47 protein-coding genes, 1 tRNA gene and 1 pseudogene (1 of these 49 running past the window's edge) are annotated in these 57,671 nt (G+C 71.9%); 21 read left to right on the forward strand and 28 right to left on the reverse strand.

Annotated features, from left to right (window positions below):
- Window positions 1–909 (forward strand): annotated as a pseudogene (locus K7G60_RS14930) (hypothetical protein); the annotation flags it as partial.
- A gap of 42 nt (window positions 910–951) precedes the next feature.
- On the opposite strand, the gene K7G60_RS14935 reads toward K7G60_RS14930, so the two are convergent.
- Window positions 952–1,497 carry a GNAT family N-acetyltransferase gene (locus tag K7G60_RS14935; protein WP_225801385.1) on the reverse strand — a complete coding sequence of 182 codons (546 nt, stop codon included), beginning with the start codon at window positions 1,495–1,497 and terminating at the stop codon, window positions 952–954.
- Entirely contained in the window at window positions 1,494–2,237 is a 744-nt protein-coding gene (locus K7G60_RS14940; protein ID WP_308081129.1) for a DUF2625 domain-containing protein, read from the reverse strand. Before K7G60_RS14940 ends, K7G60_RS14935 begins: the two co-directional genes overlap by 4 nt.
- Before the next feature lie 81 nt (window positions 2,238–2,318).
- Here K7G60_RS14940 and K7G60_RS14945 point away from each other — a divergent pair, with 81 nt between their 5' ends.
- The 3 genes from K7G60_RS14945 to K7G60_RS14955 are packed head-to-tail and all read left to right on the forward strand — an operon-like array spanning window position 2,319 to window position 3,933.
- Window positions 2,319–2,690 carry a PadR family transcriptional regulator gene (locus K7G60_RS14945; protein WP_225801386.1) on the forward strand — a complete coding sequence of 124 codons (372 nt, stop codon included), beginning with the start codon at window positions 2,319–2,321 and terminating at the stop codon, window positions 2,688–2,690.
- Entirely contained in the window at window positions 2,687–3,265 is a 579-nt protein-coding gene (locus K7G60_RS14950; RefSeq protein ID WP_225801387.1) for a hypothetical protein, read from the forward strand. The genes K7G60_RS14945 and K7G60_RS14950 overlap by 4 nt, the downstream gene beginning before the upstream one ends.
- A gap of 59 nt (window positions 3,266–3,324) precedes the next feature.
- Window positions 3,325–3,933, forward strand: a complete 609-nt coding sequence (locus tag K7G60_RS14955) for an N-acetyltransferase (RefSeq protein ID WP_225801388.1) — start codon at window positions 3,325–3,327, stop codon at window positions 3,931–3,933.
- A gap of 63 nt (window positions 3,934–3,996) precedes the next feature.
- Here the strand turns inward: K7G60_RS14955 and K7G60_RS14960 are convergent, their stop codons facing one another.
- The 6 genes from K7G60_RS14960 to K7G60_RS14985 all read right to left on the reverse strand — a co-directional run bounded on the left by K7G60_RS14960 (window position 3,997) and on the right by K7G60_RS14985 (window position 11,630).
- Window positions 3,997–4,431, reverse strand: a complete 435-nt coding sequence (locus K7G60_RS14960) for a VOC family protein (protein WP_225801389.1) — start codon at window positions 4,429–4,431, stop codon at window positions 3,997–3,999.
- A gap of 57 nt (window positions 4,432–4,488) precedes the next feature.
- The gene (gene helR, locus K7G60_RS14965) at window positions 4,489–6,639 is read right to left on the reverse strand and encodes an RNA polymerase recycling motor ATPase HelR (protein ID WP_225801390.1); all 2,151 of its coding nucleotides are present in this window, start codon (window positions 6,637–6,639) and stop codon (window positions 4,489–4,491) included.
- 163 nt (window positions 6,640–6,802) lie between these two features.
- Window positions 6,803–7,186, reverse strand: coding sequence for a hypothetical protein (locus K7G60_RS14970; RefSeq protein ID WP_225801391.1), 384 nt, complete (start codon window positions 7,184–7,186; stop codon window positions 6,803–6,805).
- A 154-nt stretch (window positions 7,187–7,340) separates the two neighbouring features.
- Complete coding sequence (locus K7G60_RS14975) at window positions 7,341–8,912, reverse strand: serine/threonine-protein kinase (protein ID WP_225801392.1); 1,572 nt, start codon at window positions 8,910–8,912, stop codon at window positions 7,341–7,343.
- Complete coding sequence (locus tag K7G60_RS14980; RefSeq protein WP_225801393.1) at window positions 8,909–9,508, reverse strand: hypothetical protein; 600 nt, start codon at window positions 9,506–9,508, stop codon at window positions 8,909–8,911. Before K7G60_RS14980 ends, K7G60_RS14975 begins: the two co-directional genes overlap by 4 nt.
- Before the next feature lie 73 nt (window positions 9,509–9,581).
- Window positions 9,582–11,630, reverse strand: a complete 2,049-nt coding sequence (locus tag K7G60_RS14985) for an N-6 DNA methylase (RefSeq protein WP_225801394.1) — start codon at window positions 11,628–11,630, stop codon at window positions 9,582–9,584.
- A gap of 172 nt (window positions 11,631–11,802) precedes the next feature.
- Between K7G60_RS14985 and K7G60_RS14990 the strand changes: the two genes are divergently transcribed.
- Window positions 11,803–12,504: a hypothetical protein gene (locus K7G60_RS14990; protein WP_225801395.1), complete on the forward strand. Its 702-nt coding sequence runs from the start codon at window positions 11,803–11,805 to the stop codon at window positions 12,502–12,504.
- Window positions 12,505–12,685: 181 nt separating this feature from the next.
- Here the strand turns inward: K7G60_RS14990 and K7G60_RS14995 are convergent, their stop codons facing one another.
- The 7 genes from K7G60_RS14995 to K7G60_RS15030 form a co-directional block, all read right to left on the reverse strand.
- Window positions 12,686–12,955, reverse strand: coding sequence for a hypothetical protein (locus K7G60_RS14995; protein WP_225801396.1), 270 nt, complete (start codon window positions 12,953–12,955; stop codon window positions 12,686–12,688).
- A gap of 5 nt (window positions 12,956–12,960) precedes the next feature.
- Window positions 12,961–23,538: a LamG-like jellyroll fold domain-containing protein gene (locus K7G60_RS38850; protein ID WP_263985919.1), complete on the reverse strand. Its 10,578-nt coding sequence runs from the start codon at window positions 23,536–23,538 to the stop codon at window positions 12,961–12,963.
- A gap of 280 nt (window positions 23,539–23,818) precedes the next feature.
- Window positions 23,819–24,439: a BMP family ABC transporter substrate-binding protein gene (locus K7G60_RS15010; protein ID WP_225801397.1), complete on the reverse strand. Its 621-nt coding sequence runs from the start codon at window positions 24,437–24,439 to the stop codon at window positions 23,819–23,821.
- Entirely contained in the window at window positions 24,436–24,810 is a 375-nt protein-coding gene (locus K7G60_RS15015; protein ID WP_225801398.1) for a hypothetical protein, read from the reverse strand. Before K7G60_RS15015 ends, K7G60_RS15010 begins: the two co-directional genes overlap by 4 nt.
- 117 nt (window positions 24,811–24,927) lie before the next feature.
- Window positions 24,928–25,677, reverse strand: a complete 750-nt coding sequence (locus K7G60_RS15020) for an N-acetyltransferase (protein WP_225801399.1) — start codon at window positions 25,675–25,677, stop codon at window positions 24,928–24,930.
- A gap of 60 nt (window positions 25,678–25,737) precedes the next feature.
- A complete protein-coding gene (locus K7G60_RS15025) occupies window positions 25,738–26,421 on the reverse strand; it encodes an HNH endonuclease family protein (protein ID WP_225801400.1) in 684 nt (227 codons plus the stop codon).
- 279 nt (window positions 26,422–26,700) lie between these two features.
- The gene (locus tag K7G60_RS15030; protein WP_225801454.1) at window positions 26,701–27,540 is read right to left on the reverse strand and encodes a hypothetical protein; all 840 of its coding nucleotides are present in this window, start codon (window positions 27,538–27,540) and stop codon (window positions 26,701–26,703) included.
- Between the two features lie 120 nt (window positions 27,541–27,660).
- Between K7G60_RS15030 and K7G60_RS15035 the strand changes: the two genes are divergently transcribed.
- The gene (locus tag K7G60_RS15035) at window positions 27,661–28,263 is read left to right on the forward strand and encodes a TetR/AcrR family transcriptional regulator (RefSeq protein ID WP_225801401.1); all 603 of its coding nucleotides are present in this window, start codon (window positions 27,661–27,663) and stop codon (window positions 28,261–28,263) included.
- A gap of 28 nt (window positions 28,264–28,291) precedes the next feature.
- Window positions 28,292–29,551 (forward strand): SGNH/GDSL hydrolase family protein, encoded by a 1,260-nt coding sequence (locus tag K7G60_RS15040; protein WP_225801402.1) that lies wholly within the window; start codon window positions 28,292–28,294, stop codon window positions 29,549–29,551.
- 46 nt (window positions 29,552–29,597) lie between these two features.
- Here K7G60_RS15040 and mfd read toward each other — a convergent pair whose 3' ends face one another.
- The 3 genes from mfd to K7G60_RS15055 all read right to left on the reverse strand — a co-directional run bounded on the left by mfd (window position 29,598) and on the right by K7G60_RS15055 (window position 36,950).
- Window positions 29,598–33,128, reverse strand: coding sequence for a transcription-repair coupling factor (gene mfd / locus K7G60_RS15045; RefSeq protein ID WP_225801403.1), 3,531 nt, complete (start codon window positions 33,126–33,128; stop codon window positions 29,598–29,600).
- A gap of 454 nt (window positions 33,129–33,582) precedes the next feature.
- Window positions 33,583–36,165, reverse strand: coding sequence for an ABC transporter permease (locus K7G60_RS15050; protein WP_225801404.1), 2,583 nt, complete (start codon window positions 36,163–36,165; stop codon window positions 33,583–33,585).
- The gene (locus K7G60_RS15055) at window positions 36,162–36,950 is read right to left on the reverse strand and encodes an ABC transporter ATP-binding protein (protein WP_225801405.1); all 789 of its coding nucleotides are present in this window, start codon (window positions 36,948–36,950) and stop codon (window positions 36,162–36,164) included. The genes K7G60_RS15050 and K7G60_RS15055 overlap by 4 nt, the downstream gene beginning before the upstream one ends.
- A gap of 193 nt (window positions 36,951–37,143) precedes the next feature.
- Between K7G60_RS15055 and K7G60_RS15060 the strand changes: the two genes are divergently transcribed.
- The 5 genes from K7G60_RS15060 (at window position 37,144) to K7G60_RS15080 (ending at window position 41,227) form a co-directional block, all read left to right on the forward strand.
- Entirely contained in the window at window positions 37,144–38,703 is a 1,560-nt protein-coding gene (locus K7G60_RS15060; RefSeq protein WP_225801406.1) for an MFS transporter, read from the forward strand.
- Window positions 38,704–38,815: 112 nt separating this feature from the next.
- A complete protein-coding gene (locus tag K7G60_RS15065; protein WP_225801407.1) occupies window positions 38,816–39,244 on the forward strand; it encodes a protein-tyrosine phosphatase family protein in 429 nt (142 codons plus the stop codon).
- Window positions 39,245–39,431: 187 nt separating this feature from the next.
- A complete protein-coding gene (locus tag K7G60_RS15070; RefSeq protein WP_225801408.1) occupies window positions 39,432–39,767 on the forward strand; it encodes a hypothetical protein in 336 nt (111 codons plus the stop codon).
- Window positions 39,768–39,860: 93 nt separating this feature from the next.
- Window positions 39,861–40,712 carry a DUF4253 domain-containing protein gene (locus K7G60_RS15075; protein ID WP_225801409.1) on the forward strand — a complete coding sequence of 284 codons (852 nt, stop codon included), beginning with the start codon at window positions 39,861–39,863 and terminating at the stop codon, window positions 40,710–40,712.
- 83 nt (window positions 40,713–40,795) lie between these two features.
- On the forward strand, window positions 40,796–41,227 hold the full coding sequence (locus K7G60_RS15080; RefSeq protein ID WP_225801410.1) for a hypothetical protein: 432 nt from the start codon (window positions 40,796–40,798) through the stop codon (window positions 41,225–41,227).
- A gap of 95 nt (window positions 41,228–41,322) precedes the next feature.
- Here the strand turns inward: K7G60_RS15080 and K7G60_RS15085 are convergent, their stop codons facing one another.
- Both K7G60_RS15085 and K7G60_RS15090 read right to left on the reverse strand, forming a co-directional pair.
- Entirely contained in the window at window positions 41,323–41,511 is a 189-nt protein-coding gene (locus K7G60_RS15085) for a DUF397 domain-containing protein (protein ID WP_225801411.1), read from the reverse strand.
- Window positions 41,508–42,353, reverse strand: coding sequence for a helix-turn-helix transcriptional regulator (locus K7G60_RS15090; RefSeq protein ID WP_225801412.1), 846 nt, complete (start codon window positions 42,351–42,353; stop codon window positions 41,508–41,510). Before K7G60_RS15090 ends, K7G60_RS15085 begins: the two co-directional genes overlap by 4 nt.
- 103 nt (window positions 42,354–42,456) lie before the next feature.
- Between K7G60_RS15090 and K7G60_RS15095 the strand changes: the two genes are divergently transcribed.
- A complete protein-coding gene (locus tag K7G60_RS15095) occupies window positions 42,457–42,939 on the forward strand; it encodes an ATP-binding protein (RefSeq protein ID WP_225801413.1) in 483 nt (160 codons plus the stop codon).
- 9 nt (window positions 42,940–42,948) lie between these two features.
- On the opposite strand, the gene K7G60_RS15100 is transcribed toward K7G60_RS15095, so the two are convergent.
- From K7G60_RS15100 to K7G60_RS15130, 7 genes are all read right to left on the reverse strand, one after another.
- Window positions 42,949–43,386 carry a hypothetical protein gene (locus K7G60_RS15100; RefSeq protein ID WP_225801414.1) on the reverse strand — a complete coding sequence of 146 codons (438 nt, stop codon included), beginning with the start codon at window positions 43,384–43,386 and terminating at the stop codon, window positions 42,949–42,951.
- 11 nt (window positions 43,387–43,397) lie between these two features.
- Window positions 43,398–44,285 carry a hypothetical protein gene (locus tag K7G60_RS15105; RefSeq protein ID WP_225801415.1) on the reverse strand — a complete coding sequence of 296 codons (888 nt, stop codon included), beginning with the start codon at window positions 44,283–44,285 and terminating at the stop codon, window positions 43,398–43,400.
- Between the two features lie 10 nt (window positions 44,286–44,295).
- A complete protein-coding gene (locus K7G60_RS15110) occupies window positions 44,296–44,643 on the reverse strand; it encodes a hypothetical protein (RefSeq protein ID WP_225801416.1) in 348 nt (115 codons plus the stop codon).
- 65 nt (window positions 44,644–44,708) lie between these two features.
- The gene (locus tag K7G60_RS15115; protein ID WP_225801417.1) at window positions 44,709–45,110 is read right to left on the reverse strand and encodes a VOC family protein; all 402 of its coding nucleotides are present in this window, start codon (window positions 45,108–45,110) and stop codon (window positions 44,709–44,711) included.
- An 11-nt stretch (window positions 45,111–45,121) separates the two neighbouring features.
- Window positions 45,122–46,078, reverse strand: coding sequence for a cellulose-binding protein (locus K7G60_RS15120; RefSeq protein ID WP_225801418.1), 957 nt, complete (start codon window positions 46,076–46,078; stop codon window positions 45,122–45,124).
- Window positions 46,079–46,208: 130 nt separating this feature from the next.
- The gene (locus K7G60_RS15125; protein ID WP_225801419.1) at window positions 46,209–48,899 is read right to left on the reverse strand and encodes an SUKH-4 family immunity protein; all 2,691 of its coding nucleotides are present in this window, start codon (window positions 48,897–48,899) and stop codon (window positions 46,209–46,211) included.
- 7 nt (window positions 48,900–48,906) lie between these two features.
- Window positions 48,907–49,905, reverse strand: coding sequence for an SMI1/KNR4 family protein (locus tag K7G60_RS15130; RefSeq protein WP_225801420.1), 999 nt, complete (start codon window positions 49,903–49,905; stop codon window positions 48,907–48,909).
- Between the two features lie 278 nt (window positions 49,906–50,183).
- Here K7G60_RS15130 and K7G60_RS15135 point away from each other — a divergent pair, with 278 nt between their 5' ends.
- Both K7G60_RS15135 and K7G60_RS15140 read left to right on the forward strand, forming a co-directional pair.
- Window positions 50,184–50,696: a YwqJ-related putative deaminase gene (locus K7G60_RS15135; protein WP_225801421.1), complete on the forward strand. Its 513-nt coding sequence runs from the start codon at window positions 50,184–50,186 to the stop codon at window positions 50,694–50,696.
- Window positions 50,697–50,705: 9 nt separating this feature from the next.
- Entirely contained in the window at window positions 50,706–51,197 is a 492-nt protein-coding gene (locus K7G60_RS15140) for an SUKH-3 domain-containing protein (protein WP_225801422.1), read from the forward strand.
- On the opposite strand, the gene K7G60_RS15145 is transcribed toward K7G60_RS15140, so the two are convergent.
- Window positions 51,194–52,495 carry a sensor histidine kinase gene (locus tag K7G60_RS15145; protein WP_225801423.1) on the reverse strand — a complete coding sequence of 434 codons (1,302 nt, stop codon included), beginning with the start codon at window positions 52,493–52,495 and terminating at the stop codon, window positions 51,194–51,196. The two genes, K7G60_RS15140 and K7G60_RS15145, sit on opposite strands and share 4 nt — an antisense overlap.
- Before the next feature lie 115 nt (window positions 52,496–52,610).
- On the opposite strand from K7G60_RS15145, the gene K7G60_RS15150 reads away from it, so the two are divergent.
- The 6 genes from K7G60_RS15150 to pth all read left to right on the forward strand — a co-directional run.
- Entirely contained in the window at window positions 52,611–53,483 is an 873-nt protein-coding gene (locus K7G60_RS15150) for a hypothetical protein (RefSeq protein ID WP_225801424.1), read from the forward strand.
- An 11-nt stretch (window positions 53,484–53,494) separates the two neighbouring features.
- Window positions 53,495–53,565: transfer RNA gene (locus K7G60_RS15155), tRNA-Gln, on the forward strand.
- A 109-nt stretch (window positions 53,566–53,674) separates the two neighbouring features.
- Window positions 53,675–55,120 carry a bifunctional UDP-N-acetylglucosamine diphosphorylase/glucosamine-1-phosphate N-acetyltransferase GlmU gene (gene glmU, locus K7G60_RS15160; protein ID WP_225801425.1) on the forward strand — a complete coding sequence of 482 codons (1,446 nt, stop codon included), beginning with the start codon at window positions 53,675–53,677 and terminating at the stop codon, window positions 55,118–55,120.
- Between the two features lie 121 nt (window positions 55,121–55,241).
- Window positions 55,242–56,216 (forward strand): ribose-phosphate diphosphokinase, encoded by a 975-nt coding sequence (locus K7G60_RS15165; RefSeq protein WP_030690291.1) that lies wholly within the window; start codon window positions 55,242–55,244, stop codon window positions 56,214–56,216.
- A gap of 243 nt (window positions 56,217–56,459) precedes the next feature.
- Window positions 56,460–57,044, forward strand: coding sequence for a 50S ribosomal protein L25/general stress protein Ctc (locus K7G60_RS15170; RefSeq protein WP_225801426.1), 585 nt, complete (start codon window positions 56,460–56,462; stop codon window positions 57,042–57,044).
- A 91-nt stretch (window positions 57,045–57,135) separates the two neighbouring features.
- On the forward strand, window positions 57,136–57,671 hold the 5' portion of the coding sequence (gene pth, locus K7G60_RS15175; protein ID WP_225801427.1) for an aminoacyl-tRNA hydrolase. 61 nt of this gene lie beyond the right edge of the window; only the first 536 of its 597 coding nucleotides appear in the window; the start codon lies at window positions 57,136–57,138; the stop codon falls past the right edge of the window.

Raw genomic sequence — 57,671 nt, forward strand, 5'->3', positions numbered from 1 at the left:
GCGGCCCTCGCCGCGGCCGACGGCTGGCCCGCGTACCGCACGGACCCGGGGCTGCCCCGGGTCGCGGGCAACGATCCGCTGCTCCTGGGCGGGCAGGGCGCCGCGTACTACAGCAGCCACACCCCGGCGGTCCTGACGGGGACGCTGACCGCGCTCGGCGGCGGCTGGACCTCGCGCGGCCGGAACCTGCTGAGCCTGGACAACCCGGTGACGGACGCGCTGTTCGGCGTGGGCGCGCGGTGGCGGGACGGCGAGGTGGTCCGCACGGACACGTATCTGCCGCTCGTGACGGTGCGGCCCGCGGGCCCGCCCCCGGTCTACGGCCCGTCGCCCTTCCGCAACCAGGAACTCCTGCTCGGTGCCCGGGTGTACGGGGCTCCGCGCGCGGGCGCCTGCCCAGCCGGCACGGAGGTCTTCCTCTGGGCCCCCGACACCACGGGCACGGCCCGCCTCGGCGAGAACGCCCCGGTGCGCCTCCTCGGCGGCGGCCCGAAGCGCCGCGCGGCCCTGACCTCGCTGGGCGTCCAGCGGGTGCCCGGCCTGAAGCCGGTCCTGCCGGGGCCGGGCGAGCTGGGCTGTCTGGACCACGGCCGCCTCCGCTCGGCGGTGAAGGCCCTGCGCGCCCGCGCGGCGACCTCGGTCCGCGTCACCCCGGACGGCATACGGGCCGCCCTCCCGCCGGGCGGGGGCACGGCGGTCGTCGCGGCGCCCCGCATCGCGGGCTGGCACTGCGACGGAGCCGAACCCGTCCCGTACGGCGGTCTCCTCGCCGTCCCGGCCCGGGACGGGAAGCTCTCCTGCGCGTTCCGCCCGCCGGGCCTGCGGGCGGGCCTGGCGACGGGGGCGGCGGCGCTGGGGCTCCTGGGGGTGGTCCTGGTGCGCGTCAGGAGGAGGCGATCGCCGCGGTGACGGCCCCGCCGTCCGCGCGGCGAAGGACGCGGACGGCGTGAATCACCCGCCCGCCCCGCCGAACACGGCCTCCCAGCGGACCTCGCCGTCCTGTTCCTCGCCGGTCGGCGCCAGGCCGGCGGCGCGGGCGACGGCGGCGGAGGCCGCGTGGTCGGGGTGGACGTGGGCGACGACGGTGCGGACGCCCCGCTCCACGAGCAGCCCGACGAGCCCCTCGGCGGCCTCGCGGGCGATCCCCCGTCCCTGCCAGTCCGTCCCGGTCACCCAGGCGACCTCGGCGGTCCGCCCGCCGTCGGTGACCGTCGCCTGCACGGTCCCGGCGAGCCGGTCCTCGGCGCGGAGCCGCACCACCCAGTTGCACCAGACGACCGCCGGGTCGGGCGACCCGGCGACCAGCCGCTCGTACCGGGCGCGCAGCTCGGGCGCGGTGAGCGGGGCGCCGCCGATGAAGGCGTGGAGGGCGGGGTCGGCGAGGACCCCGGCCATCTCGCCGGCGTGCGCGACGGCGAGCGGCACGAGGTCGAGCCGCCGTGTCCGTACGGTCGCGGACGTGAAGTCCCCGGCGCCTCCCGTCCGTTCGTTCCTCATGCGCCGGGTTCCCCCAGGAAGCCCGGATCCGTCCCGTCGAACTGCCGGGCCGTCTCGCGTCCGAGCCCGAGCAGCTGCCCCAGGGGGACGACCGCGCGGCTGGTCGCGCCCAGGTCCTGGTGCGCCTCGGCGGACCACAGGGGCGGGTAGAGGCTGAGCCCCTCCCCGCCGGTGAGGCCGGGCACCTCCTCCCGCCAGCCGGGCCAGCGCAGCCCTTCGTAGAACTCCTCGGTGCCCCCGGCGAGCACCCAGGACAGCCAGGCCCCGTACCCGGCGCCGATCGCGTCCCAGCGCAGCGAGTCGGGCGCGAAGTAGACCATCTCGCCGGGCCTGCCCGGCAGTCCGGTCTCCTCCTCCGTGCCGCCCTGGATCGCGAAGGCCCCGCCGAGCACGTCGTGCGCGACGACGAGTCCGGCGGCGGGCCGCCAGGCGGGGTCGGGCTCGGCGGGGTAGCCGTTGACCCGGGCGAGGCCGGGCAGGCGCCGGTCGTTGTGGGCGGCCGGGCTGCCGTACACGCGCAGCCAGCCGTCGTCGACGAGGGCCCCGCCGGTGCGGAAGAGGAACGCGCCCAGGTACGAACGGACGGTGACCTGCGTCTGGAGGAGCGTGGCCGCCCCCTGCTCCGGGTCGGCGTCCAGCACCTCGACGGGCACCTTCGCCGTTCGCAGCTCCTCTTCGAGCAGCGGCCACGCCGGGTCCTCGACCTCGGTCAGTTCGCTCAGTCCACGCAGTTCTCGCACCTTCGCATCGTCGCACGCGCCGCTCCGTCGCCCGACGGCGCTCCGTTGCCCGACGGCGCTTCCGGAGGTATCTTGCATTGCATGGTTCCTGGCGAAGCAAGATCAGAGGCGTCCGGAAAGGTCGCCAGTCAGCTGCGCAAGGGCGTACTGGAGTACTGCGTCCTCGCCCTGCTGCGCGACGGTCCGCGCTACGGCGTCGAGCTCCTCGACGAGCTGGCCGCCGTCAGCGTCATGACCACCAGCCAGGGAACGATCTATCCCCTGCTGTCCCGGCTTCGCCGCGACGGGCTCGTCGACACCGAACTGCGCGAGTCGGCCACCGGCCCCGCCCGCCGCTACTACACGCTCACCGCGCCCGGCAGGACCGCGCTCGCCGAGTTCGCCGAGAGCTGGCCGCGCTTCCGCGACGGCGTCGACCACTTCCTGACCGCACCCCACGGAGGCTCCGCATGACCGGCACCGAACACCCCCTCGTGACCGACTACCTGGCCACGATCGAGCGGGAGGCCTCCTTCCTGCCCGCGGGGCGCCGTGAAGAACTCCTCGCCGACCTGCGCGAACACCTCGCGGTCGCCGTCGGGGAGGAGCAGGACCCGGAGGCCGTCCGCACGGCGCTCGAACGGCTCGGCAGCCCCTCGGCCATCGTGGCCGCCGCCCGCGCGGAGGAGCCCGAGACCCCGGCCGCGACCGCCGCCGCCTCCCCGAAGGCCCAGTCCCGGACGCGGAACACCGTCACCGCCGTCCTGCTCGGCACCACGGGACTCGCCGGCCTCGCCGGCTCCCTCCCCGTCGTGGCCGCCCTGATCGTGGGCCTCGTCCTGCTGTGGACGTCCGACGCGTGGGACCGGGGCACCAAGGTCCTGGCGACCGCCCTCACCCTCGCGACACCGGTCGTGGTCGCCCTCGGCGCCTTCCTCCTGGCCGCCCGCTTCGGCCCGACGGAGCTGCTCGCCGTCCTCGCCGTGGGCATCGCCCTGCCGGCCACGGCGGCGGTGCGCCTGCTCCGCACCCGGCCCGGGGCGGTCTGACCAGGGGCGGGGCCCGGAAGGGCCACCCGTCCCCCGAGCAAGATCATCACGGGTGCAGAATGACCCGTATGACCCTGTCGAACACACCGAAGACGGCCACGATCGACGACGCTCGCATGGTCGGCCGCACCCTGGCCTCCGCCTTCGGCGACGACCCGATGATGCGCTGGTTCTTCCCCGACGACGCCTCTCGCGAGGCGGGCCTCGACCGCTACTTCACGACCCTCTTCACCCGGCAGTACGGCCTCCACGGCGTCTGCGAGCGGACCGGCTCGGCCGCCGCCTTCTGGGTCTCGCCCGAGGGCGCGGACAAGGCCGTCCCCGACGCGGAGACCGTTCAGCAGCTCGTGGAGATCCTCGGCGACCGCGCCCCGGTCTTCCGGGAGGCCGTCATGGCGGCCGCCGAGCACGGGCCGACCGAACCCCACTGGTACCTCGCCGTCATCGGCGCCGATCCCGCCGCCCGGGGCCTGGGCCACGGCTCCGCCCTGCTCCGCTCGGGCCTCGCCAAGGCCGACGCGGCGGGCCTGCCGGTCTACCTGGAGTCCTCCAAGCCGGACAACCTGCCGGTCTACGAGCACTTCGGCTTCAGGGTCCGCGACGAGTTCTCCCTGCCGGGCGGCGGCCCCGTCCTGTGGTCCATGAAGCGCGACCCGCGGGGCGCCTGACGCCCGGGGCGCCCGACGCCGTTCACCGGAAGGCCCCGCCCGCGCGGGGCCTCCGGCACGTGCTCAGTCGAGGCAGAACTCGTTGCCCTCGATGTCCTGCATGTTGATGCAGGACTCGTTCTCCCCGTCGGCGTACAGCGTCTTCAGGTGCGTCGCGCCGAGCGCGACCAGGCGCTCGCACTCGGCCTCCAGGACGGCGAGGCGCTCGTCGCCCACGAGGCCCTTTCCGGCGCGCACGTCGAGGTGGACCCGGTTCTTGACGGCCTTGCCCTCGGGGACGCGCTGGAAGAGCACGCGCGGACCCGCGCCCGTGGGGTCGGAACACGCGAAGTAGACGGGCTGCTCCTCGCGCGGCAGCGACCGGTGGTACTCCGACCAGGTGGTGAACCCCTCGGGAACCGGCGGGACGACGTACCCCAGCACCTCGCACCAGAACTCGGCGAGGCGGGCGGGCTCCGCGCAGTCGATGGTGACCTGGATTTCCTTGATCGATGCCATCGGGCCACCGTAGCAAGGCGGCCCGACGGCACTCATTCCCTTTTCGGGACGACGGGTTCAGGCGCTCGTCAGGATCACCAGCCGCTGCGTCGCCCGCGTCATCGCCACGTAGCGGTCGACCGCGCCCTCGACGCCCTCGCCGAAGGACCGCGGGTCGACGAGGACGACCAGGTCGAACTCCAGTCCCTTCGAGAGCGACGAGGTGAGCGAGCGGACGCGGGGGCGCTCGCGGAAGGCGGGGGCGCCGATGACGCAGGCGACGCCTTCGGCGTTCTCGGCGAGCCAGGTGTCGAGGATCTCCTCCAGGTCGGCGACCGGGGCGTGGGTGACCGGGACGCCGTTGCCGCGGACGGACGTCGGCACGTTGGCGTCCGGGAGCGCGGCGCGGATGACCGGCTCGGCCTCCGCCATGACCTCTTCCGGCGTGCGGTAGTTGATGCTCAGGGACGTCATCTCGATGCGGTCGAAGCCGGCCCGCTCCAGGCGATCCCGCCACGACTCGGTGAAGCCGTGCCGGGCCTGGGCGCGGTCGCCGACGATCGTGAAGCTCTTCGACGGGCAGCGGAGCAGCAGCATCTGCCATTCCGCGTCGGTCAGTTCCTGCGCCTCGTCCACCACGATGTGCGCGAACGGGCCGTCGAGCGGCTCCTGTTCGGCGGCCGGCAGGGCGTCCTCGTCGATCAGGCTGTCCTGGAGGTCCTTGCCCCGCAGCATCGTGACCGCGCCCTCTCCGTCGGCGTCGGCCGCGACGATGCTGTCGATGACGCCGGCCATGCGCTCGCGTTCGGCGGCGACGGTGGCCTTGCGCCGCAGCTTGAGCCGGGCCGTCCGCGGGTCGCCGAGCCGCTGCCGGGCCGCGTCCAGGAGCGGCAGGTCCGAGACCGTCCAGGCCTGGGCGTCCGCGCGCCGCAGCCGCCTCACCTCGTCGGGGGTCAGCCAGGGCGCGCACATCCGCAGGTACGCGGGGACCGTCCACAGGTCGCCGACGAGGTCGGCCGCCTCCAGCATCGGCCAGGCGCCGTTGAGGGCGCCGGTCAGCTCCCGGTCCTGGCGCAGCGACCTGCGGAACTGCTCCTCCGGGATCTCCTCGCCGTCGTACTTGTCGAGGAGGAGCGAGACCAGGTGCTCCCAGATCTGCTCGCGGGCCTCGTTGTGCGGGGTCCCCGGCTCCACCGCGTCGAAGGCCTCCGCCCAGTCGGCGGCGGTCAGCGGGATGTCCGACCAGTGGGTGGAGACGGTCATGCCCTCGGTGGGCGGCTCCTCGTAGAACGCGACGGCCTTCTCGATGGCCATGACCATGTCCCGCGAGGACTTCAGGCGGGCGACCTCCGGGTCGGTCTCGGCCGTCGCCTTCGCGCCCTCGGCGACCAGGTCGCGCACGGTGCAGGTCCGCACGCCCTCCTCGCCGAGGCTCGGCAGGACGTCGGCGACGTAGTTCAGGTAGGGCTGGTGCGGGCCGACGAAGAGCACGCCGCCCCGGCGGTGCCCGAGGCGCGGGTCGGAGTAGAGGAGGTGCGCGGTGCGGTGCAGGGCGACGACCGTCTTTCCGGTGCCGGGGCCGCCGTCGACGACGAGGGCGCCGCGCGAGCCGGCGCGGATGATGGCGTCCTGGTCGGACTGGATGGTCGCGAGCACGTCCCTCATGCGGGACGAGCGGTTGCCGCCCAGGCTGGCGATGAAGGCGGACTGGTCGTCGAGCGCGGCGTGCCCTTCGAGGCCCTCGGCGGTGAAGACCTCGTCCCAGTAGTCCGTGATCCGGCCGCCGGACCAGCGGTAGCGGCGGCGGCTCGCCAGGCCCATGGGGGTGGCGTGCGTGGCCGCGAAGAACGGTTCGGCCGCGGGGGAGCGCCAGTCGACGAGCAGCCGGCGGCCGGTGCCGTCGGTGAGGCCGAGGCGCCCGATGTAGAGGGGTTCGGGGTCGTCCGTGCCGACCACGCGGCCCAGGCACAGGTCCAGGCCGAAGCGGCGCAGGGTCCGCAGGCGGCCGGAGAGCCGGTGGATCTCCGCGTCCCGGTCCATCGCCTCCCGGCCGATCCCGCCGGGCGCCTTCCGCTCGGCGTCGAGGCGTGCCGACAGTTCGGCGATCGTCTCGTCGAGGCACCGCGCGACGGCCGCGAAGTGCTGCTCGTCCGCGGCGACGAGCGCCGGGGCGGCCTTGGGAGAGAGGTTGCCGGAGAGGTCGAACACACCGGCAGCAAGGGACGTCATGTCGTGAATACCCCGTTTTCATACATCTTCTGGCTTCGAGCAGCGATTGTGCGCCACGGAGGGGGCCTTGCCGCAAGGCCCCCTCTGCGCTATACGTTGAAACAGCGGAAAGGGCCGGAACCCATCGGGTTCCGGCCCTTCGCCGTTCCTGCGGGGCGCGCGACTACTTCGCGGCGACCTCTTCCAGGCAGAGGACGAACTTGTCCGAGCCCAGCTGCTGCGCGAGGGCGGAGAGCTCCTCACCGCACTTGTTCACGTCGAAGGTGTCGTCGACGACCTTGACCACCTTGAACAGGTCGGGCTTGCCGGAGGAGCAGTCGACGGTGTCGACCTTGGGGTCGTTGTCGGGGCCGCTGACCGTGACGCACTCGCCGGCCTCGGCGTGCACCGGGGCCTCGCCCGTGAGGTGCGGGAGGCCGACCTTCACGGCGACGGCGATGACGATCGCGATGAGGATGCCGCCGACCTTCTTCAGGAGGGCACCGCCCTTCTTCGCGGGGGCGGCAGGCTGCTGCTCGGGAGTGAAGGGCGCGGACGGCGTCGTCATGTGGAATTCCTTGGGGGACGCGGACATGATCAGACGCGAACATTACATGCGCCAAAACCGGCAAAAAGGATCATGAAGATCCACTGCGCGATCAGTTGTCGAGTCGTGACCCTGCCGTCCCGTCAGGTTCACCACCGGCGCGCCTCCTGGCCCCTCAGGGCCGCGGCCCCAGCTGCCGCTGGTGGTCGAGCGCCCGCCGCAGATCCACCGGAAGCGGGTGATACGGACCGTAGGCGCGCTCCGCGTCGAACAGCAGCCGCTGGAGCTCCTCCTGGCCGGCCGCGTGCTCGCCCGCCGCCAGGAGCAGCAGCCCGATCCGCTGCCGGATGTCGAAGGACCGCTCCGGGTCCCGCTCGTAGTACGGCAGGACCGCCCGGAACTCCCCGAGCGCGGCGGCCGTCTCCCCCAACTGCTCCAGGCACAGGGCCGCGTCGTAGCGGAACTGCAGGAACTGCGGGTCCGCCGGGCCCGCCTCCGCGCCGCGGTCCTCCGCGAGCCGGCGCAGCTCCGGCAGCGCGCTCCGGTACTGGCCGTCGTCCATGAGCGTCGACGCGTACTGCTTGCGCAGGATCCGGACGACCGGCGACCGCTCGCCGTGCTCGGCCGCCGCGGCGGGCAGGATGGCGCCGAGCATGTCCACGGCCTGGGTGAGCGAGCCCTCCGCGAGCAGCCGCTTCACCTCGTCCACGGCCGCGGCCACGTCGGGACGCGCGGGCTGCGGCCCGCTCCCGTACACCCGGGGGTCGGTACGGGGATCGGCCCGCGGGCGCGGGGGCGCCGCCGGGACCGGCGGGACCGTCACGGCCCTCGCCGTCGCGCGGTCCGGCCAGGGCGCGTGCGGGCGCAGGAACGGCCGGGTCGGGTCCATCGGCCCCGTCGGGGCCCCGCGCGCCGGGAGCAGCGGCAGCAGGTGCTCGTACGCCTCGTGCGCGCCGGACGGCCGGGCCTGCGGGTCCTTGGCGAGCAGCCGCAGGACCAGCGCTTCGAGCGCCTCGGGGATCTCGGGCCGCAGCTGCCGGAGCGGCGCGGGCGGCTCGTACAGGTGACGGTGCAGCACGCCGAGGGCGGTGGAGCCCGCGAACGGCACGTTCCCGCTGAGGAGTTCGTGGAGCAGCACGCCCAGCGCGTACAGGTCGGTGGACGGGCCGACGGCGCCGCCCATGGCCTGCTCCGGCGCCATGTACGCCGGGCTGCCGATGGGCGAGCCGGTGTGCGTGAGCCGGGTGGTGTCCGTGTCCAGGACGGAGGCGACGCCGAGGTCGAGGACGGTCACGGTGCCGTCCGGGCGGATCATCACGTTCCGCGGCTTGAGGTCGCGGTGCACGATCGGCACCGCGTGCACGGCGGCGAGCACCGCGCAGAGCTGGGCGGCGACGCTGACCGCCCACTCCCAGGGGTACGGGTCGTGCTCGGCGAGGTGGTCGGCGAGGTCCGCGCCCTCCACGTACTGCATGACGAGGTACAGGTCGTCGCCGTCGCTGCCCGCGTCGTGCACGGTCACCAGGCCGGGGTGGTCGACCTGCGCGGTCACCCGGCACTCGCGCACGAAGCGGCGCCGCAGCTCCTCCGCCGCGGTGGCGGGGCCCGTCATGGTGGCCGGCCTGAGCAGCTTCACCGCGACCCGGCGGTCGAGGCGTCCGTCGTACGCCGTCCAGACCTGACCCATCCCGCCCTGGCCGATGACGGTGGCGAGCTCGTAACGCCCGCCGACGACCCGCCCGTTCACCTGCCGCCTTCGCCTTCCCCGGCGTGCCCGGGGTCCTTCCGGAGCAGGTCGCTCAGCTCGTCGAGCTCGGCGCGGACCTGGTCGATCCGGGGCCCCTGCCCGGCGGCCGGCCGGGGCGGCGGGGGCGCCTGGACGGGCGGGCGCGGAATCGAGCCCTGGACCGGGTGCGGCACCGTGACCTCGCCCGGCGGAGGGCCGTAGCCGGGAGCGGCGTACGGATACGGCGGCGCCCCCGCGGACGGAACCATGATCACGACCGGGGCGGGCTGGTGGTGACGGATGTCGACCACCAGGAAGTAGCAGGCCACGAGCGCCATCTGCACGAGGAGGACCACCATGCCGGCGGTGTTCATCCACGTGCCGGCGAACCGCTGCTCCAGCGGCACCACACAGGCGATGTTGAGGACCAGCTGCCCCCAGAAGAGCGCCCAGTCCCGACCGGCACGCCGCATGATCGCGATCCGCAGCATGGCGACCCAGGCGAGGAACCCCAGGGACAGGATCACCAGGACCGTGATGAGCACACGGACGGTGATCGTGGCCGCCGACGGGCCGGCGGGCCGCGGCGGTACGGGTGTGGGCACCTGGCCGTACATACGACGCTCCCCCAGACGGATGATCAGGCTAAGAGGATAGGACGGTCTTCACCGCGTCTCCACGCCCCTGTCGTCACCCGGGCTCCACGCTCCCGTCGGCGAGACCGTCGTACAGGCCCTGGACGAGCTGCTCGCCGAGGCGGACGGCGAGACGCAGGGCCTCCTCGAACTCCGCGAGGGACTTGAAGTGGGCGCCGTGGCGGCGCTGGTCGGCGAGGGGCAGCCGGGGCAACTGGAGGCGGCGCACGTCGAGCCGGGTCGCGGTCGAGGCGAAGCTGCTCGCCTGCCGGTTGTTGGCGGTGCCGCGCAGGAAACCGGCGAGGAACCAGGGGTCGAGGGCGGCCGGATCGGGCCGCAGCAGCTGGAGGTTGCGGCCGAGCGCGGCACCGGCCGTGGCCGCGTCCACGACGCGGGCCACGGAGCCTCCGCCGAGTACGGGGACGACGACATCGCCCTCGGCGACGAGAACGGGCTCCTCGGCCGGGCCGCCGCCGGGGAGGGTTCCGGAGGGGGCGCCGCCGGACAGGACGTCGTACTCGGTGAGGACGGTGACGACGTCGCCGCCCTCGGGGGCCGTGCCCGCGCCGCCGCCGCGGAGCTGGAGGGCGCCGGTACGGGCCAGTTCGCCGACGGTCGTGAGCGGGCGGGGCCCGGAGCGCGCGGGGACGGGATTCGGGGCGAGCCCCTGCGTGCGGCGCAGCGTCTCGTCCAGGCGGTCGCGGACGAGGGCGAGCTCGGGGGCGGTGCCGCCGGCGGCGGGGGCCGTCAGATAGCGGGCGGGGGCGAGGTCGACCTCGTCGTCGAGGAGTTCGATGACGGGGACGGCGCGGGCCACGGACTCCTCGCCGCCCCGGGCCGCCCAGGCGTCGAGGACCGTGTTCCGCAGGGTGGTCCAGGGAAGCTTGTCGCGGCCGGCGTCGGGGACGAGCCCGGCGGTGTCCACGAACAGGGTCTCCGCCGGGGGCCGCTGTCCGGCGCCGGGCCGGACGAGGACCCAGAGGTGGAGCGGGATGCCGTACGGGGGCGCGGCGCCGGCCGGGAGGGCGACCACGGCGCGGAGCGCGCCGCGGCGCAGGAGGTCGGCGCGGATGCGGCGGCCGGAGCGGCGGGAGGCGACGGCGGGCGGCATGAGGAGGACCGCGGTCCCGCCGTCACGGAGTCGGGCGAGGGCGTGCTGCACCCAGGCCAGCTCGGATTCCGTGCGGGCCGGGAAGCCGTACTCCCAGCGCGGGTCGTAGGCGAGCTCGTCGTGGCCCCAGGCCCGTTCGTTGAACGGGGGGTGGCACAGGACGGCGTCGGCCGCCAGGTCCGGGAAGGCGTCGGCGCGGAGGGTGTCGGCGGTGGCGCAGCGGATGTCGGCGTCGCCGTGGAGGGCCAGCCGCAGGGCGGTGAGGGCGGCCAGGTCGGGGTCGGTGTCCTGGGCGTACAGCGCGGCGGGGTGCGGGACGGCACGCAGCAGGCCGCCGGTGCCGGAGGCCGGATCGACGACGGTGGCGAGGGGGCGGCCGTCGGGGGCCGCGGCGGCGGCGAGCTCCGCCATGAGCTCGGCGAGCGGGGGCGGGGTGAGCGTGTACTGACGCGGGTTGGCGTCCAGGTGGCGGCCGAGCAGGAACTCGAAGGCCTGCCGCGCGCCGCCCAGCTCGACCGCCAGCTCGACGGCGGCGCGGAGCAGGGGGACGGCGGGGGCCGTCTCGGCCGGGGCGGGGGTGCGGACGGCCCTCGGCGCGCCGAAGCGGGCGGTGAGGACGTCTTCGAGGGCGTCGGGCAGGGCCTCGGCGAGCCGGGCGTCGGGGAGCCCGGCGAGTCCGGTCCAGGCACCCGGCCGCTCGCGGAGCAGGAGCAGGACGCAGCCGGTGTGCACGAGACCGGCGACGGTCCCGGCGGGGTGGCCGGAAAGCTGCTGCCAGACCCGCTCGCGGAGCGGCACTTCGGCGAGTTTCCCCTGGTCGCGAAGCCACTGCTCGACCTCGACGAGGGCGAAGGAAGGGCTGGTCTCCGTCCCCCCGACGGGTCGGGGGAAGTCCGCGTGACGTCGGCGCCAGTTGCTGACGGCGGCCCTGCCGACGCCCGCCAGCCGGGCGATACCGGCGGCGGTGACCTCTGTCGCGCTCTCTTCGGGCACCTGTCCGACTCCCCTCGTACGTGTGTGAACACACCGAGCTTACCGCTCACACCCATTCACGGCGTGAGCGAACTCAAATCTTGTGAACGTGGTTGACTCGGTTCACAGTCTCTGCTGTGATTGCGTCATCGAAACACGGAGTCCTCACAGCGCCCCGGAAGGTGCCACAGCCATGTCTCAGCAGCAGCAGCGCAACTGGTTCGCCCGCCACAAGGTCCTCACCGCCGCCGGCGCGGTCGTCGCGGTCGTCGTGATCGGCGCGGCGATGGGCGGGGGCGGCGACACCGACTCCCCCAAGGCCGGCGCGAAGCAGGAGCAGTCCGCGAAGCCGGGCGGCGACAAGGCCCCCGGGTCCGAGGCCCCCGAGAAGAAGGTCGTCACGATCGACGGCGACGGCGACTTCGAGGTGGGCGCGGACGTGAAGCCCGGCCTCTACCGCTCCACCGGCAACAAGGACGCCGAGTGCTACTGGGAGCGCGCCAAGAACGCCTCCGGGGACGTGGACTCGATCCTCGCCAACGACAACGTGACGGGCACCAGCTACGTCGAGATCAAGGCCTCGGACAAGCTCTTCAAGTCCACGGACTGCGGAACGTGGGAGGCCGTCGACCCGAAGGCGACCGGCACCCCCGAGACCACGCTCAAGGGCGACGGGGGCATGTTCAAGGTGGGCGTCGACATCGCCCCCGGCACGTACAAGTCCACGGGCAACAAGGACGACGAGTGCTACTGGGAGCGGTCGAAGGACGCCTCCCACAGCACGGACACGATCCTCGCCAACGACAACGTGACGGGCACGGCCATCGTCAAGGTCACCGCCTCCGACGCCTACTTCAAGTCCGCGGGCTGCGGCGACTGGGTCAAGACGGGCTGACGCCGGGCCGACGGAGCCCCGACGCCCCCGGGGAACGGAAAAGCCCCGCCGAGGTTCTCGGCGGGGCTCCCTTCTGTCACTCACACCACCCGCTCGGGCGTGCCCCGCGAGCCGCTCATGACGGAGCCCCCCGGAGTACGACTCCGGGGGGCTCCCCCTTGCTCAGGCGTTCAGGCCGACATCACTTGTCGCGATAGCCCTCCACCTGGTCGGCGATGTCCTCCAACGCCTCTGCACCGATGACCTCTTCGAGGGAATCCCCCACGAACCCACGGGCTCGGGCGAGACGGGCACGGAGGCCGTTCTCCACCACGTACTCGAGGAGAATACGGGGGTCCTGCCCGGCCCCGATGCGCGACAGGATCCTGTCGAAGGAGATCACGTACTCCTCCAGGTCGCGGAAGAGTTCGACGAACCCCTCCATCTCCACCGGAACGGTACGTGGAGCCATGCCTGTCACCTCTTCACTCGGATGTTCGTGACCGCGAGGTCACCGTCGGCGACCCACTCGGTGATTCCCATCGTCGGATTATGCCGGGACTTGACCCGCGAGGCCGGAACGTCGAACTCGAGGACGTGGTTTCCGCGACCGCGACCGATGCCCAGCTTCGACTCCGCGTCACGGGCGCTCATCGGCTTGCCCTTGGCGGGAACGAGGAACACCTTGTTCTGGTCACTCGCCCGGATGACTCCGCTTTCCACGATTCCCTTCTTTCCACGGGAATTCGTGTAGTGCCGCATCCGGACGGTCTCTTCGGGAGCGTCGTCGTCCGGCCCACACTGGTTCTTGTTGTGGACGAGGACCGACGTGTCGCCCGCGAACACGAAGTACGTGTGCAGGCCCTCGACGCTCAGGTCGTACGTGACGCGCTGCGCCGTGTACGACTTCACCTCGACGATCGCCGTCAGGGTGCCCGCACCGTTCTGGAGCTTCTGGCCGACCTTCAGGTCGCCCGCCTGCGTCCAGGAGTTGCGGGTGGACTCGTAGAACTGGTGGTGCTCGGTCGTCTGGATCGTCTTCGGACCGGCCTTCGTCGCGACGGTGACGTCGACGTAGTCACGGTCGGTCTTCGTGACGATGACCCGCTTGACCTCGTGGATCTCCTTGGTCTTCTTGCCGGGCTCGGCCGTCATGACCTTGTCCCCGACCTTGACCTTGGCGATCTCCTTGGTCGAGCCGTCCGCCAGCAGCACGCGCGTCTTGGCCGTGAAGCTGTGCGGGGTGCTGCCGCGCCGGATCGGGCAGCCCGGACCCGCCGAGGAGCCGCCGTCCGGCTCCGAGGACGACTTGGACTTCGGGCTGTTGCCCTTGGACTTCGCGCCGAACGCGCCGCCCATGACCGCGCCGATCGTGGCCGCCTTCGCGGCGCCCGCGACCGAGCAGCCCTCCTCGCTGTTCACACAGGAGGTGCCGTACTCGACGGCGCCCGCGAGGGCTTCCTCACCGGCGTTCTCGGCGATGTTCGTGCCGACCCGACCGGCCGCGCCGGAGAGCAGCTTGCCCGCGGCGCTCGCCGCGAGCCGGCCGCCCACGCCACCGGCCGCGCCGGTCACGGCGCCGATGCCGACGGCCATGGCGAAGCCGCCCAGCGTCTTCGGACCGTCGCTCATGGCGTAGCCGACCGCGTTGCCCGCCGCACCCGCGAGTGCGGCACAGCCGATCGCGCCCACGCCGGCCGTGATCGCGGTACAGCCCGCGAAGACGGCGATGCCGACGGCGACCGAGGCGATGGTCGAGGCGTGCTGCTTGACGAAGTTGGCTGTCGCCTTCGCCGCCTTCTTGACGGCCCGGCCCACCTTCTTGGCTGCCTTGACCACCTTGTGGGCGACGTTCTTGACCGCCTTGGCGACCTTCCGTACGGCCTTCTTGACGTGCTTGACGACCTTGTGGACGACACGTTTCACGCGCTTGTAGACGCGCTTGACGTATCTCTTGACCTTTCTGACGCTGTCGGCGACGTAGTGCACGGCCTTCCGGACCGCCCGCTTGGCGCGCTTCACCGCCTTCTTCACGGCCTTCTTGACGACCTTGGCGGCCTTCTTGACGACCTTGGCGACCTTCTTGACGGCCTTCTTGACGTGCTTGTAAGCCGTCTTGACGACCTTCTTGACCTTCTTCTTGACCTTCTTGACGATCTTGTCGGCCCAGCCGGGCCAGTGGCCCGTCGGGTCCACGCCCGTCATCGGGTTGTCGTTCGCGTAGGCGTAGCGGTTGGCGCCGACGGAGTCGGGCAGACCGCTGGTCGCGACCGTGTCACGGCTGTTGAACTGGCCCGTCTCCGGGGAGTACCAGCGTGCGGCCATGTTGACCTTGGCCGTGGTCGGATCCGTCCAGCCCGACTGGTAGCCCAGCGCGCCGAGCATCGTCGAGCTCTGGAGCACCTTGCCGAACGGCGAGTAGCTCGTCGAGCCGGTCAGCGCCTCGCCCGTGTCGGTGAACTGCGCCACCACGTCGGTGTGCAGGTCCGTCACGGCCAGGGCCGCGAGGGTCCCGGTCTTCACGCCGAAGAGCGAGCCGTCCGCGTCGCGGCTGTACTTCGTCACGCCGTCCGAGGCCACGTCGTTGCCGACGCCGCTGTACTGGAAGGAGTGGACCGCGGTGCCCGTCTCGTCCTTCGCGTTCAGCACCCGGTCGAAACCGTCGTACGCGTACGTCCGGTCGGCCTCCTGGATCACCCGGTTGAAGGCGTCGACCTTCATCGTCGTGACCCGGCTGGCCTCGTCCGTCACCGAGCTCAGCGTGCCGCGCGCGGTGTACGTGTAGACGCTGTGCCCGTCCGACGTGAGCCGGTTGCGGGCGTCGTACGTGTACGTGTCGCCGCCCACGCGGGTCCGGTTGCCGGACGCGTCGTAGCCGTAGGCCTCCGTCGTCGTCCCGTTGTTCCAGGAGGTCAGACGGTCGGCCCAGTCGTACGTGTAGGTGTTCGTCGACGCGCCCGCGACACCCGTCGTCGTCTTCGACGTCAGGTTGTCGTTCTCGTCCCACCCGTAGGTGAAGGACGCGAGCGTCTTGCCGGTCGGCGAGGTCACCTTGTCGCTGGTCAGGCGTTCGAGCTTGTCGTAGCCGAAGCTGCGCTTCGCCTTGCCCGTTCCGTAGTCGATCGTCGTGACGTTGTTGTTGACGTCGTAGGCGTACGTCGCCGTCGAGCCCGTGGCACCGTCGTTGACCGTCTTCAGACGGCCGGCGGTGTCGTAGCCGAAGGTCGACGTGCCCGAGGCGTCGGTCCGCGAGGTGACCGCCCCGTCGCCGTTGTAGGCGAAGGAGGAGGAGCCCGACGGGCCGTTCGCCGTCAGCAGCTGACCGCGGTCGTCGTACGTGAAGGTGTTGTCCGTCGTTCCGTCACCGGCGACGGCCGTGATCTGGTCGTCCGCGTCGTACGTGTACGTGTGGTCGACCGTGGCGGCCTCCGCACCCGTACCCGTCTGCCGCACCAGACGGCTCTTCACGTCGTACTCGAAGGAGATCGTGACCCCACCGGGGGAACGGGACTCCTTCATCCGGCCGGCCTGGTCGTAGACGGCCGTGAACGTCCGGTCCGCCAGGTTCGGGTGCGTCGGCGTCGACGGTTCGATCGTCGACTCCGGCAGGCCCCACGTGTTGTACGTGGTGAGGAACGGGTTGCCCCGTCCGTCGGTGAACCGGGTCCGGTTGCCCGCCGCGTCGTAACCGTAGGTCGTGGTGATCGACTCGGTCGCGGAGACCGGCTCGACGACCTTGGTGATCAGACCCGTCGGGTCGTACGTGAAGGTCTTCGTGTGACCGCGCTGGTCGGTCGCCGAGACCATGTTGCCGTTGCGGTCGTACACGGTCCGTCCGGTGCGCAGGACCGCGCCCGTCTCGTCCAGGTCCTCGGTCTTGATCAGCTGACCGAAGCCGTCGTACGTGTTGCGGGTGCCGGTGCCGTCGGCCTCGGTGACCGTCAGCGGCCGGCTGTCCATGTCGTACGTGAACTTCGAGACGTTGCCCGCGCTGTCCGTGGACTCGATGACGTCGCCCACGGCGTTGTACTTGTACGACTCGCTCACGCCGGTCGGCGAGACCATGCGGGACAGCTCGCCGCCCGGAGCGTTGTACTCGTTGATCGCGGTGTACGCCCGCTGGGTGGGCTGACGCACGATGTCCGTGCTGGTCAGTTCCCGTCCCAGGTAGTCGTAGGTGGTCTCCTGCCTGGCCCCGTTCGGCCGGGTGGCCGAGAGCTGGTCGCCGTTCTCGTCGTAGGTGTACCTGGTGGTGCCGCCGCCGGGCTCCGTGACCGAGGCCAGGTCGCCGAGCTGCGTGTAGCTGTAGGTGGTGCGGTTGCCGAGCGGGTCGACCTCCGCGGTCACCTGGCCGAGCTTGTTGTACTCGTTGTACGAGGTCGCCCTGATCGGGGTGGTGGCCCCGGGCGCCAGGTAGTCGGGCGAGGTCGTCGAGGACTCCTGGCCCTCGGCGTCGTACGCCGTGGTGTCGACGTTTCCGAGCGGGTCGGAGATCTCGGTCGGCTCGCCGAAGGTGTTGTAACCGGTCATCGTCACGGGACGGACGGAGACCGGGGTCCCGCCGTTCTGCTCCGCGTTGACGGCCGGCTCGGTGACCGAGGTCTGCTGGCCGACCTCGTCGTAGCCGTAGTCGGTGACGTTGCCGCCCGTGTCCGTCATGGACACCGGCAGACCGCGCTGGTCCAGCTTCCAGGTGGTGGTGCGCACCGTGCTGGTCGCGGCCGGCAGGGTGCCGCCCTTGACGGCCGTGACCTGCGCCGCGGTGAGGGCCTCCTGGTAGACCTGGACGTCGTCCAGGCCACCGAGGTGGTTCTCCGCGTACGTGCCCTTGTACCAGCGGCGGCCGAGCTGCAGCGGACCGGTGGACTCCCACGGCGTGGTGAACGCCGTCTCCTGGGCCAGGGTGCCGTTCACGTACAGCCGGATCTGCGAGGTCGCCTGGTCGTAGACACCCACCAGGTGGGTCCAGGTGTTGACCGTGACCGCGGCGGTGCCGGACGACGCCCGGACGATCACCGGGTCATAGGTGTCGGTGGCGTGCCGGTTGAACGTCCAGCCGGCGCTCGTCGAGTAGTACAGCTGGAAGCCGCTGGCCTCCTTGCCGTCCTGCGCGACGAACGTGCGGTTGGCCGCCGTCGACGTCAGCTTGACCCAGGCCGAGACCGTGAAGCTGCCGGCCGTGTTCACGACCGGGCCCGTGCTCTGGGCGTACGAGTTGGCGTCACCGTCGAAGACGGCGCTGCCGCCCCGGTCGGTGTTCCAGTGCATGCCCGTGCCGTGGCTGCCGGTGCTGTTGCCGCCGGAGGAGTCGGCGAGGCCGTAGCCCGTCGTCTCGTCCAGCTTGTAGCGCGCGACCGGGGCCGTGGTGCCGTCGTGCTCCACGGTGCCCGTGATGTTGCCCAGGGCGTCGTAGCGGGTGTCGGTCGTGGAGACGTCGCCCGTCGCCGGGTCCCGCTCCGTCTCCGTCACCACGTTGTCGTCCGGGTCGTAGCTGGTCTGCGTCGTCCGCGCGAGCCCGTTGGGGTCGAGGATCTCGGAGACCGTGCGGTCGGCGGCGTCCACCGTGAAGGTGGAGCGGGTCTGACCGTCGTTGGTGATCTGCTCGATGAGGTTGCCGGCGGCGTCGTAGGTGTTGGCCTGCTCCGTGAACTGCTTGCCGGTCTGGGGGTCCTTGCGGACCACCGTCGCCGACAGGCCGTCGTCGGTGTAGGTGTAGGCCGTGACCCAGCCCATCGCGTCGGTGATCGACGCGAGGCGTCCGGCGGGGTCGTACGCCCGGGACTCCTGGACCAGGGTGGTCGCGGGAGACGGGTTGAACGGGTCGCCGGTGTAGTTGAGCAGGTTCGTCGTCAGCGGACGCTGCTCGCCGTCGAAGGTGTAGGTGTTGACGTTCCCTTCGGGGTCGGTCTCCTTCACCTTGTTGCCGTAGGCGTCGTACTCGAACGACGTGGTGTCGCCGCCCGGGTCCGTCCTGGTCGCCATCTGGTTGTGCGCGTCGTACGTCATGGACGTCACGCGCGCCGTGTCGCCGCCGGTGAGGTCGGTGACCGTCTGGGACAGGATGTTGCCGTCCGGGTCGAAGGCCGTGGTGGTCTTCGCCTGGTGCTTGGCACCCGTGACCCGGTTGGTGACGACCGGGGTGGTCTCGGTGGTGACCTGGTCGTTCTTGTCGTAGGTCTGGCTGGTGACCAGACCGGCCGGGTTGGCGTCGGAGATCTCCGTCTTGGTGACCTGCCGGCCGAGGTTGTCGTACGTGTACTTCACCGAGGCGCCGTTGGCGTCCGTGACCTGCGCGAGGTCACCGTTGGCGAAGTAGGTGTACGTCGTCTTCCGGCCGCCGGGCGTCGTCACCGAGGCGACGAGTCCCGCCGGGGCCACGGCCGTGCCGCCCTCCGCCGCCGGGGTGGTGGCGGTGGTGTACGTCGTGGTCGCGGTCCGGCCGTTCGGGAACCCGGCGACGGGCGGCGTCGTCACGGACAGCAGGTTGCCGGCCGTGTCGTACGAGTAGCTCGTCAGGTAGGCGTTGTCCGTGGGGCCCGAGGAACGGCCGTCCCGCTCGGTGAGCATGAGGTCGTTGCGCAGGTCCATCGCCGGGAACGCGGTGGTGGAGTCCGGGTAGAACGTGAAGTACTCGGTGGAGCACTTGTTGGCCGCGGTGTTCTGGCAGGTGGTCTGGGAGACCGCGTTGCCCCGGATGTCGTGGCCGGTGATCGAGCGGTTGCCGTTGGCGTCCGTGATCGTGTGCAGGAAGCCGCCGGTGTCGTACCCGTACGTCGTCCGGTTGCCGTTCGTGTCGATCGCGGCGAGCAGGCGGTTGCCCATCTCGGCGTCGTACACGTACGTCAGCGTCTTGTCGGTCGGGTCGGTCAGCTTGACCGTCTTGACCGGGGCGATGCCGGAGGACGACTTGTAGGCGGACCAGTGGGCGGCGACGTCCGACTCGGTCAGGCCCTTGGCGTGGACCGCGACCTCGGCGATCGAACCGGTGAAGAACGAGACGTCACCGGGCGAGCTGTACCACTTGCTGAAGCCGGCGCCGAGGAACGTCCGCGACGTCGTCTGGTCGTTCGGGGCGCCGGTGCAGGACTGCTGCTTGGCGCCGTCGAGGTACAGGGTCTGCGTCGTGCCGGTGGCCGACAGGACGGCGTGGTGCCACTTGTCGTCGGTCACGGTGCCCGTGGAGCCCATCGTGGCGGCGCCGTTGCAGCTGCTGCTCCACCAGTGGCCGTGCAGCTTGTTGTCGGCTCCGACGTAGAGCAGGTCGCTCCAGCTGCCGGTGACGCCACCCGGGTTGTTCGGGGCGACGCTCTGGTCGCTCATGATGACGCCCGGCTCGGCCGTCTTGAACCACAGCTCGACCGAGCGGTCGGGCTTGGCGTGCAGCGGCCCGTACGGGATCTCCAGGAAGGAGCTGGTGCCGTCGAAGGTCGCCGCGGTGACGTCGTCCGCGCCGAAGGGGCCTTCGACGCCCTGGATGACGCTGTTGTAGGTGCCGAATCCGGTGTTGACCTGGTTCGCGGCCTGGGCCGCTCCCTGGGTGTCGTCCAGGCGCCAGTAGCCGGCCGGGGCGGAGCCCATGACGGCGGAGCGGTAGACCTGGGACGAGCCCGTGATGGTCGGCGGGTTCAGCTTCCACGTTCCGCCGTTGCCGTCGGTGGCCTGGAGGACGCGGTCGTCGGTGGTGTCGTAGAGGACCGACGCCTGGGTCTTCAGGCCCGGCGTGGTGATCTTCTGCAGCAGTCCGGCGGCCTGCGTGGCGGCCTTGTACTGCGTCGCGATCACGTCGGCCGCGAGCGGCTCGGAGTAGATGGCGACCTCGGCCATCTGGCCGTTGAAGTGCCCGAGCGTGTCGTTCGGGTTCATGGCCGGCCAGCCGTGGGTGTTCACACCCGCGCCGAGCGAGATGTACGGCTGGACCCAGTCGTTGACGGTGCCGCTGAGGGAACCGACCGCGGCGCCGTCGAGGTACAGGGTCTGTCCGTTGGCGACACCGGTCAGGACGGCCTGGTGCCACTTGCCGTCGGTGACGGTCGGGGTCGACGTGATCGTCGTCCCGCAGCCGGGCGACATCGCCAGGCAGCCGCGCAGCTTGCCGTCCGTGCCCACGTACACCGCGGGGGTGTTGTAGCGGGTGTTGGCGACCGGGTTGGGATCGCTGAGCGGCTTGTCACCGTAGTAGAAGAGGACGCCGCCCGCGGTGGACGTCTTGAACCACAGCGACACCGTCGTGTACGAGGGCGTCGCGCCGGGGGCGCTCGGCATCTCGACGTACGAGGTGGTGCCGTTGAAGGCGGCGGCCTTCTGGGTGGAGCCGGCCAGCGGGCCGGTGCCGCCCAGGGTCACGTTCTTGTACGTGCCGTTGTACTGGCCCTGGTTGGACTCGATCGCGTCGCGCGCGAGCGTGCCGGACGTCTCGCCGAGCCGCCAGTAGGCGAACGGGTCGGCGTCCAGGACCGTGGTGCGGTAGTGGTTGCCGGTCGCGTACGTGTACGTGGTGCACTTCGACCAGTCGGCCGGCGGGCAGACGCTGGCGAGCTGGTCGCCGGTGTAGCCGTACTTCCACGTCTGCGCGGTGCTCGCGTCGAGCGGGTTGGACGGGTCGGTGGCGACGGTGTCCACGTGCGGGACGGTCGCGCCGGCCGGGGTCGCCCAGGTCAGCGTCAGGTTCCGCTTGGACGTGGTGTTGCTGATCTTCGTGAGCTGCTTCGAGGTGTTGTACGTGAACGTCTCGGCGCGGCCCGCGTAGTCCTTGATGGAGGACAGCGCGTAGACACCGGTCTTCGCGGTCGGCTGCTGGAAGGCGTACGCCGTGAAGTCCTTGTCGGTCAGCTTGTAGCCGATCGGGGCGGTGGTGATCGCCTCCAGGCGGGCGTACCGGCCCAGCGGCGGCTGGAACGTGCCGTCGCTGTTGCGGCCGAAGGCGACCTGCTCGCCACCCGGGTAGGTGATGATCACGCTGGTGACCGCGCCGGTGCCGTCCTTGACCTCGGCGGCCTTCATGTCGACGATCGTCGACCAGCCGGCGCCGAAGGCGGCGTCCACGCGCGGGTCCAGGCTGTTGTACGCGCGCTCGATCTCCAGCGACGGACCGATCACCGGCACGTCGGCGTCGGTGTCGTCGGTCGTGTAGTTGCCGTCGGACGGGTCGAAGTCGTGGCCGTCGTTGTTCATCGACAGGCCCGAGGTGACCGGCGGCTGCGGCACGGCCGTGGTGAAGCGGCTGCCTTCCACGACCTCGGAGGTGCCGTCGTCGGCGGCCACGTACCAGTCGTAGTTCTTGGACCACTTCAGTTTGCCGGCGGGCACCTTCCAGCTGCTCTTGGTGATCGGGCCGGAGGTGGCCACGAGGACCGGGGTGCCGGTGGCGTCGCCGTCGTAGACCTCGAAGGTGTACGAGAGCGGGTTCGGACCGTTGTCGGCGTCGGTCGCGTAGGCGAGCAGCTCCGGCTGGAGGGTGTTGGCCTGGAAGTTCTGCGGCGGGTACTGGGCGTTGATCTGCGGCGCCGTGTTCGGCGTGTACGTCAGGTCGAGGGCCGGGCGGAAGCCGGCGGTCGCCGAGTTGTCCGAGTGGAACTTCTTCCAGTGGAGCATGTCGTTGGTCGGCGCGGTGAGCGCGAGACCGTAGTTGGCCGCGCCTCCGGCGACGTTGTTGAACCACGTCGTCGAGAGCGTGACCGGCATCCGGACGCCCACGCTCGTCGAGCCGGAGCTGTTGGAGCAGGAGGCTCCGGGCGCCGGGGTGGCGGTGCCGATGGCGGTGCCGTACGTCGGGCCCGGGTAGGACGTGACGCCGGACGGGGTCCAGGACTGGGTGACCGGGTGGACCGAGAAGGACTCGGCTGCACAGGTCGAGGACCACAGGGCGTACACGTTCAGGGTGGCGGCGGTGACCCGCTGCCCCGCGAGCGTGGTGCCCAGCGAGGAGAACTGCAGGAACGAGTTCGCCTTGTTGGTGCCCGAGTCGTACGAACCGACCTTGATCATCGTCTCGGTGGAGTGGTCCCCGCCGATCGTGTTCTGGGTGTAGGTCGAGTTCGACGCGGTCACCGTCGGGTCGACGGTGACCGGGTAGACGCGCTCGGGGGCGTCCAGCCAGGCGCGGTCCGCGGTCATCCGCAGGGCCGGCTTGCCGTCGACCTCCGTCAGCTCGTAGGTGACGGCCCGGGACCGGGCGGCGTCGCCGGAGCGCGGGTCGACCTTGGAGTCCTCCATGTACGCGTGCGGGACGGTCGCGGTGACCTTTCCGTTCGCGTCGGTGAACTCGACGTCGCCGTCGGCCGCGACCCGGGGGGTCAGGCCCTTGACGTCGAGGGGGAAGACCCAGGAGTGGGCGGCCTGCGGGGAACGCAGGACGATGTTCTCCTTGAAGCCCTCGGCCAGCGGCACGAGCTGCACGTCGGTGTCGGCCGTGACGTCCGCGTAGGTCACGGTGCCGTTCTCGTCGACGGTGGGCTCGGACGTCGCGGCGCCGCGCAGCGCGTACGCCAGGGACCGGCCGGAGCCGAAGTCCACGGACGCCAGCTGCTGGTCGGCGGCGGTCGGCGCGAACTCGACGTCGAGGGAGTTGGCCGTCTGCTGGAGCCGGCCGTCCTTGTCCTCGGTCAGGCTCGTGTCGATCCGCTTCCAGGTGCCGTCCGACGCCTTGAAGTTCGTCCGGCCGGTGTAGTGCCGGACGGTCGTCGAGCCGTCCGCGTTGCGGAAGAAGTCCGACGTGGCGGTGGACTTCTTCGCGTCACGCTTGCTGGTGCGCGCGTCGAAGCTGTTCCTGCCGCCCGGCGCCTTGCCGGTCCGGACGTCGGCCGGATCGTCGGTCTCCCGTGCGAAGGGAGGCAGTTCGCCCTTGCCCTTGCCCGGCTTGCGACCCGCCTCGCCCTCGTTGCTGGTGGACTCCGCGGAAGCCTTGTGGCTCTTGCCGCGGGCGGTGCCGCCCTGCTGGTCGGGCGTGTCCAGCGGGTTCTGGTGGAGCCAGGTCCACAGGCCCGAGAGGGACAGCTGGGGCATCTTCACCGGTTCGAGCGTGACGCCCGCGGCGACCGCCGATTCGGTGGAAACCATGAGGAACATGGATATAAGTACGGAAAGAGCCGTAGCCCTCAACCCGCGCCTGCCGGTGCGTCCCGGTGGCTGTGGTCGAGGGCTACGGACCCGGCGTATGCGCATGGGTCAGCCTTTACTCACAAGATGCTTACAAAGCCTCGCGAGACTGCCCCATGGCCGGACGTCGGCTTCATGCAGGGTGCTTGTTTTTACCTTTGCTTTACCGGACGGAAGGAACCCTTCCGGATTTTTGCGACCCTGCCCGGCACTTTTGCGGGCCCGTCCGGCCCGGCATCGGTCAGCTGTCGGCCGCCAGCCGCTTCACCGTCTCCGCGATGTCGTCCTTGAGGGACGCCCCGGGAGCCACCCGGGCCAGATTGTCGTGCGCGGCGCCGCCGTCCTCGCCGACCGTCACGAACCGGACTTCCGGGTTCTTCTTCGCCGCCGCCTCGGCGGCCTCCACCTGCGGCGCGCCCGAGGCGACGACGATCTCGCAGTCCCGCTGCACCAGACCGTTGAGGAACGGCCGGGCGTTCGTCACCGACTGCTCTCCCATCACCGGCACGAACGTCACCCGGATCCGCTTGTCCAGGGACGCGGCCTGCATCCCCTCCCAGACCGGGGCCGCCGGCGCGCCCGTGACGATGCCCTTGTCGTCGGTGAGCAGACAGGCGTCGTAGTCCTTGTAGGCGCGGGCCCGCGTGTCGGGCGGGGTGCCCTTGTCGTCCGTGTTCGCGAACCACCGGGCACCGAGGAGGCCGAGGACGATGACCAGGACGGACCCCAGGGCCCAGCCCGTCCGGCCGCGCAGCGCCCCCGCCATCGCGGCGAGCACACCGCGGACGTCGGTGCCGGCCTCCGCCGCCTCCCTCTTGGCCGCTTCGCGCTCCACGACGCGCCAGGTACGACGGGTCTTCACCGACGGACCTCCGTCGCGTCCGTCATGGCCTTCGGGTCCTTCGCGTCCCTCACGGCGAGGCAGTGCACCGCCGCGCCCACGGTGGAGGTCGCGAGGAGCAGGACGTCCAGGAGGTACGGGACACCGCTGGTCTCCACCGGGGTCAGGGCGATCTGGAAGCACCACCCGACCGAGACCGCCGTGAACAGCAGCGCGGCCAGCCAGTCGCCGCGCGTCCCCCGGCGCAGGGCGAGGACCAGCGAGGGCACGAGACCGAGGACCCCGAGACTCAGCAGCGGCACGGCGGCGAGCGCCGCCCGGACCCGCAGGCCGGGCAGTCCGGTTCGGCGCGGGGGTTCCGCGCCCTTCTCCAAGAGGACGGCCTGGTTCACGCTGGGGAACCTCTCACGGGTATGCGCGCACGGACCATGCACGCGTGTACGGCAGGGGACGCCGTACGGTACATCCCCCGCCGTGAAGATCGCCCCCGGGGTCCCCCGACGGCACCGTCAGGCGATGCGGTGCCGGACCCACACGTTGGGCTCGACGTAGACCGCGTAGCCGCGCGTGGCCTCGCAGTGGACCGGGACCAGCGCGCCCCGCACCTCGACCGGGCCGTCCGTGTCGAAGGGGAGGCCGGTCCACTTCCGCCACTGCTCGACGGAGCCGGAGACCGTCATCGAGGCCGGGGCCACGGACTCGATCACACCGCCCGCGCGCACGTGGACGCGGAGCCACGGGTCGTGCGGCAGGCCGTCGGCCTCACGGGTGCGGAAGGCGTACTCGTGGATGGAGGCCTCGGCCTCCAGGTGCTTGCCGTTGGGGCGGACCGGGGCGACCAGCTCGGCGAAGCCGCGCTCGCCGGTGTTCTCCCGCATCGCGGCGAGCATCCGGTGCGAGAGGCCCTTGCCGAGATGGGCGACGTCGACGGTGATCTCTATCGCGCTCACCGTGTCGGCCTCCCGGCCGTGCCGCAGGTCGGAGAAGGCCCAGTTGAGGACCTCGTCCCAGCCCCGGGCGGGCAGCTCGCGGCGGCCCTCCGCGTCGAGCCGGAAGGGCACGCTGAAGCCCCGGGCGACGACCGCGCCCCCGGCGTCGGTGGCGACGAGCACGTACTCCGGGAACTCCCGGACGATGCGGCCCATGTTCGCCCAGCCGACCGGGTCGTACATCATGAACTCGGGCCACAGGTCCTTCATGGACCACATCGCCCCTTCGAGCTCGGGACGTTCGGCGAGGGTGGTGACGTTCAGGTCCATGCGACCAGGCTAAAGATCGCCCGCTCGGTCGCCCAAACGTTTTTCCGTGGTGGGCCGGCGCTACGGGAGCCTCTGCTGCGGGCAGGTGGCGAGGACCCGCTTCATCGCGTCCCGCTCTCCCGCCGTCACCCACACCCCGTACTTCTTCTTCACCGCGATCTGCCGGGCCACGTACGTGCAGCGGAACGCCCGGTTCGGCGGCAGCCAGGTCGCGGCGTCGCCGTCGGACTTGCGGCGGTTGGTCGCGGAGTCGACGGCGAGGAGGTTGAGCGGGTCGTTGGCGAAGCGGCGCCGGGTCTCGCCGTCCCAGTTCTGCGCCCCCTTCTGCCAGGCGTCGGAGAGCGCGACGACGTGGTCGACGTCGACCTTGGAACGGCCCCGGACGTAGCGGACGGTGGTGCCGGTGTACGGGTCGTCGGTGAGGGTGCCGGAGGCGACCTTGCAGTGGCCGTCCGTGAAGCGGACGCCGGTCAGGTCCCGTTTGAGCACGTCGTCCCGGGTGCCGCAGCCGTTGCCGTCGACGTCCGCCCAGGCGCGGCCGAACTTCTCCCGCTCGTAACCGGTCTTCGGGGCACGGCCCTTGACGGTGAGGGTGTCCACGGCGGCGAGTGCGGTGCCGGGCGCGGGGGACTCGCCGTCGGTCCCCGGGGCGTCGGCCCCGGGCGAGCAGGCGGCGACGAGGAGCGCGGCGACCGCGAGTGCCGAGGCGGCGCCGGCCTTTCGATACGTCCGTTGCGTGAACACCCTTCGATCCTAGATCGCGGGCGGGAAGGGCCCCGGGCGGCCACCCCCCGCCCTCCGGGTGAACGTGTGCGCGAGTACCGCTCGGATCTTCCATGACGCTCCACCAGGGTGGATCCCATGCGGAGGTTCAGGCCGCTCGGAGCCCTGCAGGCCGCCTTGGCCCTCATATGCGCGGCAGCGGCACGTATCGGACAGGTGGCAGGTCGAAGGGCCCGGGCGTCGCGCGTGCGTCCCGGGCCCTCCCGCGTCCCCCGGAGAGGCCTCGCCGCCCGGGGGACCTCACACCTTCCCGATGCCCAGCGTGTTCTCGGCGGGCAGCAGGCCGGAGCCGATGACCGTGAGCCACGGGCCGCCCAGGAGGTCGGCGAGCCGGGTGGTGTCCTCGGGGCCGAGGGCGTCCCACGGCCCCGCGGCCAGTTCGTCCGTGCGCCGTTCCACCTCCGCGCGCAGGGCGCGGCCCTCCTCCGTGGCGGTCCCGTCCGCGTCCAGGAATCCCCGGGCCGTCAGGCGCTCGCGCGCGGCGCTCCACTCGGCCGCGCTCCAGCCCCGGCTCTCGAAGACCGGTTCCGGCGCGGCCCCGACGGCCGCGAAGGAGACGAGCGACTCGGCCGGGTCGAGGCCGGCGGCGACCAGGGCGGCGATGTGGCCGTCGCCCCGGTGCTCGCGCAGGATCGTCGCCGCCTGCCACAGGACGAGGTGCGGGGCGTCGGGCCAGGGCAGTTCGGCGTGGGCGGCGGCGAGCGGGCGGCCTTCGAGGCCGGCCGCCCCGGCGGCGCGGCGGGCGAGTGCGGCCGCCTCGGCCACCGCGGGGCCGTTGAGCGCCTCCTCGCCGAAGAGGGTCCGGTAGATCCGGTCGACGGCGCGGAGCCGGGCGGCGAGCACGTCGGCGGGGGCGGCGACCTCCCAGGCGGCGGGGACGTGCCGGGCGACCTTCTCGGGGCTGAAGCCGTAGAAGGCGGAGGCGACGCGGACCGGGCCGACGGGGCCGAGGGCGGCGGCGCGCCAGGCGAAGTAGGAGGGCCAGCGGTCGGCCGTTCCGTAGCCGAGGGCGGCGGCCTCGTCGAAGGCCTCGGGGGCGTAGTAGAGCACGGAGTGCAGGGGTTCGAGCAGGTGCCACATCTGACGTACGCGAGCGGTCTCCACGGGGGTGCTCCTTCACATCGCCATCGACTTGACACTGACAAGATTGCGCCCGCCCGTCGAACTTGTCAATGCCTAGATTGCGGCTAGGCTGCTGCCATGACGAGCGACCACGGCACGAAGAGCGCGAGCAGGAACACCTACCACCACGGCGACCTGCGGCAGGCCGTCCTCGCCGCCGCACTCGACACGATCGCCGCCGAGGGGCCCGGCGCGCTGAGCCTGCGCGACCTCGCCCGCCGCGCGGGCGTCTCGCACGCCGCCCCCGCCCACCACTTCAAGGACCGCACCGGACTGCTCACGGCCATCGCCGTCCAGGGGTACGGCCTCCTCGCCGAGGCCCTGGCCGGCGCCCCCGGACTGCGCGAACGCGGCGTGCGCTACGTCCGGTTCGCCGCCGCCCACCCCGCGCACTTCCAGGTCATGTTCCGGCCCGAACTGCTGCGCGCCGACGACCCCGACCTCCTCGCCGCCAAGGAGCGCGCCTCCGCCGAACTCCGGGCGGGCGTCGCGGACCTGCCGGACGTCCCCGACGCCCGCACGGCCGGCATCGCCGCCTGGTCGCTCGCCCACGGCTTCGCCACGCTGCTCCTCACCCACAACGTGGCGGAGGCGATCGGCGACCGGGACCCCGAGGAGTACTTCCGCTCCCTGGCCGGCCTGCTCTTCACGGCACAACTCCCGCCCCGGGACGGGGAATAGCCCGCGTCAGCCCGTAATTGACGAAAGCATGCGAACTTCGAAGACCCTCCGCCGCGCCGCCCTCGCCCTGCTCACCACCGGCACCCTCGCCTTAGCGCCCACCGCCCTCGCCGACACCGGCGCCCACGGCCCCGCCTGGCGCGGCGCCTGGGCCGCCTCCCCGCAGTCGGCGACCGCGCCGTTCGGCCCCAACTGGTCGCAGCAGGGCTTCGACGACCAGACGGTCCGCCAGGTCGTCCGCGTCACCGCCGCGGGCACCCGGACCCGCATCGAGCTGACGAACCGCTACGGCACGGGCCCGCTGCGGATCACCGGCGCGACCGTCGCCCGTACGGCCACCGGAAGCGCGGTCGAGCCCGGCTCCGTGCGCACCCTCCGCTTCGGCCACCGGCCGGCCGTGACGATCCCCGCCGGCGAGACCCTCCTCAGCGACGCCGTGAACCTCCCCGTCGAGGCCTTCGAGCAGCTGACCGTCACCCTCTACCTCGCGGACGCGACCGGACCGGCGACCTTCCACTCCTTCTCCTCCGCCACCAGCTACCGCGCCGAGGGCGACCACCGCGCCGACCTCTCCGGCGCCGCCTTCCAGGAGACCAGCGCCTCCTGGTACTTCCTCTCCGGCGTCGAGGTCACCGGCGGCCGCGACACCGCCCGCCGCGACGGCGTCGTCACCTTCGGCGACTCCATCACCGACGGCGTCGGCTCGACGACGGACGCCGACAACCGCTACCCGGACGAGCTCGCCGAGCGCCTCGCCGCCACCGGCCGGTCCCGCGCCGTCCTCAACCACGGCATCGGCGGCAACGAGGTCGTCAACGACACCACCTGGGCGGGCGAGAAGGCCGTCGCCCGGTTCCGGAAGGACGTGCTCACCGAGAAGGGCGTGGGCACGGTGATCCTCCTGGAGGGCATCAACGACATCGGCGGCAACGGCCCGGCCTTCCCGGGCGGCCCGACCCCCGAGGTGTCGGTGAACCAGCTGATCGAGGGCCACCGCACCCTCGTCCGACAGGCCCACGCCCACGGCCTGAAGGTCGTCGGCGCCACCCTCACCCCGATCAAGGGCTCCTTCTACGACACCCCGGTCAACGAGGCCAAGCGGGAGGCCTTCAACACCTGGGTCCGCACCTCGGGCGCGTACGACGCCGTCGTCGACTTCGACCGCGCCGTCGCCGACCCGGCCGACCCGGACCGCATCCTCCCCGCGTACGACTCCGGCGACCACCTCCACCCGAGCGACAAGGGCTACACGGCGATGGCCGGGGCCCTGGACCTCGACGAGCTGTAGGAGCGGCGCGGCGGCGCCCCCGCGGGGGGGGCGCCGCCGCACGACGTCACCCGCCGAGGATCGTCGTCAGGAACTCGCCCGTCCACGCGAGGAGTTCACGGCCCACCACCGGCTTCCCGCCGATCTTGCCGCTCGTCGGGCGCGGCACCAGGATCTGGTGGACGGCCGGCTTGATGACCGTGCGCGGGTGGAGCCGCTTCAGCCGCAGCTCCTGCGACTCGCGCAACTCCACCGGCGCGAAGCGGATGTTGGAGCCCTGCAGGACGATCTCGCCGACCCCGCACGCGCGCGCCAGCATCCGCAGGCCCGCGACCAGGAGCAGGTTCTCCACCGGCTCGGGCAGCTTGCCGTACCGGTCGGTGAGCTCCTCGCGCACGGCCCTGATGTCCTCCTCCGAGTTCGCCGAGGCGATCGAGCGGTACGCCTGGAGCCGCAGCCGCTCCCCCGGCGCGTAGTCGTGCGGCACGTGGGCGTCGACCGGGAGCTCGATCTTCACCTCCAGCGGGGCCTCCTCCTCCGCACCGCCCTCCATCTGCGCCCGGTAGTCGGCGACCGCCTCGCCGACCATCCGCACGTACAGGTCGAAGCCGACGCCCGCGATGTGACCGGACTGCTCGCCGCCCAGCAGGTTGCCCGCGCCGCGGATCTCCAGGTCCTTCATGGCGACGTACATGCCCGCGCCCATCTCGGTGTGCTGGGCGATCGTCGCGAGCCGCTCGTGCGCGGTCTCCGTGAGCGGCTTCTCCGGCGGGTAGAGGAAGTACGCGTAACCCCGCTCGCGGCCACGGCCGACACGCCCGCGCAGCTGGTGGAGCTGCGACAACCCGAAGTTGTCGCCACGCTCGACGATCAGGGTGTTGGCGTTGGAGATGTCGATGCCGGACTCGACGATCGTCGTCGAGACGAGCACGTCGAACTTCTTCTCCCAGAAGTCGACCACGACCTGCTCCAGGGCCTGCTCCGACATCTGGCCGTGCGCCGTCGCGATCCGCGCCTCCGGGACGATCTCGCGCAGCCGCGCCGCCGCCCGGTCGATCGAGTCCACCCGGTTGTGGATGTAGAAGACCTGGCCCTCGCGCAGGAGTTCACGCCGGATCGCGGCGCCGATCTGCTTCTCCTCGTACGGCCCGACGAAGGTGAGGACCGGGTGCCGCTCCTCGGGGGGCGTCGTGATCGTCGACATCTCCCTGATGCCCGTCACCGCCATCTCCAGGGTGCGCGGGATCGGGGTGGCCGACATCGTCAGGACGTCGACGTTCGCCCGCAGCTTCTTCAGCTGCTCCTTGTGCTCGACGCCGAAGCGCTGCTCCTCGTCGACGATGACCAGACCCAGGTCCTTGAACTTCGTCTCGGACGAGAAGAGGCGGTGGGTGCCGATGACGACGTCGACCGAACCCTCCCGCAGCCCCTCCATCGTCGCCTTCGACTCGCTCTCCGACTGGAACCGGGACAGCGCCCGCACCTTCACCGGGAACTGCGAGTACCGCTCGCTGAACGTGCCGAAGTGCTGCTGCACGAGCAGCGTCGTCGGCACGAGGACCGCCACCTGCTTGCCGTCCTGGACCGCCTTGAAGGCCGCCCGCACCGCGATCTCCGTCTTGCCGTAACCGACGTCGCCGCAGATCAGGCGGTCCATGGGGACGGTCTTCTCCATGTCCTCCTTCACCTCGGCGATCGTCGACAGCTGGTCGGGCGTCTCCGCGTACGGGAAGGCGTCCTCCAGCTCCCGCTGCCACGGGGTGTCCGGGCCGAAGGCGTGGCCGGGCGCCGCCATGCGGGCGCTGTACAGCTTGATCAGATCGGCCGCGATCTCCTTGACGGCCTTCTTCGCGCGCTGCTTCGTCTTCGTCCAGTCCGCGCCGCCCAGCCGGTGCAGGGTCGGGGCCTCGCCGCCCACGTACTTGGTGACCTGCTCCAGCTGGTCGGTCGGGATGTACAGCCGGTCGCCGGGCTGGCCGCGCTTCGCCGGCGCGTACTCGACGAGGAGGTACTCCCGGGTCGCGCCCTGCACGGTCCGCTGCACCATCTCGATGTAGCGGCCGACGCCGTGCTGCTCGTGCACGATGTAGTCGCCGACCTCCAGGGTCAGCGGATCGATCGTCTTGCGGCGCTTGGCGGGCATCCGCTGCCCGTCCTTGCCGGCCGCCTTCTGCCCCGACAGGTCCGTCTCGGTCAGCACCGCCAGCTTGAGCGCCGGGTCGACGAAGCCGTAGTCGATGGAGCCGCACGCCACGTGCACCACGGACGGCGAGATCTCCGCGAGGTCCGCGTCGAGCCGGGCGGCGATGCCCTCGCCGCCGAGGACCTCGACCGTACGGGACGCCGGTCCGTGCGCCTCCGTCACGTACACCGTCCGCCAGCCGTCGGCCAGCCAGCCCTTGGTGTCGGCGAGCGCGCGGGCGGTGTCGCCGCGGTACGACTCGGGGGCGTGCATGCCGAGGGTGAGCGTGTCGGCGCCCTCGTCTACGTCCGCCGCGAACGGCGACACCGACCACCAGGCCATGCCCAGCTCGGCCGCCCGGTCCCGGACGTCCGCGATCCCCCACAGCGAGGCCGCGCCGACGTCGATCGGGGCCTCTCCGCCGCCGGCGGTCGCGGCCCAGGACGCCTGGAGGAACTCCTGGCTGGTGGCGACGAGGTCGGCGGCCCGGGTCCGCACCCGCTCGGGGTCGCAGACCACGGCCATCGCGCCCTTCGGGAGCACGTCGAGCAGCAGCTCCATGTCGTCGACGAGGACCGGCGCGAGGGACTCCATGCCCTCCACCGCGATCCCCTCGGCGATCCTGCCCAGCAGCTCGCCCAGCTCGGGATGCTCCTCGGCGAGGGCGGCGGCCCGCTCGCGGACCTCGTCGGTCAGGAGCAGCTCACGGCAGGGCGGCGCCCACAGACCGTGCTCGGCCACCTCGAGGGACCGCTGGTCGGCGACCTTGAAGTACCGGATCTCCTCGACGTCGTCGCCCCAGAACTCGATCCGGAGCGGATGCTCCTCGGTCGGCGGGAAGACGTCCAGGATGCCGCCGCGCACGGCGAACTCGCCGCGCTTCTCGACCAGCTCCACCCGGGAGTACGCGGCGGCGGCGAGCCCCTCGACGACCTCGTTCAGATCGGCGTTCTGACCGCTGCGGAGCGCCACCGGCTCCAGGTCCCCCAGGCCCTTGACCTGCGGCTGGAGCACGGACCGGACGGGCGCGACGACGACGGAGACGGGGCCGGCGGCGGGGTCGTCGTCCCGGGGGTGCGCGAGGCGGCGCAGCACGGCGAGCCGGCGCCCGACGGTGTCCGAACGGGGCGAGAGCCGCTCGTGCGGCAGGGTCTCCCAAGAGGGGTACTCGACGACCGTGTCCGGGTCGAGCAGGGACCGCAGCGCGGCGGCGAGGTCCTCGGCCTCCCGGCCGGTCGCGGTCACCGCGAGCACCGGCCGCCCCGAGTCCCGGGCGAGCGCCGCCACGGCGAACGGCCGCGCGGCCGCGGGACCGACCAGGTCCACGTGCGGGCGGTTCCCGTCGGCGGCGGCCTTCACCGCCTCGGCGAGGGCGGCGTCCTTGACGACGACATCGAGCAGACCGTGCAGACTCATGGAGCTTCCATCCCGGGTTCGGACGACGGGTCGGGCAACGCGAACAGCCCGACACGTCGAACGGGCCGGGTGGTCCCGGGCGCGTACGGCCCGGTCGCCCCCAGCCTACGACGCACCCCGTCCCCCCGCGCCCGCACGGCCCGCGCTTCCGCGCGCGCCGCACCTGGCGGGGCGGCGCCCCCGCCAGCCGCCGTGTGGGCAATCGTCCCGCAGGGCGGGACGGGTGGGCACACGGGACGGCGCCCTCCAGCGGCGCCTCCGCGTTCCGCGCCTGGACCCGCACCACCAGTGCGCTGTGCACGGGGTGCGGGTCCAGGCGCGGGAGCCTCTGGCGCCGGCAAGGGCGCCGTCCGTTGTGCCCACCCGTTCCGCCCCTTGCGGAACGACTGCCCACAACGGGGTGGGCGCCGCCCCGGCGGAACGGGCGCCCACAACGGGGGCGCGGCGTCAGCCGCTACTCGCTCGCGATCGCCCCCAGGACGTTCATCCGCCCCGCCCGGAACGCCGGGACCAACGCCGCGAAGAGCCCCACGAAGGCCGAGCCGATGAAGACCGTGACGATCGTCGACCAGGGGATCTCCAGGACCCCTAGCCCCTCCAGCGCGAGGAGCTTCTGGGCCGCCGTGCCCCAGCCCATGCCGAGGCCCAGGCCGAGGAGCGCGCCGAAGAGGGCGATGACCACCGACTCCAGGCGGATCATGCGGCGCAGCTGCCGGCGCGAGAGGCCGATGGCCCGCATGAGGCCGATCTCGCGGGTCCGCTCGACCACCGACAGCGCCAGGGTGTTCACGACGCCGAGCACGGCGACGACGATCGCCAGGGCGAGGAGCCCGTACACGATGTTGAGCAGCTGCCCGACCTGCTTCTGCAGCTCTTCCTTGTAGTCGGCCTGGTTGCTGACCTTGTACTGCGGGTACGGCGAGAGCGCGTCCTTGAGGGCCCGGTACGCGGCGGCCTCCTGGCCGTCCTTCGCGCTGGCCAGGACGAGCAGGCTGTTCGGCACCCGTTCGGCGGGCAGGTGGCGGGCGACGGTGGAGACGTGCGTGTACATCGCGCCCTTGTCGACCTGGCCGGTGTCCGCCGTGATCGCCGCGACCCTGAGCTTCGCCGTGTCACCGCCCGTGAAGGCGACGGTGAGGACGTCGCCGACCTTGACGCCGTGCTCGGCGGCGTAGTCGCTGCCGACGGACATGGCGTCCTCGGCGTACGCGTCGGTGAGGGTGCCGGCGGTGGTCTCGCGGCGCAGGTCCTTCACGTACGTCGGGTCGGTGGCGGCCAGGTCGGCGGTGGAGACCTTCCCCCGCGGGTCGGTGATCCTGGCGTCGACGACCTTGTAGCGGGTGACGTGGTCCAGGCCGGGGGCCTTCTCCAGGGCGGCCTGGGCCTGCGGCACGATCGGCTGTCCCGTGCCGGACTGCACGATGAAGTCGGCGCCGACGGAGCGGTCCAGTTCCTCGGTGGCCGAGGCGACCATGGAGGAGCCGACCACGGAGAGGCCGGCGACGAGCGCGAGGCCGATCATCAGGGCCGCGGCGGTGGCGCCGGTGCGGCGCGGGTTGCGCAGCGCGTTCCGCTCGGCCATGCGGCCGACGGGGCCGAAGACCCGCAGGACGACGACGCCGAGGACGCGGACGACCCCGCCGGCGAGGAGCGGGCCGACGACGACGAAGCCGAGGAGGGAGAGGACGACGCCGAGGCCGAGCCAGAGGGAGCCGGGCTTGGCCTCCTCGGCGCGGGCCGCCGCGACCAGGGCGGCCGCTCCGGCGCCGGTGAGGGCGATCCCGACCGCGCCCCGTACGCGTCCCGCGCTGCCGTCGGCGGGGGTGCCCGCGTCGCGGAGGGCGGCCATCGGGGAGACCTTGCCGGCCCGGCGGGCGGGGACGTACGCGGCGAGGACGGTGACGACGATGCCGAGGGCGAGGCCGACGACCGGGGTGGTCCATGCCACGGTGAGGTCGCGGGTGGAGAGCTCCATGCCCATCGAGGACATGATCTTCATGAGTCCGACGGCGAGGCCGACGCCCGCGGCGACACCGGCGACCGAGCCGACGAGGCCGAGGAGGAGCGCCTCGACGAGGACGGAGCGGTTCACCTGCTCGCGGCCGGCTCCGATGGCCCGCATGAGGCCGATCTCGCGGGTCCGCTGGGCGACCAGCATGGAGAAGGTGTTGACGATGAGGAAGATGCCGACGAGGAAGGCGATCCCGGCGAAGCCGAGCATGGCGTACTTCATGACGTCGAGGAAGCCGGCGACGTCCTCGCGGCCCGCGTCGGCGACCTCGGCGGCGGTGTGCAGCTTGTAGTCCTTCGCGTCGGCGCCGAGCGCGGCGGCCACGTCCGCCTTGAGGGCGTCGTCGCCGACACCGGGCTCCGCGTCGACCATGACCTGGGTGAACAGGCCTTCCCTGCCGAGGAGTCCGCGCTGCGCGGTGGCGGTGTCGAAGTAGACGACGGTGGCCCCGGGGTTGGTGACCTTGAACTCGACGATGCCGGAGATCTTCGCGGTGAGGTCGCCGGTGACGGCGATCGTGCGCAGGGTGTCGCCGATCTTCAGGCGGTGCTTCTCGGCCGTGCCGGCGTCGACGACGACGTCGGTGGGCCCGCGCGGCTCGTGTCCGGAGGCCAGCTCGACCGAACGCAGCTCGTAGGGGCTCCAGTTGACGGCGATGGTCGGCGCGCCGCCGGTCGGGCCGACGTTCTCGTTCTTCGCGTCGACGACGGTCACGCTCATGGAGGTGACCGAGCCCTGCGCGTCCTTGACGCCCTCGACCTTCCGGACCCGCTCGACGAGCGAGGCGGGCAGGGATTCGGGGCGGCCGCTCTGCGGGACCTCGTCGTTGCCGGCCGCCCCCTTCGGGCTGACGGTGACGTCGGAGGCGGTCGACGCGAAGAGCTTGTCGAACGTCGTGTTCATGGTGTCGGTGAAGACGAGCGTCCCGCTGACGAAGGCGACGGAGAGCAGGACGGCGACGGCGGAGAGCGCCATGCGGCCCTTGTGGGCGAGGAAGTTGCGCAGCGAGGTCTTGAGGACGGTCATGAGGTCCGCCCGCGCGCGTCGAAGTCCTTCATGCGGTCGAGGACGGCGTCGGCGGTGGGCCGCTCCATCTCGTCCACGATCCGCCCGTCGGCGAGGTAGAGCACCCGGTCCGCGTACGAGGCGGCGACGGGGTCGTGCGTCACCATGACGATCGTCTGCCCCAGCTCGTCGACGGAGGCGCGGAGGAAGCCGAGGACCTCGGCGCCGGCCCGCGAGTCGAGGTTTCCGGTGGGCTCGTCGCCGAAGATGATCTCGGGCCGGGCGGCGAGCGCGCGGGCCACGGCGACCCGCTGCTGCTGACCGCCGGAGAGCTGGTTCGGCCGGTGCTTGAGGCGCTCGGAGAGCCCGACCGTGTCGACGACCCGCCGCAGCCAGTCGGCGTCCGGCTTCCGCCCGGCGATGTCCATCGGGAGCGTGATGTTCTCGATGGCGTTCAGGGTGGGCAGCAGGTTGAACGCCTGGAAGATGAAGCCGATCCGGTCCCGGCGCAGCCGGGTGAGCTTCTTGTCCTTGAGACCGGTGATCTCGGTCTCGTCGAGGAAGATCTGTCCGCTGGTGACGGTGTCGAGCCCGGCGAGGCAGTGCATCAGGGTCGACTTGCCGGAGCCGGAGGGCCCCATGATCGCGGTGAACCGCCCGCGGGCGATGTCCACGTCGACGGAGTCGAGGGCGACGACCCGGGTCTCCCCCGAGCCGTACGCCTTGACGACCTGCCGCGCCCGCGCCGCGACGGCCGTCCCCTCGCCAGTACCCCCGTGCCTGGGGATGGTCACAGCCGAAGTCACGGATTTCTCCTTGGAGCGATGGGTGGGTTTGTAAGTTCAAGTTAAGAAGTGGGCACGGCACTTCTCGTCCTCCGCCGGGACGAACGGCCCCTGGGCCGCATGGGGGAGAAGCCCCTAGGGGTTCCCCACCCTGAGGTCTAGTGAGACCCTGACTCCCGCACATTTAGGTGTACGAAGAAAGGAATGGTGCGCGGTGACGGAACCGTCGACGACCCGGGCGGGGGCCGATCCGGCGCCCGCACCCGCCTCCGCCCCCGGCACCGCCCGCCGCGGGCCCGTCGTGGCCGCCCTCATGCTCGCCATGGGGCTCGCCGCCCTCGACGGGACGATCGTGTCCACCGCCGTCCCCCAGATCGTCGGCGACCTCGGCGGACTCTCCGTCTTCTCCTGGCTCTTCTCCGGCTACCTGCTCGCCGTCACCGTCACCCTGCCCGTGTACGGCAAGCTCAGCGACACCTTCGGCCGCAAGCCCGTCCTCATCGCCGGGACCGTCCTCTTCCTCGTCGGCTCACTGCTCTGCGCCGCCGCCTGGAACATGGCCTCCCTGATCGCCTTCCGCGTCGTCCAGGGCCTCGGCGGCGGCGCCCTCCAGGGCACCGTCCAGACCATCGCCGCCGACCTGTACCCCCTGAAGGAACGCCCGAAGATCCAGGCCAAGCTGTCCTCCGTCTGGGCCGCCTCCTCCGTCGCCGGCCCGGCCGTCGGCGGCCTGCTCGCCGGCTACGCCGACTGGCGCTGGATCTTCCTCGTCAACGTGCCCGTCGGCCTGATCGCCCTCTGGCTCATCGGCCGCCACCTCGTCGAACCCGCCCGCACCGCCCCCCGCGAACGCGTCCGCGTGGACTGGGCGGGCGCGCTGGCGATCTTCGCCACCGGAGCCGTACTCATCACCGCGCTCGTCCAGGGCGGCGTCGCCTGGCCCTGGCTCTCCGCCCCGTCCCTCGGCCTCCTCGGCGGGGCCGCCGTCCTCGCCGCCCTGACCGTCGCCGTCGAACGGCGCGCGGCCGAACCGATCATCCCCGGCTGGGTCTGGCGCCGCCGCACGATAGCCGCCGTCAACCTCTCCCTCGGGGCCCTCGGCCTGCTCATGGTCGCCCCGACGGTCTTCCTGCCCACGTACGCCCAGTCCGTCCTCGGCCTCGGCCCGATAGCCGCCGGCTTCGTCCTGTCGTCATGGACCCTGAGCTGGCCCATCACGGCCGCGCTCTCCAACCGGGTCTACACCCGCATCGGCTTCCGCCTCACCGCGGTCCTGGGCATCTCGCTCGCACTGCTCCTGCTGCTCGCGTTCCCGTTCCTGCCGTTCCCCGGCGAACCCTGGCAGCCCGCGCTCCTGATGCTGCTCCTCGGCGGGGCCCTCGGCCTCTTCCAGCTGCCGCTGATCGTCGGCGTGCAGTCGACCGTCCCGTACGAGGAACGCGGCACCACCACCGCCTCGGTCCTCTTCTGCCGCCAGGTCGGCCAGAGCGTCGGCGCCGCGCTCTTCGGCGCCGTCGCGAACGGCGTCCTGGCCGCCCGCCTCGGCGCCGACGCGGACCTCGACACCCTGGCCCGCTCCCTGGACGCCACGGACCACATCCGCCGGGCCGTCGACGCGGCGGTGGACTGGGTCTACCTCGGCGCGGCAGCGGCGGCGGCCCTCGCGCTCCTGGCCCTCCTCACGCTGGCCCCGCGCCGCTTCCCGGTCCTGAAGGAGGAGGATCAGGGCCCGTCCGACCATCGGTTGCCTCGCCCGGGGCCTCCCCCAAGGTGAGGCGGTGATGAAAACCGACGACAGGCCACCGATCGACGCGGCCCGCTGCCCGATATCCAGCCCGGCGAACATCCCATTCCGATGAACACGCCGACAGGGCTAGGCTCATTCCGTGTTCACAGCCTGGGAGCCCACGGCCGCCGGCGTCTTGCGACTTCCCTCGGGCCGGCTCGTTCGCGGTCGAGGGCTCAGCCGACCCCTCCCGGCAGGGCCGTCGCCCACCTTCGCGCTCTATCTGCTGGGTCACGAGCCGCCCCCCGTCACCTGGGAGGCTCGTTGGCTTCGCTGGCCGGACTTCTGGCTGCCGTCCGACCGCACGGCTGCCGCTGACGCGCTGCGTGAGGCATGGGCACGCGCCGAACACGAGCGTGTCGAGATCGCCTGCGGCGGTGGGTACGGACGCACCGGCACGGCCCTGGCCTGCGTCGCCGTGCTGGACGGGGTGCCCAGCCGCCAGGCAGTCGCCTACGTCCGCGAGCACTACGCGTCACGCGCCGTGGAGACGCCCTGGCAACGCCGCTTCGTCTCCCGCTTCGAATAACCGCCTCATCAGCAAACGGATCCCAGCCGCCGCATCAACCCGGCGAACCTTCCCGGTCACAGCGCCAGGAGGCTCGCCGAGGCCTGGCCGGTTGAGTACGCGCCCGTCCGGAGGTGAGCACGCGCGCCCATGCCCGGGCGGCGCCCCGGACCCGACGATGGGGTCACCCCGCCCGAAGGAGCCGGCCTTGAACCCCGACACGTACGCGACGCTCTACGGTCCCGCCCGCCCGGCACCGCCCCGCCGTGGGACCGGCCTCGCCGTGGTGGCGGCCGTGCTGTGGGCGGTCGCCCTCCTGCTGCTCTCCTTCCTGGGGTTTCTGGCCCTGTGGGCGGAGGCGGACGCGGGACCGGCCGAGGGCTTCCCGCTCCGCTGGGCGCCGATCTGCCTCGCCGTCGCGGCCGTACCGATCGCCCTCCTCCGCACGCCCGCCGTCCGCCGCCTGACCGTCCCGGCCCGCGCGCTCGTCACGGGCCTCGCGGTCTGCTCGATGGCGATCGGCCTCGCGGTCTGGGCGGTCTAGGTCGACCGCTGGAGTCCCGCGGACGCCCGGTGCGTGTAGGTCGAGGAAAAGGGCGGCGCAGTCCGTGCCGATTCCCTCTAGGGTCCTGAGTCCATGACGTCGTTCCTTCGCCCGCCCGCTCTTCCCGCCGAAGAGCTCCTGCTCCTCCTGCGAGAGTGGTGCCCCGAGGCCGAGGTCGCGCGGGCCGCGACGGACACGGGCGTCGACGTCGTCGGAGTGCGCGTGCCGTCGGAGCGGGCCCGGGACGTGTGGGAGACAGGGCGGCGCAGGCACGGGGAGACCGGCTGGTGGCCCTATGTCACGTCGGCCTCTCCTGAGAGGGTGGCCGAATACCACGCCCGACGGGGCTGCGACGCGGCCGAGTGGGAGCGCGCGGTCGGTGAGGCCGTCTGTCAGGACCACGACGCCCGGGCCGCGTCGGTCGTGGTCTCCGTCTTCCGGTGGTCGACCCAGGGCCTCCCCTTCGACGACGAGGACTTCCAAAGCTGGCGGGACGATTACGATCCCGACCGTCTGGCACCACTGCTCGGCCCGGCGGTGGTGGGGCCGAGGCTGGGAGTGCCGCGGTGGGCCATCGGTAGCAGTGCCATTTCCAGCGGCATGCGGTGGATCAACCTCGTGGCCGCGCGGGGCGGTTACGAGGTACCCGTGCTCCTCCCGCATCTGTACAGCAATCCGAACTGGTTCGGGCACGGCGACCGGTGCCTGACTCCCCTCGATGACGCGGCACTCCTGCGCCGCTGGCAGGAGCAGTGGGGCGCCCAGCTGTTCTTCGCCACGGGCCCCTACTTGGAGCTGGTGGTCGACCGGCCGCCCCTGGACCCACAGGGTGCCGCGCAGGCCACCACCGAGCTGTTTGCCTACTGCGATGACACCGTGCAGAACCTGGTCGGAACCGGCGACGGCATGGCCCGTTCGACGATGTGGTCCCTCTGGTGGGACTGAGCCGGAGCGTACGGAAGGAGCCCCGACGGCTCTGGATCCGAAACGGGTTGTCCTCGGTGCCCGGCACGGTGTGGCATGGGGGCATGAGCAGAATGGCGCAGGTCATCGTGTTGGCTCGATACGAGGACGAGGTGATGGAGCCGCTGACGCGGCCGGACGAGACCCGCACCTGGTACGGCTGCTTCGAGCAGCTCCCCTGGTTCGTAGGGGGCTGGCACATCGAGTTCCGGCGGTCGTACCAGCGCCGCGGCGTGCTCGAGGACCTGGAGTCCCTGCCCTGGAACGAGCCCGCCTGCGTGCAGGTCATGCTGCACGACGAGGACGACGACGTGTTCGGCCTGTGGATGTTCCGCGACGGAGCCCTCGTCGAGGTGGGCATCCCCGGCACCCAGCGGGTGCACACCGCTGCCCCGCTGCGGGAGGTGGACCCCGGCTTCCTGGTCCGGACCGGCCTGGGGCGGGGAGAGGACCGGCACTCGCCGCAGCACGTACAAGACCCGCGGTCGTCCTGGTGACCCGACGCGGACCGGGGCCGGACCGGTCCTAGCCCGAGAGCCCTGCCGTCCGGCTCGGACGGGCAGGGCCCTCACGCGTACAACGGCGGGCTGTACTACTCCGCCGAGGCGAGCACGACGAACCCGGCCCACGCCTCGCGCGAGACCCGCAGGGCCGGCCGGGCCACGTCCTTGGAGTCCCGGACGTGCACGGTTCCCGCGTGGGCTGCGACCTCGATGCACTGGCCGCCGTCACCACCGCTGTAGCTGCTCTTGAACCAGGCCAGGGATTCCGTGTTGTTCATAGCTCTCCCAGCAACTTCTCGACGAACGCCAGTGACTCTCGCGGGGTGAGAGCCTGCGACCGGATGATCCCATAGCGGGCTGCGGCGAGAACGGCCTGTTTGGAGTCGGTCTCCAGAGTGCTGGTGCCCTGGGCCTCAACGTAGACGAACCTCTTGCCGTCATCACGGGTGATAAAGGTGAACGGCCCTTCCAGGCCAGCGTTGTCCTCGCTGGCAAGCGGCATGACCTGAATCTCGACGTTCCTCCGCTGTCCGGTGAGAAGAAGCTCTTCGAGCTGTCCGCGCAGCACCTCTCCACCGCCGACCTTCCGCCGCAGCACCGACTCGCACATGACGAAGCTCAGAAGCGGGGCGGGGCGCCGATCGAAGATGTCCTGCCGGGCCAACCGGGCAGTCACTCGTTGCTCGATGGTCTCCGCGTCGACCGGCGGGCAATGATTGCCCACCAACGCTCGCATGTACTCCTCGGTCTGGAGCAGGCCATTGACGACCAAGGTGTCGTACGCCAGCAGCTCCATCGCCCGCTTCTCCAGCTGCGCCATCCCCTGGAAGAACGCCGGATACTGCGCCTTCTCCAGCTGGTCCTTCCAGACCTTCAGCAACCCGCCCGCGTCCAGCACTTCATCGGCCCGGTCGATCGCCCTCGGCGGCGGGATCCTCCGGCCCTGTTCGAACGAGGCGACCGTCGACGCCGAGTAGCCCAGCCGCTTGCCGAACTCCTCCCGCTCCATCCCCGCCCGCACCCGCAGCGTCTTCAGGCTCTGCCCGAACGCCGCCACCACGCCCTGGCCGGACTTGTCCGCCGCCTGGCCCGCCTCGCCCTCGGGCTCTTCCTCCGCCAACGCGCCCCACCTCTCGTACCGGCACCGACACGGCACGTACAAGCAGATCGCGTCAGTGCGTCACCACTGGTCACGCTACGCCACCAGGAGGAGCTTGGGAGGCATGACGAGCAACAACGGCAGCCCCACCGGCACCGCCCGACACGGTGGCGTCTCCCCTTACTTGAGCAGCAGGATCTTCACCCTGCGGTTCACCTCGACACCCCGGGGCGCCCGGCTCGCGCGGCGGCTGGTCGCCGTCCGGCTGGAGGAGTGGGGCGTGCCGTACGGGACCGAGGCGCACGAGACCGTCGTGCTGGTCGCGGCCGAGCTGGCGGCGAACGCGGTGCGGCACGGGCACGTGCCGGGCCGGGACTTCCAGTTGCTCCTGCGGGTCGCGGACGGACCCCCGTCCGTCGCACGGATCGAGGTGGGCGACACGCGCACCGAGCGCGTGCCGCCCCGCCCCGGCCGCCTTCCGGAGGCGGAACTCGCGGAAGGGGGACGGGGTTTGCTGCTCGTCGAAGCGCTCGCCGACCGGTGGGGGTGGTGCCCGAGGCTCCGGGCGCCGGGGAAGACGGTGTGGGCGGAGTGCGCCCTCACCTGAGGGGCCGGGTCAGAAGGCGCGCTCCTCCGTGCTGACGCCCGTACCCGAGCCGGGCTTGAAGGGGGCCGTCCAGTTCCCCGTACCGGCGAAGGAGGTGGACCCGCCGACCAGGTCGGCCCGCCCGTCACCGTTGGCGTCCCCGACGCCGATGAGCTCGCCGATACCGCCCCAGCCGCTGCCGACCCGCCAGCTCCCGGTACCCGTCGGGGAGCCACCCGGTGGGGTGGGCCGGGTGCTTGCGCGCCACAGCACGCCGTCGGTCTGGCGGACGAGGAGATCCGGTCGGGCGGTGGGCTTCCACTCGTACTCACCGTTGCGGGCGGGCATCTTCAGGTCGGGGAACTCCACGTCCTTGCCGTCCCAGCGCCAGGTGAGGTGGCGCGGTGTCCCGGCGGTGACGGGGAAGGGGACCCTCCACCCCGTGTACAGGGTGTCCCGGCTGCGCACGTGGGTCAGGGTCAGCCAGACCCGGCTGTCCGCCCGGGACAGGTCCCAGCCGAAGTCGATCCCGCCCGCGACCTGGGTGCCGGAGAGCGCGGTCGGGGCGGAGGAGCCGGTGAGGGTGACGACGGTCGACTGCCCCGTCGACGCGACCAGTTGGACGTCCGGCCGACCTCCGTCCGCGCGCGGTGAGATCCGGTGGAGGCCCTCCCCCTGCTCGGGGTGTCGCCGCGCTCCAGGAGCGAGCCGCCAGGACCGGCGACGGCGGACGAGCAGGCCGTGAGGAGCTGGACCTTCTCGCCCGTCTCGATCGACTCGGCGGCGAAAGGCCGCGTCTGAAGCCCGGAAGCGCCGTTGGGGTTGCTGTCGGCGTCGATGCGGACCCGCTGGCCCCGGGCGTTCCAGCCGCCGATGAGGTGGAACGGGTCGTACGAGTCACCGCTCGTCTTGATCAGCTTCCGCTCGGACGTGCCGCGCCGGCGCACACCGAACCACTCGGTGGTCCCGTCGCCCTCCCGCCACACCGCGTACGTGTCGGAGACGGCGTTCTGCCACTGGGGCTGGTGCCCGGCGTCCACGGCTTGCGAGAACGCCACGGTCGCCGTGGTGAGATCGACAACCACCTTGGCCCAGGGCCTGTCGACACGGTCCCAGCAGTCGAAGAGCGCGGCCCCGGCTGTGTAGCCGCCTTCCAGGCCGGGGACGCAGTCCTCGGGCAGCCCGGCGATCGGGCGCTCGGTCGGCCTGCCGTCCTGGAAGGCGAAGAGGCGCCTCTGGAAGCGGTCCTCCCCGGTCGGCAGGAGGACGGCGAGGGTGGAACCGAAGACCCCGGCGAGGCTGCATCCGGTGCCGAGCTCGTCGAGGTTCACCACAGCAGGGGCGGCCGCCGACGCGGGCGTCGACATGTCGTGGAGTTCAGGACGTGGCTGTCCCACAGGGAGCTCCGGTCGCCGGTGACGACGAGGTCCTAGGACGCGGCGGCATCGAAGCCCCCGGCAGCACGACCGACGAGCCGTCCGCGTACCAGGTCCAGCGGAACTCCGGCGTGGTGCCGCGGGTCTTCGACAGGAAGCCGCTCGGGCCCGCGCCGACGACGTCCGCGTCGCGTGGGAACGGCACGGCGGCCTGCTGGTCCTCCTGGGTGACCCCCGTGGCCGGCGCGGCCGTGGCCGGGGTCGTGGCCATCGTGCCGCCGGTCACCGCGAGGACGGCGGTGACGGCCGCCGCCGTGAGACGGCGACCGGAGATACGTACGTGCTTCAACTTGTTCGCTCCCTTAGAGGGAAAGGCGTTGACCACCGCCTCCGACACGCCTCCCGCCGCCCCGGTCATGATCCAGAAGAAGGATCCTGGTCCTCTCGGGGCTCGCGCGGGACCGTCAGGCAGAAGGGGTGGCCCGCCGGGTCCAGAAGCACCCGCCACAGGTCCGGGCGGGGCTGGGCGTCCGGGACGGTGGCGCCCCAGTCCACCAGGCGGGCGGTGGCCTCGTCCAGGTCGTCGACGTCGAAGTCGAGGTGCAGCTGCTGCGGGACCTCCCCGCCGGGCCAGGACGGGGGACGGTAGCCCTCGACGCGCTGGAATCCGAGGAACGGGCCGTCCGCGCCTCGCAGTCCGGCGAACTCGTCGTCGGACCGGTCGGCGAGCGGAAGCCCGGTGGCCCGCTGGTAGAAGGCGGCGAGGGCCATGGGGTCGGCGCAGTCGAGGGTGACGGCCGTCAGTCTCAAGAGCATGGGGCGGGAGCCTAGTCGGAGCCCTCGGAACCCTCGGCCTTTTCGGCGTCCTCGGCGTCCTCGGAGCCCTTCCCGTCCTTCGAGTCGGGCTTCTTCCCGGCCTGTTCCGACGCCGCCGGACGCCCAGTCAGCGCCGCCAGCGAGTTGCGGATGTGCTCCATGTGGGAGTGGATCTCGTCCCGCGCCTCCTCGTGCTCCCGCAGCACCCGCTCCGTCTCGCGCTCGATCCGCTCCGCCTTCATCCTGGCCTCGGCGAGCAGCTCCGCCGCGCGGGCCTCGGCGTCCTCCTGGCCGTGCCGGGCCTGCTCCTCCGTCTCGGCCAGCGCCCGCTGCGTCTCCGCGAGCCCCGCCTCCGCCGCCGCGACCAGTTCCTCGTGGCGGGCGTCCAGGGCCGCCGCCTCCGCCTCCGCCGTGCGCTCCGCCTCGGCCCGTACGGTCCGCTGCTCCTCCCGCTGCTCCGCGAGCAGCGCCTGTGCCCGGCGCTCGGTCTCCTCGAAGGCCTCCCGCGCGGCCTCCCGGGCGCCCTCGGCGTCCCGGCGGGCGATCGTCACCATCTCCTCGGCCCGCGCGCGGGCCTCCTCCAGGGTCGCCAGGGCCGCCGCGTCCGCCGCGGCCCTGACCTCCTCCGCGTACGCCTCGGCGGCCTCCGTCGCCTCCCGGGCCGCCTGCTCGGCGGCCTCCGCGAGGGCCTGCGCCTCCGCCTCGGCCTCCCGTACGAGCCGCTCGTCCTCCTGCTCGGCCAGCTCCAGGATCTTCTGCGCGGCCTCGCCGAGGGACTCGTACCGGTGCGGGACGAGCTGCTGGACGGCCAGGCGGAGCCCGGCGGCCTCCGTCTCCATCTCCTTCGCGAGGACCGTGAGCCGCGCCGCCCGCTCCCAGGCTGCGTCGCGCTCCTCGGAGAGCGCGGCGAGGTGGCGGTCGACCTGCTCGGGGCGGTACCCGCGCCCCCGCCCGACGGCGAAACTCATCCCTGACGCCCCTTCTCCCTGGACCGACCCATAAAGCACGACCCATAAAGAATGCTGCATCAGAACGGACAAAAGGCGCCCAACGTGGCCACACGTCGAGCGCCCTTCGTCACATTACGACTCCCCTGCGCTACAGCAGACCGTCCCACATCTGCTCGAGCAGCACCGACCACCAGTTCTCCGGCGACGACAGCGCCGCCGGGTCCAGCATCGCCAGCTGCGCCTGGAAGTCGACCGTCCAGCGACCCGCCTGCTCCGGGTTCAGCCCGAACCGCAGCCGCCACATCCGGCCGAGCAGCGCCATCGACCGCGTGAACTCCGGCAGCCCCGTGTTCACGAACTGCGGCGGCACCGACTGCCCGCCCGGCCCGGCCTCCACCGGCACCGCCACGATGTGCGCGGTCCCGTACTGGACACAGATCGCCCGGCCGAAGTCCGACCCGAGCACCAGGTACGAGCTCGCGTCCGGCGCCGCCTGCACCTGCCGCTGCGCCGCCAGCTCCGCCAGCGTCGGCACCACCGGCATCGCCGGCTGCGCCCAGAAGAACGGACCGAAGTCCGCCGGAAGCCCCGCCCACACCAGCGTGCGCGCCACGATCTCCGGCACGCCCTGCCGGGACACCGCCCGCTGGTCGAACCGCAGCACGCCCGGACCGAACGCGCCCGCCAGCTCCTGCGCGATCCCCTCCGGGGGGATCGGCGGCGCCGGCTGCACCTGCGGCAGCGGCGCCCGCACCGGAGCCGGACGCGCCGGACCGTCCGCGACCTGGTGCAGCTCGCCCTGATGGGTCAGCAGCTGACGCATGCCCTGCTGACGGCCCGCGTGGTCGCGGCCGTACGGGGCGATGCTCGTGATCCGCGCCTGCGGCCACGTCTCCCGGATCATCCGCGCGCAGTAACCGCCCGGCAGCTCGCAGGACTCCAGCTCCGTGTGGAGTTCGAGCACCTGCTGCGGCGGCACGTTCAGCGCGCGCAGCTCGTGCAGGATCTGCCACTCCGGATGCGGGGTGCCCGGCGCCGAACGCCGGATGATCTGCGCCTCCGAACCGTCCGGCGCCCGGTAGCGCAGCACCGCCTGGTAGCCGGGACCGACCGTCGGCTGACCCGCCGGATGCGGATAGCCGTACGCCGGGGGCACGGGCGCCCCGGGGACCGGCGCCCCGGGCACGGGACCGGGCGCGGGCGGCGGCGTGTGCCCGCCGACCGGCGGCGCCGGAGCGGGCGGAGGCGGCGGAGCCCCCGGACCGCCCAGGCCACCCGGACCGGGGTGCGCCAGCATCGTCGCGGCGTGCGCGATGCCGCCCGCGGGCGTACCGCCCGGCACACCCGGCGGCGGCGGGGGCGGCGGGGGCGCGCCCGGACCACCCTGGCTCGGATGCGCCAGCATCGTCGCCGCGTGGTGCACCGGCTGCGGCGGCGTGTGCCCGCCGACCGGCGGCGCCGGAGCGGGCGGAGGCGGCGGGCCGGGCGGACCCGGCTGCGCGGGCTGACCCGGCTGCGCGGGCGGGCCGGGCGGGCCGGGCGGCTGGAGCCCCTCGGGCCCGAGCTGCGACACCAGCTGCGTGGGAATGTACGCGTTGCCGCCCGACGAGGCTCCCGGCACGCCCGGAACTCCCGGCGGCGGAGGCGGCGTCGGACCGCGCCCGGCCTTCGGCGACAGGGCGGCCTTGCTCGTCGCGGCGTCCGCGATGTCCCCGCCCCCCGGCGCCGAAGGCGCGGACGGCGGAGGCGGCACGCCCGGACCCGCCTGCGCGGGAGCCGGCGAAGGCTGCGGCGCGGGCGGCGACGGCGGGGCCGGCGGAACCGTGCCCGGAGCCGGTGCCGCCGGGTCGAGACGGGGGGCGATCGCGGTCGGCGGCAGCGCGCTGCCGCCCTTCATCAGGGCGGTCGGCGCGTCCGCGCCCACCGACGGCGGCGGGGCGTCCTCGTCGTCCGTCCCCGACAGCGGCGGCGCGAAGACGGTCGCGGGCAGCGGCACCGCCCCGTCCGCACCACCGGAACTCGCGTTCGCGTCCACCCACGGGCCGGACGGCGCGGCAGGGGGCGTGGGAGCGGGCGGAGCCGGAGGCGCGGCCGGCGCGGGCACCGCCCCCGCGGGACCCGACGCGGCCGGGCCCGACGCCGGAACGCCGTCCATCGCCGTCGGCTCGTACGCGTCCGTACCCGGGGCGGGCTCGACCGCCGGTACGGGCACGGGCTCCGCGGCCGGAACCGGAGCCGAAGCGGCCTCCGAAGCCGCTTCCGGCGCCGTCACCGAAGCCGACGAGTCCGCCGAGACGGAGGAGGCGGAAGAAGCCACCGAAACGGAGGAAGAGGACAACGACGAAGAAGACGAAGCCACCGAAGCCGAAGGACCCGACGCCCCCGCCCCCACCGCGTCCGACGCGTCGTCCGCCGGCGCCGACGCGCTCACGCTCTCCTGCGAGGCGTGCGACTCCTCCCTCGGCAACCCGATCTTGTCCGCCGCGTCCTGCAGCCACTCCGGCGGACTCAACAGGAAGGACGTCTGGTTCAGATCGATCCGCGCCGCCGGCACCGCCGCCTGCGCCGGAACCTCGTCCGTCGCCCCGTACTCCTCCTCGTACCGCCGGATCACCTCACCCACCGGCAGTCCCGGCCACAGCGTCGCCTCACCGCTGTCCCGCGCGATCACCAGCCGCTGACGCCCGCCGTCCGACGTCGGACCGCCCTCGCGGTCCTCCGCCCACACCACGAACCCCAGCTCGAACTCCCGCACCCGCACCTCACGGTGCTGGTACCCCGGCAGATCGCCGTTGATCCACTCCTCGGCGCGCTCCTGCGCCTGCGCGAACGTCACCACAGCCAGCTCACTCCCCCACCGGGACCACGGGCACGGCACGCGCGAAGCCACCGTCCACCATCAGGTTCGCCACCGTCTCCAACTCCGGCGGATTGCCCGCCAGACGCCCGAGGAACGCGTCGAAGTCCGCACCACAGGGCAGCAGCAGCCGCTCCACCCGCTCGTTCACCGTCCAGCCGGCCGCCACCTCGCCGGAGTCCCGCGCGTCGTCGTACGCGCAGAACCACACCGAACCGACCGCCGCACCCCGCACCTTCAGCGCGATCAGACCGCCCTGGACGAAAGCGACGCCCAGATAGTCCTTCGTCAGATGGTCACGCAGACACTTGTTGACGTAGACCAGGTCATTGACCCCCGCCTCCTCCCGCACCGTGAAGAACGGCTGGTCCACCAGGACACCCAGCTCCGCGTCGAGCGCCGCCCCCACCGGAGCACACCCGCCCGCCGCCTTCAGGAACGAGCGGTACGCCCCCGGCAGCCGATAGCCCAGATCCTCCTCGACGCCCTGGAGCTGCAGCTCCGACACCGACAGACGGCCCTTCGGCAGCCCGAAGTGCACCGGCCGGGTCTCCTGCAGCGGACGCGTCCCCCGCTTCGACTGGTCCACCGCGGCCGTCGCCACCCCACCGTGGTGCCGCAGCAGCGCCTTCACCTCGACCGGCACCAGCTCCATCCGCCGCGAACCCGCCACGTGGTGCCACGTCCAGCCGTGCGGGGTCGCCACCGACGGAATCGTGTCCCACAACTCATGACCGGTCGCCGCGAGCGCCGCGTTCGCCGACACGTAGTCCGTCAGACGCAGCTCGTCCACGCCGAAACCCTCCGGCGGATCGGCGATCTCCGCAGCCGCGCGCGCATACGGCGAGAAGTCCGGGTAGCCGTACTCGTCCACCCGTACCCCTCTGGGGTGACGGGACGCACGGACCGGATCCGGGAAATGCACGACCTGCCCGGCGTAGGCCGCGTTCGGTGGCGCGGTGTCCTGCCCGAGCCGACCTGTCGTCATGGCGGTTGCCCCCTGCATGGCGTCGCTGACTGCTTGCTACCGACAGCCGACGGCTGCGGCCGACTGATGCCGCACAGCCTATGCGCTGCCACAAGAGACCGAACCGGACCCGATCCCTCCGCGACTGAGAGTGACCAACTGTCACGACGCCATGACAGGTGCACCATGATTCCGACACACCGAAGACGCGTTTCGCCGCCCCAGCTTCCCCATATGGCTCCCTATTTGGCAGGCTGTCCACGCAACTCGGGGGATTGCAGGAGGGGAAGACCAGCACCATGTACGCAGCAACAACGCCCACACAGGGTGACCCACGCCTCAACTGGAGCAGCAGCGCCGAAGCCACGCGCGCACCCTTACTGCGTCACCGCCGCGACGGAATCCTCCCCACCGTGGGGGCCGCCCTCTCCGTCCGCGGAGAGACCCTCACGTGCACCGCGGGCCGCGGCGACCGGCCACCCGTCCTGCACGCCCTCGTCCAGGACTTCCTGGACACCCTCACCAGCAGCCAGCGGGAACGCTTCACCGGCCGCTGCCCCGAGGCGATCCTGCTCTCCCGGCACCTCACCGCCACCGAGAACAACCGCTCCAAGCGCGCCCAGCGCAAACCCCTCACCCACAGCGAGGCCCGCCGCTCCCTCAAGCAGGCCAAACTCACCGCCCGGCGCATCCGCGAGGACGGCGACCCGCTCCACGGCAGCTACGCGGCACCCTGCCGCTCCTGTACGGCCATGCTCGCCCACTTCGGAGTCCGCGCCGTCGACCCCACCACGCCCGTCGAGAACGGCTGACCGCACCCCATGCCCGACCACCTCAGCACCACCCGCTTCCCCGTCAACGTCGACGCCGCCCTCCGCGAAGCCGGCTGGCAACCCGGCCGCTGGGACATCAAACTCGCCGAAGAATGGGCCGACACCCTGCGCGCCCACGTCTCCCCCGCCGGCCACCGGCACAGCGTCTTCCCCGCCGCCGTCGAAGCCTGGGCCGAATTCGGCGGCCTGCGGATCACCGCACCCGGCCACGGCCGGCAGATAGCACCCGCCGCCGTCCGCTTCGACCCCCTCGCCGGACTCCACCTCGCCCGCACCCTCGCCGACCTCGGCCGCGCCCTGGACACCCAGCTCGCCCCCCTCGGCGAAGAAGGCGAACACCAGGCCGTCCTCGCCATGGACGCCGAAGGCCGCGTCTACAGCCTCGACCACGCGGGCGACTGGTACCTCGGCAAGGACATCGACGCGGCACTGTCGACCCTGATCACGGGGGCCCAGCCCACACGCCTGACGGCGGGCTAGGACGCACCGGCCCCCGTCGGCAGCACCGCCGACACCTTGAAACCACCCGCGTCCGTCGGACCCGACACGAACACACCCCCGAGCCGCACCACCCGCTCACGCATCCCCACCAGCCCGTTCCCCCCGCTCGGCAGCCCCACATCGGCCACCGCCGCGTCCGACGGCCCGTTCTCCACCTGCATCGCGACCTCCGCGTCCCGATGCGCCAGACGCACCACGACCTCCGCCCCCGCCGCATGCTTGTGGACGTTCGTCAACGCCTCCTGCACCACCCGGTACGCCGTCCGCTCCACCTCCGGCGCATACGGACGCGCCTCCCCCATCACCACCAGCTCCACCGCCGCCCCCGCCAGCCGCGACTGCTCGCACAACGCCTCAAGGGCATCCAGACACGGCCCGTCCTCGGCCGCCGCCTCCGCCGCCGCCGCGGCGGCCCGCCCCACCGCCGCCAACGGCACCACCGCCGGAGCAGCCGGAACCGCCTCCTCCCGCAGCACCCCCAACATCTCCCGCAACTCCGTCAGCGCCTGCCGCCCCATGTCCCCCACCAGCGCCGCGTTCTTCACCGCCTTCTGCGGATCCTTCAACGCCACCGCCTGCAACGCCGCCGCGTGCACCACCATCAACGACACCCGGTGCGCCACCACGTCGTGCATCTCCCGCGCGATCCGCGTCCGCTCCTCCTGCCGCGCCCACTGCGCCCGCTGCTCCGCCCGGTCGGCCAGCAGCGACAGCTCCTGCTCCAGACTGTCGGCACGCTCCCGCAGGCTCTCCATCAGCCGGCGCCGCGCCCCTATGTAGAGGCCGAAGAGAACCGGCGGAGCATTGAGCCCGAGCGTCATGAAGAGCGAGACGCTCGGCACGTACCAGCCACTGGGATCGATGTCCTGGGCGACGTCCTGCCGCATCCGCACCACGGTCACGACGAACACGGCGAGCGTCGACATCCCCGCGAGCACGGCCGTGATCCGCCGGGGCACCTCGGAGGCGGCGAGCGAGTACAGCCCGACGATCCCCATGAGGAAGCCCATCTCGGCGGGCGCCACGGCGATCGACACGAGCACGACGGCGATGGGCCAGCGACGCCGGACGAGCAGCACGGAGCCGACGAGCAGCCCGAACACCACCCCCAGCGGCACCGGCAGCGAAGCCTTGTCGGCGAACCCGACGCCCTCGACGGCACACTCCAGCGCGGACACGAGCGCGAGCGCCACGTCCAGGACGGCGCTCCGCCGTCTCCCCCACCACCACCAAGTCCCGACGCCCGCGGCGTCCCGGTCTGCCCCCGTTGTGGTCATGCCCACCACCCTACGGGTGGGACCCCACGTCAACCCGGCACACACCAGTCCCTCGAACTGTTGAATCGCCCAGATTTTCGATCCGGACGTCCGCATTCCGGACGATGGTGTTCGTATGACGTTCGCCATCAGCAAGTACGCGGACTTCGAGAACCTGCGCGAGCAGGCGATCGCACTCCGCCGCGAGGGCCTCAGCCGCCGCCAAATTCGAGACCGTCTCCACGTCGACAACAACGACATCCTCAACCGCCTCCTCGAAGGCGAACCCCCGCCGGCCTGGACCAAGCGCCCCAACGCCAAGGACGACCTCCGAGACCGCGCCCGCGAGCTGCGCCTCCAGGGCATGACCTACGACCAGATCCAGGTCGAGCTGGGCTGCTCGAAGAGCTCGATCTCGCTGTGGGTGAGGGACCTCCCGAAGCCGGAACGGAAGCGGACCCGAGAGGAGGCGTCGGAGATCGCGCGGCGGGGCTGGGAGGTCACGCTGCGCCGACGCGATGAGGAACGCCAGGCGGTCAAACGCGCGGCGGCCGCAGAAATCGGGGCGATGTCGGAGCGCGAACTCTTCCTGCTCGGCGTGGGTCTCTACTGGGCGGAGGGAACGAAGGACAAGCCGCACGCCCGCCGCGAACGCGTGGTCTTCGTGAACAGCGACCCCGGAATGATCCAGGTCTTCACCGCGTGGCTCGACCTCCTGGGCGTCGAACCCGAACAGCGGAGGTACTACGTGATGATCCACGAGACCGCGGACGCGGGCGGCGCGGTGCAGTTCTGGGCCGATCTCGTCGGCGTCGCCGTATCCGAGTTCGGCAAGACGACAGTGAAACGCCACAACCCGCGAACCAACCGCAAGAACGTGAACACCGAGTACCGAGGCTGCCTCGTGATCCGGATCCTCGGCAGCGCCGATCTGTACCGTCGCATCGAGGGGGCCTGGTGCGGCATAGTAGGGGCCGTCCCGATCTCCCCAACAGGAAATCGGGCATAGAGGGCGAACTATCCCGGATCGTCTAAGGGCAGGACAAATGGTTTTGGTCCATTGAATGAGGGTTCGAATCCTTCTCCGGGAGCCCATGCAGCGCGGGTCCTGACCGTCCAGGTCAGGACCCGCACTCATGTCCGCCCCCCAGCCCCCCGGTATCCTTCGTGCGTCCACCCCCGAAGCCGAAGGGCATTCCCGTGAGCGCCAACCGCCCGGCAGCCGTCGTCGTCCTCGCAGCGGGTGAGGGCACCCGCATGAAGTCGAAGACTCCCAAGGTCCTGCACGAGATCGCCGGACGTTCGCTCGTCGGGCACGTCGTGTCCGCCGCCCGGGAGCTGGAGCCCGAGCACCTCGTCGTGGTCGTCGGGCACGCCCGTGAGCAGGTGCGGGGGCATCTGGAGGAGTTCTACGCCGGGACCCGGACCGCCGTTCAGGAGGAGCAGAACGGGACCGGGCACGCCGTGCGGATGGCCCTGGAGGAGCTGGGCGCGGCCCCGGACGGGACCGTCGTGGTCGTGTGCGGCGACACTCCGCTGCTGTCGGGGGAGACGCTCCGCGCGCTGGCCGAGACGCACGCCGCCGACGGCAACGCCGTGACCGTACTGTCGGCCGAGGTGCCGGACTCGACCGGGTACGGGCGGATCGTGCGGGACGCTTCCGGTGCGGTGACGGAGATCGTCGAGCACAAGGACGCCTCCGCGGAGCAGCTCGCGATCCGGGAGATCAACTCGGGTGTGTTCGCGTTCGACGGGAAGCTGCTGGCCGAGGCGCTGGGTCAGGTCCGTACGGACAACAGCCAGGGTGAGGAGTACCTCACGGACGTGCTGTCGATCCTGCGTGAGGCGGGTCACCGGGTGGGTGCGTCCGTGGCCGGCGATCACCGCGAGATCCTGGGGATCAACAACCGTGTGCAGTTGGCCGAGGCGCGTGCGCTGCTGAACCGGCGGCTGCTCGAGCGGGCGATGATGGCCGGCGTCACGGTCCAGGACCCGGCCTCCGTGCTGGTGGACGTCACGGTGACCTTCGAGCCGGATGCGGTGATCCTGCCGGGTACGCAGCTGCTCGGTGCGACGCACGTCGCCGAGGACGCCGTGGTCGGTCCGAACACGCGTCTGACGGACGTCACCGTGGGCAAGGGTGCCCGGGTGGACAACACGGTGGCCTTCTCCGCCGTCGTCGGGGAGGGCGCTTCCGTGGGTCCGTTCGCGTACCTCCGTCCGGGGACGAACCTGGGGAAGAAGTCGAAGGCCGGTACGTACGTCGAGATGAAGAACGCGACGATCGGTGAGGGGACGAAGGTTCCGCACCTGTCGTACGTGGGTGACGCGACGATCGGCGAGTACTCGAACATCGGTGCGGCGAGTGTGTTCGTGAACTACGACGGCGAGTCGAAGCACCACACCACGATCGGGTCTCACTGCCGCACGGGTTCGGACAACATGTTTGTGGCTCCCATCACCATCGGGGATGGCGCCTACACCGCCGCGGGGTCCGTGATCACGAAGGACGTGCCGGCCGGTTCGCTCGCCGTGGCCCGTGGCCAGCAGCGGAATATCGAGGGTTGGGTGGCCCGGAAGCGGCCCGGCAGTGCTGCCGCGCAGGCCGCTCAGGCCGCCGCTGAGGAGTCCGCCGGCGAAAGCTGACCGGAAACAGGTACGTCGAACTCGGCGTACCGTGATACGTGCACACAAATTCGGCTGGCACGCACATGCGCTCGACGGGCGTGGGACCGCGGCCAGAGAACACGTCTGAGGAGACAGTGCTGTGACCGGGATCAAGACGACCGGCGAGAAGAAGCTGATGCTCTTCTCCGGCCGCGCCCACCCCGAGCTGGCCGAGGAGGTCGCGCACCAGCTGGGCGTCGGTCTCGTTCCGACCAAGGCGTTCGACTTCGCCAACGGTGAGATCTACGTCCGCTTCCAGGAGTCGGCGCGCGGCGCGGACTGCTTCCTGATCCAGAGCCACACGGCTCCGATCAACAAGTGGATCATGGAGCAGCTGATCATGATCGATGCTCTGAAGCGGGCTTCCGCCCGGAGCATCACCGTGATCATCCCGTCGTACGGCTATGCCCGTCAGGACAAGAAGCACCGCGGTCGTGAGCCGATCTCGGCCCGCCTGGTGGCGGACCTGCTGAAGACCGCCGGTGCGGACCGCATCCTCACCGTCGACCTGCACACGGACCAGATCCAGGGCTTCTTCGACGGTCCGGTGGACCACCTGTCGGCGCTGCCGGTCCTGGCGGACTACGTGGGTGCGAAGGTCGACCGCGAGAAGCTGACGATCGTCTCTCCGGACGCGGGTCGTGTGCGGGTCGCCGACCGCTGGTGCGACCGTCTGGACGCGCCGCTGGCGATCGTGCACAAGCGTCGTGACAAGGACGTCGCCAACCAGGTGACCGTGCACGAGGTCGTCGGTGACGTGAAGGGCCGTGTCTGTGTCCTGGTCGACGACATGGTCGACACGGGCGGCACGATCTGCGCCGCGGCCGACGCGCTGTTCGCGCACGGTGCGGAGGACGTGATCGTGACGGCCACGCACGGCATCCTGTCGGGTCCGGCCGCGGACCGGCTGAAGAACTCGAAGGTGAGCGAGTTCGTGTTCACGGATACGCTGCCGGTGCCGGGTGCGCTGGAGCTGGACAAGATCACGGTGCTGTCGATCGCGCCGACGATCGCGCGTGCGGTGCGCGAGGTGTTCGAGGACGGTTCGGTGACGAGCCTCTTCGAGGAGCACTGAGCCCCACGGAAGTGAGGAAGGGCCGTTTCCCCCGCTCGGGGGAGGCGGCCCTTCCGCGTTCCGTCGACTTGATCCATTTGGGCGGGTCGGGGGCTGCGGGTAGACTGCCGTAGTTGCTCGGCGAGGGAGGCCGTACCCGTAGAGGGTCACGGCGGTCCGTTATCGACGCGCTCTTCGTAGCAGGCCATCGCCAGTCGTGGCCGGGTGACCACCTTTTTCGTCACCTTCTACGAGGAGTGCACCATGTCCGAGGTCAAGCTCGCCGCTTCCGTCCGCACCGAGTTCGGCAAGGGCGCCGCCCGCGCGATCCGTCGTGACGCCAAGGTTCCCGCCGTCGTCTACGGTCACGGCTCGGACCCGATCCACGTCACCCTCCCGGCCCACGAGCTCGGCATGGCGCTCCGCACGCCGAACGTCCTGCTCGCCCTGGACATCGACGGCACCAACGAGCTGGCGATCCCGAAGGCCGTCCAGCGCGACGCCATCAAGGGCTTCCTGATCCACGTCGACCTGCTCCTCGTGAAGCGCGGCGAGAAGGTCACCGTCGAGATCCCGGTCCAGGCCGAGGGCGAGCTCGCCGCCGGCGGCAACCTGCTCGAGCACGTGCTCGGCACCCTGTCCGTCGAGGCCGAGGCCACCCACCTGCCCGAGGCCGTCACGGTCTCCGTGGAGGGCCTGGAGGCCGGTGCCTCCGTCCTCGCCAAGGACATCACCCTCCCGAAGGGCGCGACGCTGGTGACCGACCCCGACGCCGTCGTCATCCAGGTCCTGGCCGCGCAGGCCGAGGAGCCGGCCGCCGAGGCCGAGACCGAGGGCGCCGAGGCCTGAGCCGTAGGCTCTGTCTGACGTGACGGGGTGACGGGCCGTACGGGCCCGTCACCCCGTTTCTCTTGTACGGATACGAGGAGACCTGACGCACATGACGGACGACGCGAACGCCCCCTGGCTGATCGTCGGCCTCGGCAACCCGGGGCCCGAGTACGCGGCCAACCGCCACAACATCGGCTTCATGGTCGTGGACCTGCTCGCGGACCGGATCCGCGGCTCGTTCAAGCGGGCGCAGAAGGCCCAGGCGCAGGTCGTCGAGGGCCGGATGGGGCCGCCCGGTCCGGAGAACCGGCGGGTGATCCTCGCGAAGCCGATGTCGTACATGAACCTCTCGGGCGGTCCGGTGACGGCGCTGCGCGACTTCTACAAGGTGCCGACGGCGCACGTCGTGGCGGTCCACGACGAGCTGGACATCGACTACGGGACGCTGCGGCTGAAGCTGGGCGGCGGCGACAACGGGCACAACGGCCTGAAGTCGATGACGAAGGCGATGGGCGCGGACTACCACCGGGTGCGGTGCGGGATCGGACGTCCGCCGGGCCGGATGCAGGTCGCGGACTTCGTCCTGAAGGACTTCTCGTCGGCGGAGCGCAAGGACCTGGACTGGTTCGTGGACCGGGCGGCGGA

Source organism: Streptomyces sp. NK15101 (genome assembly GCF_020400725.1).
Lineage (GTDB): Bacteria > Actinomycetota > Actinomycetes > Streptomycetales > Streptomycetaceae > Streptomyces.

What these genes read in the sequence shown, in the direction of transcription:
- K7G60_RS15115 (WP_225801417.1), bottom strand. Translation starts at nt 45,110, where the DNA reads ATGCTCTTGAGACTGACGGCCGTCACCCTCGACTGCGCCGACCCCATG.
- K7G60_RS15085 (WP_225801411.1), bottom strand. Translation starts at nt 41,511, where the DNA reads ATGAACAACACGGAATCCCTGGCCTGGTTCAAGAGCAGCTACAGCGGT.
- K7G60_RS15095 (WP_225801413.1), top strand. Translation starts at nt 42,457, where the DNA reads ATGACGAGCAACAACGGCAGCCCCACCGGCACCGCCCGACACGGTGGC.
- K7G60_RS14970 (WP_225801391.1), bottom strand. Translation starts at nt 7,186, where the DNA reads ATGACGACGCCGTCCGCGCCCTTCACTCCCGAGCAGCAGCCTGCCGCC.
- K7G60_RS15040 (WP_225801402.1), top strand. Translation starts at nt 28,292, where the DNA reads ATGCGAACTTCGAAGACCCTCCGCCGCGCCGCCCTCGCCCTGCTCACC.
- K7G60_RS15050 (WP_225801404.1), bottom strand. Translation starts at nt 36,165, where the DNA reads ATGACCGTCCTCAAGACCTCGCTGCGCAACTTCCTCGCCCACAAGGGC.
- K7G60_RS38850 (WP_263985919.1), bottom strand. Translation starts at nt 23,538, where the DNA reads ATGGTTTCCACCGAATCGGCGGTCGCCGCGGGCGTCACGCTCGAACCG.
- K7G60_RS14955 (WP_225801388.1), top strand. Translation starts at nt 3,325, where the DNA reads ATGACCCGTATGACCCTGTCGAACACACCGAAGACGGCCACGATCGAC.
- K7G60_RS15105 (WP_225801415.1), bottom strand. Translation starts at nt 44,285, where the DNA reads ATGTCGACGCCCGCGTCGGCGGCCGCCCCTGCTGTGGTGAACCTCGAC.
- K7G60_RS15140 (WP_225801422.1), top strand. Translation starts at nt 50,706, where the DNA reads ATGCCCGACCACCTCAGCACCACCCGCTTCCCCGTCAACGTCGACGCC.
- K7G60_RS14995 (WP_225801396.1), bottom strand. Translation starts at nt 12,955, where the DNA reads ATGGCTCCACGTACCGTTCCGGTGGAGATGGAGGGGTTCGTCGAACTC.
- K7G60_RS14990 (WP_225801395.1), top strand. Translation starts at nt 11,803, where the DNA reads ATGTCTCAGCAGCAGCAGCGCAACTGGTTCGCCCGCCACAAGGTCCTC.
- K7G60_RS15145 (WP_225801423.1), bottom strand. Translation starts at nt 52,495, where the DNA reads ATGACCACAACGGGGGCAGACCGGGACGCCGCGGGCGTCGGGACTTGG.
- mfd (WP_225801403.1), bottom strand. Translation starts at nt 33,128, where the DNA reads ATGAGTCTGCACGGTCTGCTCGATGTCGTCGTCAAGGACGCCGCCCTC.
- helR (WP_225801390.1), bottom strand. Translation starts at nt 6,639, where the DNA reads ATGACGTCCCTTGCTGCCGGTGTGTTCGACCTCTCCGGCAACCTCTCT.
- K7G60_RS15020 (WP_225801399.1), bottom strand. Translation starts at nt 25,677, where the DNA reads ATGGACCTGAACGTCACCACCCTCGCCGAACGTCCCGAGCTCGAAGGG.
- K7G60_RS14980 (WP_225801393.1), bottom strand. Translation starts at nt 9,508, where the DNA reads ATGTACGGCCAGGTGCCCACACCCGTACCGCCGCGGCCCGCCGGCCCG.
- K7G60_RS15120 (WP_225801418.1), bottom strand. Translation starts at nt 46,078, where the DNA reads ATGAGTTTCGCCGTCGGGCGGGGGCGCGGGTACCGCCCCGAGCAGGTC.
- K7G60_RS15080 (WP_225801410.1), top strand. Translation starts at nt 40,796, where the DNA reads ATGAGCAGAATGGCGCAGGTCATCGTGTTGGCTCGATACGAGGACGAG.
- K7G60_RS14935 (WP_225801385.1), bottom strand. Translation starts at nt 1,497, where the DNA reads ATGAGGAACGAACGGACGGGAGGCGCCGGGGACTTCACGTCCGCGACC.
- K7G60_RS15075 (WP_225801409.1), top strand. Translation starts at nt 39,861, where the DNA reads ATGACGTCGTTCCTTCGCCCGCCCGCTCTTCCCGCCGAAGAGCTCCTG.
- K7G60_RS15135 (WP_225801421.1), top strand. Translation starts at nt 50,184, where the DNA reads ATGTACGCAGCAACAACGCCCACACAGGGTGACCCACGCCTCAACTGG.
- K7G60_RS15130 (WP_225801420.1), bottom strand. Translation starts at nt 49,905, where the DNA reads ATGACGACAGGTCGGCTCGGGCAGGACACCGCGCCACCGAACGCGGCC.
- K7G60_RS15170 (WP_225801426.1), top strand. Translation starts at nt 56,460, where the DNA reads ATGTCCGAGGTCAAGCTCGCCGCTTCCGTCCGCACCGAGTTCGGCAAG.
- K7G60_RS15030 (WP_225801454.1), bottom strand. Translation starts at nt 27,540, where the DNA reads ATGTGGCACCTGCTCGAACCCCTGCACTCCGTGCTCTACTACGCCCCC.
- K7G60_RS15035 (WP_225801401.1), top strand. Translation starts at nt 27,661, where the DNA reads ATGACGAGCGACCACGGCACGAAGAGCGCGAGCAGGAACACCTACCAC.
- K7G60_RS14960 (WP_225801389.1), bottom strand. Translation starts at nt 4,431, where the DNA reads ATGGCATCGATCAAGGAAATCCAGGTCACCATCGACTGCGCGGAGCCC.
- K7G60_RS14945 (WP_225801386.1), top strand. Translation starts at nt 2,319, where the DNA reads ATGGTTCCTGGCGAAGCAAGATCAGAGGCGTCCGGAAAGGTCGCCAGT.
- K7G60_RS15150 (WP_225801424.1), top strand. Translation starts at nt 52,611, where the DNA reads ATGACGTTCGCCATCAGCAAGTACGCGGACTTCGAGAACCTGCGCGAG.
- K7G60_RS14950 (WP_225801387.1), top strand. Translation starts at nt 2,687, where the DNA reads ATGACCGGCACCGAACACCCCCTCGTGACCGACTACCTGGCCACGATC.